This window comes from Leuconostoc pseudomesenteroides KCTC 3652 (genome assembly GCF_014634745.1).
GTDB lineage: Bacteria > Bacillota > Bacilli > Lactobacillales > Lactobacillaceae > Leuconostoc > Leuconostoc pseudomesenteroides.
Genome location: NZ_BMBP01000003.1, coordinates 1 through 57,671, shown reverse-complemented (window position 1 = coordinate 57,671; position 57,671 = coordinate 1). Strand labels below are relative to the sequence as shown.

The window sequence follows — 57,671 nt, the reverse complement described above, 5'->3', positions numbered from 1 at the left end:
AATGAAAGTGGTATTGATATCGCGATTGTAAATACGCAAGGTGGTCAAATTGGAATTATGGCAAAACACGTTCCTATCTTAGCTGCATTGACGATTGATGAATTAATTGTTAAGCGTGGTGATGATAAAGAATCATTAGCCGTAAATGGTGGTATTGCTGAATTTTCTAATAACATTTTGACAGTGATTGCTGATAGTGCTGAAACATCTGATACAATTGATGTATCGCGTGCTGAAAGTGCTAAAGAACGTGCGGAAGCGCGTTTAGCTCATGCCCAAGATGACAACAATGATGAAGAACTAAAGCGTGCTCGTATTGCTTTGATGCGGGCCGTTAACCGAATTCACGTTGCTGCTCTCAAATCTGGACGTTAAATCAATTTGTAAAACCCCAAAACAACTGTTTTGGGGTTTTTATGATGACATTAGTTTGTATGAAAAGCGCTTACAAACTAAACGTTCGTATTTTTATTAAAAATTATAACGAATGTTCAGTACGTACCGTACGTTGTTTTTAAAAATGAGGAAATACTTAATTATTTTTTCGCTATGATGATGATTTTTTTGGTAAAGTAGTATCTGGACAAACATTGAATTTTTCTTGACAAAAGTTTGACGAAAATTTGACAATGCTTGTGTAGAATAAACTGGTAACGTAATGGTTACTAAAACGAGAGAGACCGTTAAGGTCACAGGAGAACTGAATCATGAAACAGACTGCTAAGCAGATCGTCCGTTTGAGTATGGTTTTTGCTGTTGCATTGATTGCTTTTGCAACATTGAGCGTGCAGAGCGCAAGTGCAGCAACAAAGACAATCAAGGAATTGAAAATTTATTTTGTTCCTTCAAAACAACCTGACCAAATTGTAACAGCAACTAAGCCATTGAAAGGCTTGCTGAAAGCACAATTAAAAAAGCAAGGTTACAACGTTAAGAATGTTGATATCAAAGTAGGTACCAGTTATGAAGCTGCCGGAGAAGCGCTAACATCAGGCACTGCTGATGTTGGTTTTATTCCTGGTGGTACTTATGTGATGTATGAAGACGGCGTTCAAGTTTTGTTAACTGCAACGCGTGCCGGTTTAAATAAAGACTTCACTTCTGCTGCAAAGTGGAATGATGGCAAGGCAACTGAACCTACTAAAAAGCAAGCAGCGACATACCGTTCATTATTTATCGCTGGTCCTTCTGCTAAGGGACAAGAATTGGCTAAGAAAATCAACGCGGGCAAGAAGTTGACATGGAAAGATTTGAACTCTGCTAAGTGGGGATTGTCATCAACTACTTCGTCAGCTGGTTACATTTATCCATCATTGTGGTTGAACAAAAACTACAAGAAGACAGTGACTGATTTGTCAAATACAGTACAAGTTGACTCATATGGTTCAGGGATGGCACGTTTAGCTTCTGGACAAATTGATATTTTGCCAGTTTATGCAGATGCCCGTCGTGATTTTGCAGATGCTTGGACAAAAGATTACAAGCAATCAAAGTCAATTTGGGCTGAAACAAACGTTATCGGTGTTTCACAACCAATTTACAACGACACAATTTCAGTTTCAAAGAAGTCAAAGATTATGACAAAGAATTTTAAGTCAGCTTTGTCAAAGTCATTTATCAAATTGGCTAAGACTAAAGAAGGTAAAAAAGTGATTGCAATCTATTCACACGAAGGTTATGTTAAGGCAAAGTCATCTAACTATGACGGTGAACGTGCAGCACAAAAAGTGTTGAAAGAGTCAACTAAGTAAAAATCAACGACATTAATAAGCGGCTCCTGAGCTGCTTTTTATTGCGTTTGGTGCCTTAAATGGCGCCAATACATATTATAGTTTAGGAAGAAAAGATGATTAAATTTGAGCATGTTTCAAAAACGTATCCCAACGGTGTGAAGGGTTTACAAGATATCAATTTAGAAATTGAAGATGGTGAATTTGTGGGCATTATCGGTATGTCTGGCGCTGGAAAATCTACATTTATTCGAACCATTAACCGATTAAATAATATCACAGAGGGTAAATTGACGGTCGATGGCGTTGAAATTTCAAACTTAAAAGGAAAAGCATTACGCCGTTTTCGTCGCAAGGTGGGTATGATTTTTCAGTCATATAACTTGGTGCCCCGTATTACGGTTATTCGCAATGTTATGAGTTCATTGGTTCCAGACATGCCATTATGGCGCGTCATTTTGGGGCTATTCTCAAAGAATGATAAAATGCGCGCGTTAGAGGCATTAGATCGTGTTTCAATGTTAGATAAGGCTTTTGTTAGAACCGATCAATTGTCTGGTGGACAACAGCAGCGCGTATCATTGGCGAGAACTTTGGCACAAAATCCATCTGTGCTCTTGGCGGATGAACCAGTAGCGGCACTTGATCCTGTGACAGCGCATGAAGTTATGGACGATTTTAAACGTATTAATGACGAACTTGGTCAAACCGTTTTGATCAATATTCACCATGTGGACTTGGCACTTGACTATGCCAAACGCATTATTGGTATTCGTTCTGGACGTGTGGTATATGACGGACCAGTTTCTGGTGTGACACAAGAAATTTTAGATAATATCTATTCAAAAGATGAGGCCGAATAATGTGGTGGTATGATAAATTATTTAAAGCTAAGAAATATACGTTAGCCAACGGTAAAACAGTCAGCCAGAAGTTTACGAGAACGCCACTTATTTTGTTGATACTGTTAATTATTTTAATTATTTCAGTTGTTGTGACTGGTTTTAGTTTGCCAACTTTGTTTGCTAATTTTCAGCAGTTTTGGGTTGTCTTTGGCGATTTATTTCCACCAAAGTGGTCTTATTTTCCATCAGTTTGGCAACCTCTAATTGATACAATTAAAATGTCACTCTTTGGATCTTTCTTTGGGGCAGTGGTGGCCTTACCATTGGCAATATTGGCTGCTAATAATGTGACTAATAATCGATTCGTCAATCTTATTGTGCGGTTTTCATTGACAGTGTTACGGACCTTGCCAACATTAGTTGCTGCCTTAATTGCGACTTATATTTTTGGATTAGGCACATTTGCCGGTACGGTTGCTATCTTTATGTTTAGTTTATCATTCGTTGGTAAACAACTGTTTGAGTATATTGAAACAGTCGATATGGGAGCGTATGAAGCCTTGATTGCAACAGGTGCAAATGCACCGCGAGCTTTCGTTACCGCTATTATGCCGCAAATTTTGCCGACTTATTTGTCGACATCGTTATTTGCTTTTGAAGGTAATGTTCGCTATGCTGCCATTCTAGGTTACGTTGGGGCTGGTGGTATTGGTATGATTTTGAACCAAAAAATTGGTTGGCGCGAATTTCAAAGTGTTGGCATGATATTGGTTTCATTATTTGTTGCCGTGGTGCTGATTGAAACATTGAGTCAACAACTACGGAAATTCTTGAGTTAAGGAGAACAACATGAATAAAAAACTAGAAGCTGTTCTGCTGACGCAACCTAAACGTGCTAAATATTATATCACCGCTGCTATCATCGTATTGATTGCTTTAATTTGGTCATCATCTGCTGTCAATCAAATGACTTTAACCGATAAAGGTTGGCGAATTGGTTGGAATATCTTAGAAGGAATTGTGACACCCGATAAAGACCTATTATTCGGTGGTGGGGATAGTGGCGTTGCCTATTTGATTTTGCAAACAATTGCAATTGCTTTTCTTGGGACACTAGTTGGGGCAATTATTGCAGTACCATTGTCATTTATTTCAGCTACAAATATAGTGCCAAAACCAGTTGTCGTGGTAACACGGTTTGTGATTATGGCGATTCGTACAGTACCGTCATTGGTATATGGTTTGATGTTTATTCGCGTCACTGGGCCAGGACCGTTTGCCGGTGTGATGACACTGGCAGTTGTCTCTATCGGTATGATTTCAAAACTATTTATTGAGACAATTGAAGACTTGGATTCGGGCATCTTGGAATCATTAGATGCAGCCGGTAGCACATTTTTCCAAAAAATTCGTTATGGTGTTTTGCCACAACTTAGTTCCGATTTCATTTCAATTCTTGCGTACCGATTTGATATGAATCTACGTGAAGCCACTATTTTAGGATTAGTTGGTGCTGGTGGTATTGGTGCACCGATGATTTTTGCAATGAGTGGGTATGAGTGGCATAAAGTTGGTGCCATTCTAATTGGTTTGTTTGTGCTAATTTTTGTCATTGAATACTTATCAGATAAATTACGTCAACACTTACTCCATGGTTAGAAGATGGGCGGCCTCATTGGCTGCCTTGTTTTTGAAAGAAGGAATTTAATGAAGCATTTCAAGTTATATTACACTTCGGATGTTCATGGTTACTTATGGCCAACTGACTACATTCAAAGCGGTTCACAACCTCAAGGCCTTATCAATGTAGCCGCGAACTATCAAAAAGATGGCAACACCCTAGTAATTGATGGCGGTGACATGTATCAAGGTTCACCACTATTACAATATCTCAAGAAGTATGACGATATTGACGCAGTATCAGACATGATGAACATGGCAGGATATGACTATGTTACGCTTGGTAATCATGACTTTAATGCGGGTTATGACGAACTCAAGAAACATTTGGCAAATTTGAATGCGACTGTGTTAGCCGAAAATGTTACGGATGAAAACGGACAGACCTTATATCCAGCAGAAATTAAGACCCTAGCTGATGGCACAAAAGTTGGTTTAATTGGTTTAGTGACTGATTATATTAACATTTGGGAAAAGCCGGAACATCTCGCAGGCATTAAAATTGAATCACCTTTGATTAAAGCGGCGCAGACTATCGCGCGTCTGCGCCAATCAGCTGATGTTGTGATTGGCATTTATCATGGTGGTTATGAGCGTGACTTGGATTCGGGCAAGGTAATTAGTACAACATCTGAAAATATTGCTTGGCAACTCACCGCAGAACTGGATTTGGATATTTTATTGACAGCACATCAGCATGGTCAAGTGCCGGCCCAGTTAATGAACGACACATTAACGCTACAATTACCTAACCAAGCTAAGTTTTTTGCGCAAATTGATGGCGAGTTAAGAGACGGAAAATGGTTATTCACCTCATCAACAAATGCTGCTGGTACGACTAGCCAACCTGACATGCTTAAAGCCTTACAACCACTTAATGACAAAGTTGAAGCGTGGTTGGATCAGCCAATCGCTAATTTGACAACATCTGTTGCGGTTGAAGAACCGTTAATTTTGGCACAATATGGTAATGATGTTTTGCGCTGGGTGGCGGCAGTACAAATGGCTGCGACTGGTGCGCAAATCACATTGCAAGGCCTAAATAACAACCCGTCGAGTTTGCCAAAACAGTTGACACTCAGATCAATTTTGCAAAATTACCCATTTGATAATACATTGGTCACAAAACGTATTTCGGGTGCTGATTTACGCGTTGGATTGGAGCATACAGCAAATTATTTTGTTATTGAAAATCAGAAATTAGCTGTTAATCCTGATTGGTTGAAACCAAAAGTGGAACATTATAACTACGACTTGGCCTTTGGCATTGATTATGAAATTGATGTCCGTAAACCAGTAGGGAACCGTATTACAAAATTAAAGTATCAGGGAAAAGATATTCAAGACACTGATTACTTTAGCATTGCGATGAATAATTATCGCGCTGTCGGCGGTGGTGATTACCAAAGTTATGCTAATTCTGAGACAATTTATACTGGGGATAAGGCTATTCAAGATATGTTAGTTGCATATTTTGAGGATCATGATCAATTACCAAAGACGCCACAATTAATATTAAAAGTTCTATATTAAGGCTTTATTTTAAATCTTAAGATTTTTATAAGACAACTAACACGGTAAATGTATAATAAATAATAGTATGTAATGTTCTTGATATGAAACAGATGTTTGCTTATTATATTCAGCGACTAAACTAATACTCGTAAGTTAATTACATGACTTCATCAATTCGGATGTTGTCATCTTCGAACAGATAATTTAGGAGTACAAATATATAATGTTTAATATTAAGAAGACTTTGACCATTGCTGCTGGTGTTGCAGGTGCCTTTGCCTTTGGTGGTGCACATGCTAGTGCCGATACAACAACAGCCCCATCAGATTATGTTGTGCAATCTGGTGACACATTGAACAAGTTGTCAGCAAAGTATGGTGTTTCAGTTGACACAATTGCTACTAATAACAACATTTCAAATGTTAACTTGATTATTGTTGGTCAACACTTGTCATTTGCCACAGCAACAAAAGCGGCAGCAACGCCTGCACAGTCAACAACAACTGAAGCAGCGGCAACCAGCACAACGACAACAACAACAACTACCACCACTACTACTTCATCTGCAACAACAACTTCAACTACCGGCTCTAACTCTGCTGCATTGAATGCTTTGATTGCACGTGAATCAGGTGGTAACGTTAATGCTACTAATGGTCAATATTATGGTTTAGGTCAACTTTCAGCACAAGCACGTGCTATCTATGGTGGAAACTCAGCCGATTATAACGATCAATTAAATGCTATGAAGGCTTATATTGCAGCACGTTACGGTACTGCTGAAAATGCTTGGGCCCACTCACAAGCAACTGGTTGGTATTAATTTATTAATCAAAAAGTGATATTAAATCATCCTCCGTTTGCGGGGATGATTTTTTATGTTTGAGAAAAGAGATGAGATGAGACTATTATCAAATAAATATCAAATGATCATTGCCATGTCGGTCTTTGTCATGCTAATGTATTTTGCCGTATTATTAGTTAACGTACTACTGTTTGGCTTTGAACCAAAAAAAGTTATCGTGGTTAATCATAGTTTTCATGCGCCTATTGTTCGTGTAACATCCAGTAATGCGCCACAAGATGTCACGATTGCAACTACTGAAAATTTTATCGGTACAGAAACGCAGAAAGTCAATGTTTCTGCTAACAAATATCAATTTTCATTGACAAATGGCACTACTTGGGAACTTTACGTTGCAAAATATCTAGGGAATGGCGATTATAATGACACAATTAATTTTACCAATCGTTCTTTTTCAACGAGAAAAGCGTTAACTTATCAGACTGTCGTGGTCAAACATATGCTGCTGAAGGCGAAAAAGTATGATGTGATTTTGTCAGATTCACAAATTAAATCAAAAAAATTAACTGACAGCGATCTTTTAATTGCCGCTCATCTATATAAAATGGAAAAAAAGGCTGTTAAACCAACAAAACTGAATCAGAATATCATTAGCGATTTGAAATTAAAGTATGCCTATTATTTACACCAAGTGGGTACTAGCAAAAATGATCTTCACGGTGGCACACCGAATCTTGCCACCGGTCAATTCGTGACACACTAACATATCGTGTTACAATATTGATATGCAAATAAATTACGATTTTTTAGACTCATATACATTTAAAAATAAGCAAATGACAGTGCGTAATCACGTCGTAATGGCGCCTACAACCTTACGTGCGTCTTTTGAAGATGGTAGTGTAACGGATAATGAATTGCGCTATTACCAAATGCGCAGCGGTGGTCCAGGAATTATTGTGAGTGAAGTAGCGCATGTGAATCATTTAGGTAAAGGCTGGGAAGGTGGTATTTCGGCTGCTGATGATGACAAAATTCCAGGGTTATCACGTTTAGCCAGTGCCATACAATCAGGCGGGGCAAAAGCGATACTGCAACTATTTTCTGCTGGTCGGCAAACGACTACTGCAATATTGCGTGGGGAACAACCAGTATCGGCGTCAGCCGTTGCGTATCCACGTGGTGACTTTGAAACGCCACGGGCGCTAACGCATCAAGAAATTGCACAAACAATTGATGATTTTGCTGCTGCTACAAAAAGAGCTATTTTGGCTGGGTTTGATGGGGTTGAACTCCATGGTGCTAATTTATATTTAATGCAACAGTTTTTTTCGCCTGACAGTAATCAACGTGATGATATTTGGGGTGGGACATTGGCAAAACGGATGCGTTTTGGTTTAGCGGTGACGGCTAAAGTCGCGCAGACTATTGAGCAGTACGCTGATCGACCATTTTTACTTGGCTATCGTCAATCACCCGAAGAACCAATGACACCAGGGATTACATTGCAAGACTCGTTAGCTTTTGTCAACAAATTAATTGACTTGCCAGTTGATTATGTACATTTGTCATTGAAAGACGCCCTTCAAACACCGTTTAAAGATAAGGATGATCAGACAAAAATTGTTGATTATTATCGACAGGCACTACCAGACGACTTTCCGCTGATGGTTGCTGGCTTAGTAAAACAACCTGCGCAAGTTGAAGAATTGATGGATACCGGCGTGACCTTTGCTGCGATGGGACGTGAATTGATTGTTGAACCTAACTGGGTACAAAAGGTGAAGATGAATGATGAACGGGCAATTCGGTATGCCATTTCACCGGCAGATTTCGACTTGTTGGGTGTCCCCAAACCATTAGAACAATGGTTGTTGACACGCTTTAAGAATGGTTTGCCGGTAACGACAGATTTGGAATTTGATCCGAACAAGCCCTGGCGTTATTACAAAAGTACACCAGTCAAAGTGCCACAACCAATTGATCCAACAAAACTGATGACTTTGAAGAAAAAGGGTTGACGAGTATTTGAATTCTTGGTATACTAATATAGTTGTTTAGCGAGAGCGAACAACAACTGACCATGGCTCGTTGGTCAAGTGGCTAAGACGCTGCCCTTTCACGGCGGAATCGAGAGTTCGATTCTCTCACGAGCTACTAAAAGTCGCAACTTCGGTTGCGGCTTTTTGTGTGCTGTTAAATATGATATACATTTTTCTTTTTTTAATAATCTGTCACTGATAAAAAGTAGTATGATATAAATAATCATTGTTAATTAAAACGATAAGAATAGCGTATCGTGCTGTTCATTGAGCAAAATGGGAGGCGTATCGTGATGACATGGCAGATACCAGATAAAAATTGGTTGCTAGAAAATTTGGTTGATTTAATTTTAGATGAAACCATTACAAGTAATGAACGCGACATATTTGTTAGCAATAAAACCCAACTAGAAAAAAGCCAAAATGATCGCGCTGTGGCTGCGTCGCTCAAAGATAGTTTATCTTTACTTGCAGTTGAGCGACAGTTGACATCTGCATCGACAAAGTTTCTTGTAGAATTATCTCAGCGCTATATTGGCGCAAATGATATGGGCGGTCGTGATGTTTTGTTCAGTATTTGATTTAATAATTTTGCTGAGATAGCTGCTTATTAGTCGCAACGTTGGTTGCGGCTTTTTTATTTGTATTGCCCACTAAAAAAGCACTTCAAGATTGAAGTGCTAATGATTAGGCGTGTTTATGATTGACGGTCGCTAAAATCGCTTTGGCGACAACATCATCAAATTGGTTAGCTTCAAAATTATCTAGGCCAGCGCGGGTTGAGCCACCGGGTGATGCAACGCTGTTCATGAGTGTGACGGCGTCGCTGTCCGACTGATTTAGGGTGCTGGCAGAGCCTAAAACAGTTTGTGTTGCAATACTTGCGGCTTGCGTTTCTTCCAAGCCATTCGCGACACCTGCTTTAGTCAATGCGTCAATGAACTTGAAGACATAGGCAGGACCAGAACCAGCAATGGCAGAAAATATAGCGAATTGCTCTTCCTCGAGTGTGACACTGTTGCCCAACAACTGCCAAAAATGAGTGACGATTTTATTTTGTGCTGCGTCTATGTTATCGGCAAAAGCTAACGCGGTATTACCTTGCCCGATAGCTGAGTTGATGTTGGGTAAAGCGCGAACATTGAACGCATTTGGAATAGCTTGATTTAGGTCAGCAATGGTGATTTGTGCTAACACAGAGACGACGATTTTATTAGTGAAATTAAGCGTTGCGCCAATTTCTGTTAATTGATTAGGCAAAAATGCTAAAACGACGATGTCACTATGGTCAATAACTGTTTGTGAATCGGCAGCATTGATGTGAAGTTCCTCTGCCAACGACTTGGCACGGTGTGGTGAAGACACGTAAATATCTGCTGGATCAACATTTGCGTGCAGTAGACCTTTCATCATTGCGGTCGCCATGTTGCCGGCACCAATAAACCCGTAAGTCATAACAATACCTCCAATTAATTAAGTTATCTCTATTATAACTGAAATAGTTTAGATACTCGCTACTTTTTTGCAATAGCTGTTTTGGGTTTCAGTAAACTAGTCATCGCTGCTGCAACGAGCATTAACAACGCAGCAGTTAAAAAGGTAATGTGGACGCCATGCAAATTGACTAGTGAACTGCTAGCATGTTGGTGGTGTAGCTGATAATTGGCGGCGCTTTTTGTCATAATTGTTACTAATGCGGCCGTACCAAACGAGGCAGCTAGCTGACGAATGGTTGTAAACATGGCCGAACCATCAGGGATGATAGTAAGTGGTAAGGCGTTAAATGCTTCAGTTTGGATCGGCATCAAAACCAAAACTAAGCCTAATTGACGTACAAATTGTCCAATCACAGCAAACCAAAGTGGTGTTGTTAGTGTCAATGAAGCGAGAATAAAAGTACCAATAGCAGTAATTAAGATTCCGGTGAGGGTGAGATATTTGGCACCATAACGATCATATAAGCGACCACTCCATGGTGACAAAAATGCTGTAACCAAAGCCCCAGGGAATAAAACCAAACCAGAAATAAAGGCAGAAGCACCACGGACATTTTGCATATAAAGTGGTAACATTAACGCACCACCGTACATAGCCATCATCAAAACGATGTTAATCAAAACAGCAACATTGAACTCTCGATTAGAAAAAACGCTCATGTTAAGCAATGGCGTTGACGTATGTAATTGATGAAGAACGAACAATGTTGTGACAACTAAACCAATTACGATAAATCCCCAAACGGTAAAGTCATGCCAGGGTGTACCACCAGCGTTGGAAAACCCATAAAGTAGTGCGCCTAAACCGATACTTGATAGAATGACACCAAGTACATCAAACTTTAATTGTTTTGGTGTGCCAATGTTGTTTAGAAGAAAATAAGCCAGAATAAAATTGGCGATAATGAGCGGAGCAACAATGTAAAATAGAAAGCGCCAATTCAGGTTGGTTACAATAAATCCAGACAGACTTGGGCCCAAGGCTGGTGCGAAGTTTAGCGCCAACCCAATAGTTCCCATTGCCGATCCACGACGATCAGGGGCAAATAAATTCATAACCACGACATTCATTAGCGGACCAAAAACACCGGCTCCCATTGCTTGAATCATACGACCCGTGATCAAAATTTCAAAATTAGGTGCAAAGCCAGCAGTGATCGTGCCAACAGCAAATAACCCAACCGCTGTCAGATAAAGTGTACGCGTTGTTAGGCGCTGAATGAGGAAGGCAGTTAAAGGAACCATAATGCCGTTGACTAGCATATAACCATTGGTTAACCACTGTCCTAATGCGGTTGAAATGTGAAATTCACGCATAATATCTGGTAGCGCAACGTTCATCAGTGTTTGATTTAAGAAACCCAGGAAAGTGCCAATCACCAAAATGATTAAAATTGTGCGATTCTTTTGAGATATATTCAAGTAATAACGTCCTTTCTTTTGGAAGTTTTAGTGATAGAAGAGCTACTGTTAAAAAAACAAACAAAAAACCAGTACGCATACTGGTTTTGTTTTTTAAGTCAAACTTACTTTGTCGTAGGTAATTCTTCTGACTTACCTTTGGCCCATTGTTGCAACTTTGCAATAGCAGCTTGGCGTTGCTTCTTCGCAGCGCTGTGACTAACTTTGCGGGCACGGGCGAATGAGTTAAGAGGCTTCTTTAATGCCATGATAGTGCTCCTTTTTTTATCCAATGTTTTCCATACAAATAACTATTATACTTTAAAAAAATAGCAATTACAAGTGCTACAATAGATATTATGGAAAAATGGTCTGAACAAACAATTGAATCTTTTCGGGATACATTACTTCGTTGGTATGATGACGAGGGGCGTAAAACCTTACCTTGGCGGCAAAATCACGATCCTTACCGCGTAATGGTCTCAGAAATAATGTTACAGCAAACGCAAGTTGCCACAGTTATTCCTTATTTTGAACGATTTATGCAACAGTTACCGACAGTGAGCGCCCTAGCACAGGCACCTGAGGAAGTTGTGTTAAAATTGTGGGAAGGACTTGGCTATTATTCGCGTGCGCGTAATTTGCAAAAAGCAGCGCAATATGTTGTTCGGGAATATAATGGTGAGTGGCCAACGACCAGCAAAGATTTACAGACTTTGCCGGGTGTGGGACCCTACACAGCTGCTGCGATTGCTTCAATCAGTTTTGGCGAAGTGGTACCAGCGGTTGATGGTAATCAATATCGTGTGTTTAGTCGTTTATTAAAGATTGATGCAGACATTGCACAGTCTAAGTCACGCCAAATATTTTATGATGCCATTTTGCCAATTGTTGATTCTAAACGGCCGGGTGACTTTAATCAGGCAATTATGGACTTAGGTGCTAGTTATATGTCCGCTAAAAACCCTGATACGCAACATTCACCAGTAAAATCTTTTAATGCTGCCTATCGTGATGGTGTTGAAAGTCATTATCCGGTTAAAACACCCAAGCCGAAACCAGTCAAGCAATTGTTTATGGCTCATGTTTATGAGAAAAACGGTGACTTACTTTTAGAACAGAGACCAGAAACAGGATTGTTAGCTAATTTTTGGACGTTTCCACTAACACCAATTAATAGTGTGGAAGATATTCAAGGCAACATGCTTAATATTAAGCCCGTGGTTCATATTTTCACACATCGCCGTTGGGAAATTTGGTTGGTCAAATCGACACCAATTACACCGGATTCACGGCAACAATACTTTAGTCAAGAAGAATTGGCAGCCTTAAGTCTGCCAAAATTACAATATAAATTGTTGGAGAAATTACATGTTTCCGAATCTGAAATATAAAAATTTGTTTTTTTGGACAATAGAATTATTAGCACTGTCGGCACTAATTTGGATTGTGTCACGGTTTGATTTTTTGATGCAGCCAATATCAGTTTTCATTTCAACGGTATTCGTACCGTTAATTGTGGCCGGTTTTTTGTACTATGTCTTGAAACCTATCTTGACCTTACTTGAAAAAATCACCATTAAAAATCACAAAATGCCACATCAACTGGCCGTGATTATAACGTTTGTGCTGTTTTTAACGGTGATTGTTGGGGCTTTAATATTGCTGGTGCCAACCTTGGTTCGTGAAATGACCAATTTGATCAATGCTTTGCCGGGATTTGCAAAGACGGTTCAAACGTATGTCAATGATACATTGCAAAGTAAATGGTTTAACAGTTTGCATTTGTCGATTGATGTTGATGAGGTGAAAAGTGCCGTTGGTAAATATGCGGCGTCATTTTTGACTATTACGGCTGGGACGCTAGGCAATGTGATTTCAACAATCACGTCAGTGACCATTAACTTAGTGACAATACCGGTTGTTTTATTCTATATGTTAAGTGATGGTAACCGTCTCTTGCCAGCTTTACAACGTCTTTTTCCTGATCGCTTTGCTGATAATGTCGCAGATTTGACGAATAAGATGGATCACACGATTGAAAAGTATATTTCTGGTCAAGCGATTGAAATGCTGTTTGTCGGGGTGGCGATGGCGATTGGCTACCTAATCATCGGTCAACCTTATGCTTGGCTTTTAGGCGTCATCGCCGGTATTACTAATATTGTCCCTTATGTAGGCCCTTGGATTGGTGTCATTCCTTCCTTAATAGTGGCAGGAACGCAATCTTGGAAGCAAATGATTTTGGTATTAGTTGTTATGACAGTTGTTCAGCAATTGGATGGCAACTTTATTTATCCAAATGTGATTGGTAAATCATTACAGATTCATCCGCTGACAATTATGATTTTACTGATGGTAGCGGGTAACTTGAAAGGTATCGTTGGTATGATTTTGGTAGTGCCAGTCTATGCTGTGGTTAGAACTGTTATCAAATTTGGAACACAAATGCGTGAACTTACTAAAGATAAGTGATACAATGATACCACGGAAAGAGGTATCGCAATGCAAGCATTTGATTTTGACAAAAATATTAGTATTTTACGGCAGGCAAAAGGGCAGGCTATTCCATGGCATGAGACGACATATCCGTCTTATACAGCCGATATTTTGACGTTAGCGCAGAGTTATTTTAAGTCTGATGAATATGATAGAAATTTTGATCGTACGCTACGCCAGCACCAATTTCATGAAGGTTTGGCAGAAGAAGATGTGGCACAACTGGCGAATACTTCTCAGGATTATAGCTTGATCAGAGCGATTGTATCAGCGATTATTCGTGGTGAAAAGTACACGCCGGGGATGTGGCAAGCGTTGGTGCAAAATGGAATTTTACTTGATTTGTTAGTAAGAGAACGTGACTTAAAACAAAAAGCATAATAATTGCGACTAAAATAGGGTGATTAAAGGGTTCGATACAGAAAATAGTGTATCGAACCTTTTTTGTTGATTTTGAAATAATTTATTTTGAATTTAGTGTGAACTATATGTGATTCTTTGTGAATATTTGTGTATTATATGTGAAAAATGTTATCTTTATGATTATAGTATGAATTAAGTTAATACAAAAGGAGTATTTTAGTCATGAAAAAGCATAAGAAGGTTAAATTTTCTGTTTTTGCAGGAGTGGTTATAGTATTAATGGGCTTTTCAAGTACATCATTTATTAAAGCTGATGATACATTGACTGTAAAAAATAATGGCACGGTTGGGGAAGAGATTCTCAGGGAACGGGGCGTACAGACATATTTAAATAGTCTAAAAAGCCAAGAGGCGTTGGGACTACAAAAAGTTAAAAAAGTCGATGGAAGTGTTGTAATTGAAGGCAAGGAAGAGGCGAAACAGGACTTGACCGATGATGTTGGTGGTGCTAGTAGTGCTGCTGTTATGCCACTCGCCGATAGTCAGATAAAGGGTACGTTAGCGTGGAGTTATCAAAATTCAGTGAGGGCCTTTAATTATTTAAGTAATAATACCGCCTCTACTGTTTCCTTTAGTTTAGGAAGTGGTCTTTCGGTTTCTTTAACTCCAGCGCAGAATACTGTTGTCAGAGCGTATTTTGATTGGGTCACAGATAACGGTTTTGGATTACAAATAAGTAATGGTTGTTTTATCAACCCAACATCTGGTTCAACAAGTTGGTGGTGTAATGATTCGTATCCTAACCGAACATCTGCGGTCCACATTGCTTCAGCTCCAGATGTGTGGGATACTGCGAATAGTGGTAACAAGGGAAAAGTTACTGTAAAAAATTGGTCTGAGTTGGGAGCAATCCCCACAGCTTTTTATGGTGGTTGGTCTTGTGATTATGCAGGAGTAGCAAGAGGTGCTGCTTGGGCAGGCGTTGGTCAGGGACACAAATAGGCGCTAAACATAATTAGCAATAGTTTATACTTGGTTGGAGAAATGACATGTATAAAAAAATATACTAATCCGCGTTGGTACTGTTAGTTTAAGTGTGTTTATCGCACTCATAATAACAAACTTTCAATCTGTGAAAGCCAACATTACTCATCATAATGAAATTGTTCACTTAGCTACTAAAAGTGCTGTTACTAGACAGAGTGACTTTCCAAAAGCAGATGTTAAGTATAAAAATACTTTAGCATGGAGCTATCACAATAGTGTGGCGGCGTATAAATTCTTAAACAGTGTGTTAGATCGAGATGTTAAATTAACCGCCAGAAATGGTATTACGACACAATATAGTCATAATAATACGACGCTAAAAGCGTTATTTAAGTATGCAATTACTAACGGTTTTGGGTTACAAATCAGTGTTGCCGGGTTTGAAAATATCAATCGATTGAAAACCAATTTTTGGTGTAATGACTCATTTCCTAATCGGCAAAGCGCTGTTAATCAAAAAATTGCGCCAGATGTATGGCACTATGCTACTAAAAAAAATAGTGGGAAGAAAACAGTTAAATATTGGTCGGAATTAGGGAATATAACCTCTGCATTTTATGGTGGTTGGTCTTGTGATTACGCCAATGTAGCCAAGGGCGCTGCTTGGTTAGGTATTGGCAAGGGTTATAAGTAGTTATTGCGATTAAAAGGTTCGATACAGAGAATAGTGTATCGAACCTTTTTTGTTGATGAATGATTAGAGCTGCTAATTCCAATCTATTTATTTGCGTCGGTATAACTATAGAATTGTGATTTATCAGAAAAATCAGCCATATATTGACCATTCAGACCAGCTTGTTGACCAATCACGCCTAAATCAATAATCAATTTTTCGTCAGCTTTTGAAAAATGAAGCTTTTCAGACGAGGCTGTGATACGAATATAATTAACCATTCTGTTCACTAAGGCTTCAGGGTTTTTACTGGTGTCTATTTGTTTGTTAACTTGTAGTAAAACATCAGTGATATCACGAATCCCTGGGGCAATAAGCTTAGATTGTAGCGATAAGTATAATAATTCAATATTGTGTTTTGCTTCGAATACTGTTGCAACGTTTCTTTTTGTCATTTGTTGTGTCACCTCGCTAACTCCATGTTACGCCTATTTGCGATCAAAGGTAAATAAATGCTTGACGTACAATCATTTTTCCAGTAAAATTAAAGGGTTGTGTTAGACATGCGGGTGTGGCGGAACTGGCAGACGCGCTGGATTTAGGTTCCAGTGGAGAAATCCGTGCAGGTTCGATTCCTGTCACCCGTATAATATGGTCGCCGCCATATTATTATATTGAGGTATCTGGTATTATTTGATATAATACTTGAGTACTTTGATCTGCCGACCTAGCTCAGTTGATAGAGCACCTCACTAGTAATGAGGGGGTCGCCGGTTTGAGCCCGGCGGTCGGCATAATTTATGAAAGCTTTGAATGATTATTCATTCAAAGCTTTTTTATTTTCTCATGGATAGAAATCGCAATGGAGAAAATATTTTTTGAACCAACTGCGTGTATTGTGCACTGATTCATAAATTTTTAGTTTCAAAAGCGTTTGAGAATTATAGCGTGGTTGCTTCTATGCAGAGCTTATGTGATTTCGCGAAAATCAAGAGTCGTACTCACCTATAAATCCTTAATCAGATTCGAATGGCATCACTTTGATTTGTCTTGGATATTTGAGCCAACTTGGAAGCAATGTGCAATGAGACTCAAAGTATTGATAAAACATGTTGCAACAGTAAGTAGAAACTTATGATAATCAAAATAGGCTGACCCACAAAGTGGTTAGCCTATTTGTGTATTAAAATGGTGTTGCAACATTCTCTAAAATAAGTCGTGTCCTTCACTTGACAACTTTTAGAAAAATAATTGAAAATCTACTGTTTTTTTTACTGGGGTGTTTCACTTAACGTCCAAGTGAGTTCAGATGCTAATTGTTTCCCCAATAGTTTTGTATCAATCACCGTGTTAGGATTTAACCAAATGCTAAATGAGTTGCTGGTGTTATGATTGAACATAATATTGTTTTGACTACTGGCGGAAGTCCCAGTCCAAAAGTCAACACTACTTTCTAAACTAGATTGACCATATTGAATGCTCAAATCATTCTTTGAAATTTTTGCGGATTGACCAGATGTGTTCCAATCACTTGTTTGCGCTACGGACACTTTGTACGATTTGCTGGCATCCAAGTTGATAAGACTAACTGCGCCAGTTGACATATTACTTGCCAATGGCTTGTTACCATTACGGAAAGCACCAGCGCCAAGTGTGTCAAAGGTAAGGTTAGCAACGCCATCAAAAGTAGGCGCTTGCGCCCAAACGTAGGTGATTGTTTCAGATCGGTCAGCGTACATTTGGTCGGTTGTTACCATGTTTCCTGCTGGATTATGATCAGTGCCGTTACCAACAATTTGCCAAGACGCGGCTGTAGTTTTATAATTTTGTCCGTTATCGCTAATTGTTGTGCCAATAGCCGGAGCTGACCAGAACATAGGACTACCGGTAAACTTCATATTTGCACTGAGGGTGATTTTCCAGAGGCTGGTAGTCTTGCCAAACATCGCGGTCACATCAGCACCGGAAGTATACCACCCTGATAAGTCCAATGTCTTCAGTTTAGACGCATTATAGAACATGTTAAAAAATTTGGTCCCTTTTGAAACATCCCAAGCGTTTAAGTCCAAATTAGTGATACTGCTATCAAGAAACATACTTTCAAATGTGGTCACTTTTGAAACATCCCAGTGGCTTAAATCTAATTCAGCTAAGCCAGTTCCTACAAACATACGAGCCATATTCGTGACATTGGTGGTTTTAAAATCTGTCAAGTTTAAGGTAGTTAGCGCACTGGCATTAAAGAACATATAGCGCATAATAATTGTATCAGCCGTGCGGCCAACACCCCAATTAGATAAATTCAAGGTCGTTAGGTTCTTTGCCTCCGCGAACATGTTATCAAATGTTGTTACTTGATTAACATTCCAATCGCTTAAGTCCAAATGAGTGATACCGGTTCCGCGAAACATATAAGCCATAGTCGTGACATTGGTGGTTTTAAAATTTGTCAGTTTTAAAGTAGTTAGCGCACTTGTATTAGAGAACATATAAGTCATATTAACAGAATCAGCGGTGCGGGCAACACCCCAATTAGATAGATCTAAGGTTGTTAGGTGTTTTGCCTCAGCAAACATGCAATTAAATGTTGTCACTTGATCAACATTCCAATTGCTTAAGTCCAAATTAGTGATACCACTACCGTAAAACATATAAGACATGCCTGTGACATTTTTTGTCTTAAAATTCATCAAGTTTAAGTTGGTCAAGGCGGACGTGTTATAAAACATATAATTCATATAAATTGAATCAGCTATACGGGCAATGCCCCAATCAGATAAATTCAAGTTGGCCAAGGCAGCTGAGCTATAAAACATGTATTGAAATTCTTTCACTTTTGTGACGTCCCAGGTACTGAGATTAAGACTGATTAATCCCGTATTACGAAACATAGAAGACATATTCGTGACATTTTTTGTCTTAAAATTCGTCAAGTCTAAGTTGGTCAAGGCAGACGCGTTAGAAAACATTGCACCCATATTAACGGAGTCAACTGTACGATCAGCCCCCCAAGTGGATAGATTTAAAGTCGTTAACTTATCTGCCCAGAAAAACATGTCCTGAAATGTTGTCACTTGATTGACATTCCAATTACTTAGGTCCAAATTAGTAACACCACTATCATGAAACATTTCAGTCATATAAAGTACATTACTGGTATTTAATGAGCTCAAGTCAGGATTGGTAAGCCCTTTAGTATTAGTAAACCAATATGACATTGACGTCGCATTGGTCGTATCAAAATTTTGTAAATCAATAAAATCAGTGAGTTGATCTAGGTTATCAAATAAATGGGGGACGCTTGGGTCTACTGTGACCTTACCCTCATCACCATTAAATTGAATTTTTTTAACTTGTGAGGCAGTTAAGCTATTTTCTGCTAGATTTGTATCAATTCTCTGCGATAATTGCCCCGCTGAAAAAACTAACAAACCAGTATCTGAATCAAATGTCCAAGTACTGCTGCCATTAGTGTTCGTTGTTATTGATCGAGGTGCCTTACCAGACGTAGGCGGCTTGTTGTCTGTTGTTGGCAGTGCTGGTTGTTCAGCTGGTGGGTCTGTTTCATTAGGCTGTTCAGGTTCTGTTACTTCGGGGGTTTCGAGAGTGTCGGGCTTATTAGGTTCCGCCGCCGCTGGCTGACCATCACCCGTATCGCCAGTAGCAATCCGTTGGGTTAATTCCTGTAGGTCAGAACGACCGTCATTTTTTAGACGTAGCTTTTTATCCGTTTTAACGTCATCGGTGGTCGTCAATTCTGCAGCCGTTACGGTTTGTGCAGGGCCGGCGAGCGTTAATACTGCAATTAATATTGGTAAGTAGCCTGCTTGTTTTCGTCTCATAATTTTACTCCAAAGTACCCTTTTGCTCCATTCTACTAGGGGGGAAGAAGACTAGACGAATTATTGGTGAACAAAGTGTGAACTGCACAAAATTATGACTCTTATCAAGCGAGTAATTTGAATTGAAATACTATTTTTTTGTGTAATCAAACTTGACATAGTTAATTACAGGATTGTGTATATTCAGTTAATATTATAATGATGATGAAATCTTTATCTGATATTTACATAATCATGACAGAACTCTGCTATATTTGAACCATAGACAAAAATTGTCCTTATCCACATATCATTTGCACAGGACAGATGATTTCATCTATACTAACTTTATAACAAAAAAGAAGAGAGAAACACAGTGGAAGTTAAATTTAATCACGTGACTTTGACCTATCCAAACGGCGTCGAAGTCTTACATGACATGGATTTTGATATCACCGACGGACAACTCGTTGCACTCTTAGGACCCTCAGGTGGTGGTAAATCTACCACGCTGAATTTGATCTCGGGTCTATTATCAGCAACTAGTGGCAATATATACTTTGGTGACAAAGATGTTACAAAGCAAGATGCGTTGGGACGTGGTGTTGGGATGGTTTTCCAAAACTATGCCTTGTACCCTCATATGACCGTTTTAGATAACATTATTTTCCCAATGAAAATGGCTAAGGTGGATAAATCCACACGTAAACAGCGTGCTTTAGAATTAGCACAACTGGTTCGTGTCTCTGATCAAATTAACAAAAAACCAAGTGATTTGTCTGGTGGTCAGCAACAACGTGTTGCCATTGCCCGCGCGTTAGCAAAATCACCTAACATTTTGTTACTTGATGAGCCTCTCTCAAATCTTGATGCACGTCTCAGAGTTGAAATGCGCGAAGAAATTCGACGTATTCAAAAGGAAACAGGCGTCACAACAGTCTTTGTTACGCATGATCAGAGTGAAGCAATGCATGTTGCTGATAAAATTATGCTATTAAACGATGGTCGCATTCAACAATATGATGCACCACAATCACTATATGAAAATCCAAATAATCAATTTGTCGCTAACTTTATCGGAGAACCTGCGTTAAATGTGGTACCAGCAGACCAGTTTGATGACGAGGTGAGACAATTATTTGATGGTGACGTTGCCACAATTGGTATTCGTGCTGAAGCATTAACAAATGAGGTGAAAGCACCTGCCATCAAAATGCAAGCGGTTGTCCATGAAGTATTGTCATTTGGACGTGATCGGCAAGCGGCGATTTCAGTTGGATCACATCAACTAGTTGCAACAGAAGTCACAACGGCAGCACCTTTGGAACAAGAAACAACACTCTTTGCCGCACTTAGTGGCGTTTACGCCTTCGATCAAAGTGGTCAGCGATTGCCACTAAGGGGTGATCACGCATGATGAACAATCAAAAGCCTACTTGGAAACAGACATTAAAAGGGTGGCTTTATGTCTTGCCAATGCTAATCATTGTCGCGATTTTTAGTTTATACCCGATTGTCTCAAGTTTGGCGATGAGCTTTTATACGCAGTACAACTTTTTCACGAATCAAGTAATGGCGCTTGGTTTTGATAATTTTAAATATTTATGGGAAGATCCGCTGTTTCATTCTGCTGTGGCGAACACTTTAATTTTCGTTGTTGGTGTTGTCCCATTAGAAATTGTCATTTCGTTGACAGTGGCCGTACTTTTAAACCAGATCAAAGTGTTGGCTGGGTTCTTCCGTACCATCTATTTTCTACCATTTGTGACCAGTATTGTTGCAATATCAATGGTTTGGAAGTGGATTTATAATAAAGATGCGGGCTTATTGAATTATTTTTTGAGCTTTGTAGGTATCCATCCAATTGACTGGTTGAATGATCCAACATGGGCATTGCCAGCGTTGATTATTTTGGCTATTTGGAAGAGCTTGGGCTTCAATATTATGCTCTTCTTGGTTGCTCTCAATAATGTTGACAAACGACTGTATAGCGCGGCGACCTTAGATGGTGCCAACGCTTGGGAACGCTTTTTGCATGTTACAGTGCCAATGATTAGTCCGATGACGTTTTTGATTGCCGTTAATGCTGTGATTGGATCGTTTAAAGTCTTTGATGAAATATTCTCATTGTTTGGTGGACAGGCAGGACCTGGAAATGCTGCAATGACAGTTGTATTTTACTTATATCGTATGTTTTATGAGCAAAACAAATACGGTATCGCTGCGGCCGCAGGTGTCGTATTATTCTTTATGATTTTAATTGTGACATTATTGCAGACATGGTTTAGCAAAAAACATGTTCATTACTAAGAGGAGTTGACGATGAGAAAGACAATATCAAAAACAATCGTTTACTTACTGTTAGTGGTTGGTGCACTGACAATGTTATTGCCATTCTTCTGGATGGTATCAACATCATTTAAAACTGGTTTTGAAGCATTGCAAACACCACCAACTTGGTTGCCAAAAAAGTTGCAAATCACTAATTGGATTTCAGCATGGAAAGCAGCACCTTTTGCAACGTATCTTCTGAATTCAGTGGTTGTATCATTTGTGACCACGATAGGACAGATTATCACAGCCATCATGGCAGCGTTTGCGTTTGCTAAAATGAATTTTTTTGGTAAGAAGACGCTTTTCACTATTTTGTTAGCAACAATGATGGTACCGGGTGAAATGTTGATTATCCCAAACTTTGTGACACTATCACAAATGCATCTGGTGAATACTTATGGCGCTTTGATTATTCCATGGTTAGCTAGTTTCTTTGCGGTATTCACTTTGCGCCAGTCTTTTGCTAGTGTACCAGACCAGCTTTACTACGCCGCCAAGCTTGATGGGGCTTCTGATTGGAAGTTTCTGTGGCAAATTTTGGTACCAAATGCTAAGTCGTCCATTACGGCAATTGGCTTGTTACAAATTATTGGCTCATGGAACTCATTTATGTGGCCATTAATTGTCACAAACACAGACAAGATGCGTACCTTGCCTGTTGGATTGCAAGCGTTCAGTTCAGATTCGGGTGTCAATTATCCGGAATTGATGGCGGCATCTACGTTTGTGATTCTACCTATGGTTATCTTGTACTTATTCTTGAATAAATATGTTGTTGCTGGTATTTCTGGTGGTGGCATTAAGGGTTAAGCTACTGTCCACGTTTTGTGGGCGGTAAAGAGATGTGATGAGACATGGTATCTCTTTACTGCTTATAAAAAGCAGCTAAATTTTTTTGGGAACACGAAAGGAAACATGTACACATGAGTACTGGGAAGAAAGTTGCAGCTTTGGCTGCTATCACGATTATGGCAAGTTCATCTTTTGCAGGTTTGTCGGCTGTGCACACAGAGACAGTGAGTGCAGCAACTAAACCAGTTAAAGTCACATTTTGGCACGCCATGGCTGGCCCATACAAAGACGCTTTGCAAAAGCGTATTGACGCCTTCAACAAATCACAAAGTAAGTATAAGGTTGTCGCAACTGCGCAAGGTGACTATACGACTTTGAACCAAAGAATCATGGCTGGTGCGAAGTCAAAAACTTTGCCGGTTATGGCACAAGCAACTTACACACAAGTGCCTGATTACGTCAAAGACGGTATTGTAACGTCACTTCAATCACAGGTTGATGGTAAGAATGGCTTGTCAAAGAAGCAATTAAACAATATTTATTCTGGTTTCTTGCAACAATCTAAGTATAAGGGCGAATTCTACTCAACACCTTTCTCAGCCTCTGTACGAGAAATGTTCTATAATAAAACGCTTCTGAAAAAATACAATTTATCAGTACCAAAAACCTGGGATGATATTGCAAAGATGTCTGACGTTTTGAAGAAAGATGGCATTGCAACAGTAGGATTCGATAAGTCATTTGACATGGAATGGGATTCAATGGTCCGTTCAGCTGGTGTATCATTGGTAACTAGCAAAGACAAAGTTAATGTTGACTCAAAGAAGGCTGTGACTGCTGCTAAGTTGATTACTGATATGGTCGCTGATGGCACTGCTAAAACGGCTGGTTCTGATATCTACGGCACAACAAACTTTGTCAATGGTAAGACAGCTTTGACTTTCTCATCATCTGCAGGAATTACAGCAACGCAGGCAGCTGCAGCTAAAGACTTTGATTGGGGTACTGCACCATTACCATCTTACAAAGGCAAATCAGCAACTGTTTTGGCTGGTAATAGCTTAGTAGTTACGGCAACAGCCACTAAGAAGCAACAAGCAGGCGCTTGGGCATTCATGAAATATTTGATGTCTGATAAGCAAACTGAAAAGTGGGCAGAAGCAACAGGTTACTTGCCAATTACTAAGAAAGCAACGAAGTCATCTGCTTATAAAGCATATCTAAAGAAGAACCCATTAGCTAAAGCAGCGTCAGACTCATTGCCAGGTGCCTTCTCAGACACTGCATTCTTGGGTTACCAAGATTACCGTACGAACTTGCTGAATGCTGTTGATTCAATGTTGACGAAGAAAACACCTGCTGCAGACGCTTTGAAAACATTATCTGACCAAACAAAGAAGACTTTGAAAGAGAATAAATAATGAGTACGCAAGTACAATTTTTAAATGGACTGAATACAATTGGTGGCAATGTGGTCTCGTTCACACAGGGAAACACCCGACTTGTAATGGACTTTGGCGTTAATTTTGCCCCGGCTGAAACGCCGACTGGTGATTTATTAGCAGACGGAACATTACCAGCACTACCTGATTTATTCACTGATGTTGACAGTGATATGGCGACAACAATTTTTGTTTCTCATTTACATCTGGATCATATGGGCGCGTTGAAGTATTTAACCAAGCCAACCGATGTTTACATGAGTCAAGCTTCGGCTGATTTATATCAGGTCTTGACTGAATTAGGGACAGAATCTGCGCCTAATGCGACTATTAAAGTGATCCCATTTGAGACGCCAATGATGTTTGGTGATTTTGAAGTTACATTTTTCGAAACTGACCATGATGCACGTGGCGCTGCTGCAATTCGTGTCCGTGACGGCGTACACACATTTGTTCATAGTGGGGATGTGCGACTTGATGGTCCTCACCCCGAACGTGTCAATCATTGGGCAGATATCTTACGTGAAGCACACATTGATTTATTTTTGTTAGAAGGTACGGAATTTAGCTTTGATGCCGATGACGAAACGGAACATGTGCGCCATACTGAGATGTCAGTGCAACAAGATTTTGGACAAATTTTAGATGAACATCATCAATTAGTTGTCATTAATCCCTATGAACGTAACATTGATCGCTTAGAGGCTCTGCAAAATACAGCACGGCTGCATGGTCGTGAAATCCTTTGGGATAAGCAATTTGCAACAATCATGCGGGCCATGGGTGTTGCGGATGTTAAAGAAATTGATTGGGAAGCCGTTGTGGCAGATCCCAATCATTACGTTGTTCAAAATCACTTTAATCAATTACATGATTTAGATCAATTTGATGGTCAATTTGTATATCTACACATGAACGGTGAACCTTTAGGCGAGTATGATCCTCGCTTTGCCGAATTACAGGCATACTTAGATGCCAATCATGTCGAGCTCCAACGTTTGGGTGCAAGTGGTCACGCCAAGCCAGAAGATTTGGTGTCATTAGCACAACATGTCAATGCTCAAAAGACTGTTACTTGGCATTCGTTCAAGCCAGAAAAAGAAGCAGAAGCCTTGCGCAAAGTAGGTTTGAATGTCTATTTACCAACAAAAGGTGAAACGTTAGTGTATTAAAATTTGAATTGGCGCATTGATTGCGTTAAAATTATTCTCGTATCAACGGGATGTAGCTCAGCTTGGTAGAGCACCACGTTCGGGACGTGGGGGTCGTGAGTTCAAATCTCGTCATCCCGATGAGCGAGAAATATTAAAAGGGCAGCAAACCATAATTGGTTTGCTGCCCTTTTTTTAAACGATATAATCTTTGAAAGTCTCGCGTTCATTAGTGGAGAGTTCAACGGTTATGAGGGTGCCAGTATCGTCATAATCTTCCTGTAAAAATGTATGTTTTGCGGCGAGCTGAGCCTGAATATTACCTTTGTCAAAAGGTATGTGCAAGTTAACGACTGCGACGTCTTTGAACACATGTTGTTTGATAAGGTCAATTAATGCATCTTGGGAAGCAATATCTAATGCAGAAATGGTGATGGCATTTTCACCAGTTACTTCTGGAAAAACGAGCTCGGTACGGTCAGCTTTATTATAAACTGTGATGGTTGGGCGACCGCTAACACCAATTTCTTGTAATGTTTTGTTAGTGGTTGTCATCATGTCTTGATAGTGAGGGTCAGAGACATCAACGACGTGTAACAGTAGATCCGCACTGGCCGCTTCTTGCAATGTCGATTTAAAAGCAGCGACTAAGCTGTGAGGTAGCTTAGAGACAAAGCCAACGGTATCACTGAGCAAAAATTGTTTTTTATCTGGTAATGTCAATTGGCGCACGGTTGTGTTCAAAGTGGCAAAAAGCATATCTTTTTCAAAAACTTGTTTGCTATCATCGTTACTAGCACCAATACCAAAACGCGCTAACAGCCGGTTCATTAGTGTTGATTTACCGGCGTTAGTGTAGCCGACCAAGGCTACGTTTGGCAGATCATTATTTTGGCGTTGTGCTGATCGTGTTGTCTCGCCTTTCTCAAGGTCTGCTAATTCTTGACGAATATGAACCATTTGAGCTGTAATACGACGACGAGATTGTTCGAGTTTTGTTTCTCCAGCGCCTCGAGATGTAAAGCCACCACCACCAGCACCAGTTTGCTGATCCAGCGTGATTGACATACTTGTACGTAATCTTGGTAACTGATATTGCAAGCGCGCCAATTGAACTTGTAATTGGGCTACTTTTGTTTGTGCACGTTGCGCAAAAATATCTAAAATCAAACCAGTGCGATCCACCACAGTCGCGTTGGTCGCTTTTTCCAAATTACGGATTTGCGAGGGCGTCAACTCGTCGTTAGCAACGATCATGTCGACGTCATAAGTGGTTACTGCCGCGCTAATTTCCTCGACTTTGCCTTTACCAAAATAAGTTGCTGGATTAGGGCGTTCTAATTTTTGGGTAAAAGTCTCAACTGGGTCTAAGTTGTTTGCTCTTGCTAGGTTACCTAATTCTTCTAATTCATAAGTTAAATTTGCCTGACTCGTTGTCAAGCCAACTAAAAATACTTTTCGGGGTGTTTCTTGCATCAAAAAATGCCTCCAATCAAACTACGAGACTGGGGAATTTAACGTGTTGACGAAAATTGCAGACCAATCTCAAGAAAAGCGCACCAAAACAGTTGCCTGTTTGTTGTCACTACATCTTAAAATTCGCTCAACAAGTTCCCGTACCTCTTTTTCTTAATAGTGATAGTGTATAAGTTTTCAAACCCAATGTCAAACTGAAACGATATTTCTTGTCACGACGTGTACGTTTTCAAGTATAATGAAATAAGCTAATCAATTAAATCGAGGTTAAACATGGCAAAAGAAATTTATTTAACAGGTGATCGACCAACTGGCAAATTGCATATTGGACATTATATTGGTTCACTAAAAAATCGTGTGGTAATGCAAGATTCCGGTGAATTTGATCCATTTATTATGATTGCTGATACTCAAGCTTTTACAGACAACGCTCGTAATCCTGAAAAAATTCGCCGTTCGCTAACAGAAGTCGCATTGGATTATTTGGCAGTTGGTATTGATCCTGCTAAATCAACGATTTTTGTACAATCACAAATTACAGGGTTGCCAGAATTAACTGAATATTTTATGAATTTGGTCAGTGTGGCACGTCTGCAACGCAACCCGACTGTTAAATCAGAAATTCAACAAAAAGGTTTTGGAGAGGGTATTCCAGCGGGATTTTTGACTTATCCGGTGTCTCAAGCGGCCGATATTACAATTTTTAGAGCTACAAAAGTGCCAGTTGGTGACGATCAAGAACCCATGATTGAACAGACGCGCGAGCTAGTTCGTTCATTCAACAATGCTTATCAATCAGAAGTATTGGTTGAGCCTGTCGGTGTCTTTCCGCCCAAAGGGCAAGGACGTCTTCCGGGTATTGATGGTAATGCTAAAATGTCAAAATCACTGAACAACGGGATTTATATTAGTGATAATGCAGATACATTAGCTAAAAAAGTCAAGTCGATGTACACTGATCCATTGCATATCAATATTGATGACCCCGGTCATGTTGAAGGCAATGTCGTCTTTACTTACTTGGATATTTTTGATCCCGACAAGCAACGTGTACAGGCACTAAAAGAGCAATATACTGCTGGTGGTCTTGGTGACATGAAAATCAAAAAGCACTTGATTGAAGTGATGGAAGCTGAAATGGCACCCATTCGTCAACGACGTGAAACATTTGCCCAAGATATTCCAGCTGTGATGGCTATGTTAAAGGCTGGCTCTGATCATGCTAATGAAGTAGCAGAGTCAACAATGAAAGACGTACGCCATGCAATGGGTATTGATTATTTCGACTAAAAAAATCACTGCAATCTGAAAAGGTTGCTTTTTTAGTGCCAAAATATGTTTATGGACACAAAAAAGACACAAATTGTTAAAATGTGATAAAACAAAATAGTATATAATGGCAAGATAGATACAAAATCAGGGGACGATATGGACAATAAAGCACAACTCAACCGCGGCTTCGGCCTGACTGCCTCACTGGCGTTAGTGGTTGGCACAATCATTGGTTCAGGGATTTTTTTTAAACAAGGTAGTGTATTAGCGTCGGCAGGTAGTACGACATCTGCATTAATTGCATGGGCAGCTGGCGGTATTTTGACACTTGCTTCTGGTATGAGTGTTGCTGAAATTGGCTCCCAAATGGCTAAAACTGGTGGCTTATACATTTATATTGAAAAAATTTATGGCAAAGTTTGGGGCTATTTAGCTGGATGGATGCAAGTCATCTTTTATGGTCCGGCTATGATGGGATCAATTTCTGCTTATTTTGGGATACTATTTGTTGACTTGTTTCAATTACCCAAAATGTGGGCGATACCCTCAGCGATTATTGCATTGGCGTTTGTTGGCATAATCAACTCAATTCCTAATCGTTTCAGTGCTGGCTTTCAGATATTGACGACGACACTTAAAATGTTGCCGATTGTTGCGTTGATCATTTTTGGTATGTTTTTTGGACAACATGAAGCATTAGGACAGACAGTCACTGCGGTAGCACACACTAACAGTGGGGGATTTGGGGTTGCTATTTTAGCAACGCTATTTGCTTACGACGGCTGGGTAACTTTGGCAAATATTAGTGGTGAAATTAAAAATCCGCAAAAAGTTCTGCCAAAGGCAATCGTATTTGGGCTTATTATTGTTATTATTTCTTACGTGGGTGTCAGTTATGGGACATATAGAAGTTTAGATGCAGCGAACATCGTTGCGCTTGGTCAAAATACAACAATTCATATGGCAACCAGTGCCTTTGGTGTCGTTGGTGGTCGTTTGATGAGTGTGGCGGTTTTAATTTCATTACTAGGGACACTCAATGGTAAAATTGTTTCATTTCCACGTGTATTGTTTGCAATGGCGCGGGATGGCTTATTCCCGTTTGCAAAAACGTTTTCTAAGATTAACATGCGGACCAAAACACCTAATGCTGCGATTTGGTTTATGATTGTGCTGGGAGACTTGATGTTATTGTTGACTAATCCTGATCGACTCACTGACATTGCCATGTTCACGACTTTCTTGTTCTATATTTTGGCATTTGTCGGCGTTTTCATTTTGCGACGTAAAGATCCGACTGGCGTTAATAGAGCATTTTCAACACCGTTATATCCGTTTATCCCAATACTAGCAATTGCAGGTTCACTTTACGTGGAAATTTCAGAAATTTTGCATGATTTTTCTGGTGTTGTAATATCAATTGCCGTTGTCGCGATTGGATTGCCTGTTTATTTGGTCTTATCAAAACGACAAATTAAAAAGTAAGTTTTTCAGTTAAAAAGAAACCCCCGAAAATAACTTTTCGGGGGTTTTAAAATGATAAAATTATTGATCTGAAGAACTTTCTGTTGACGTGTCGGAAGAAGTATCAGTGCTACTTGAGGATTCGTCATCTGCTGGTCTAAGAGAGGCAGCCACAGCCTGAAGTGTACTTGGTACCTCACCAGCATAGGCAGGACCAGTGGTTGCTGCTTTTAATCCCAGCGCTTTACGAGCTAAGTTAGTCACGCGTTGCTTTTCTTGCTGTGTCACAACTTCATAGGAAATGGCATTACCAGAAGAGTCTGGATAGCTTGTTCCCTCACCTTGAATATGTTCACTCACAATGTTATTTTTAGCTTTGATATACTTACTTGCAATTGTTGTCATGTCACCAAATGTCAAATCGGTGAGGACGTTTTTACTAAGCGTTGTCATAAATGAATTGTTCAAGAGGCTCGAAACATTGGCAGATTTTTTAATTAAACCTTCAAGGACGAGACGTTGACGCTTTTGACGACCATAATCGCCTTCAGGATCGTCATAGCGCATCCGAGAAAATGCTAGTGCGGCATCGCCGGTCATGACGTGCTTTGTTTCAGAACATGTAACGCCATTGTCATCAGAGTGTTCATAACCGGTACTGCCCTTGTGGAAACGGTATAAATTGGGACCGTAATCGTGAGCAGTGTCTTGGCTATAAGTGAAATCAAGTGGTGATTTCACTGAAATACCACCAACTTGGGTGACCATTTTTTCCAAACCAGACATGTTCACTAATGCGTAGAAATCAACTGGAATATTGAGATAAGCTTCAACAGTTTTAATGGCTGTTGATGTTGAACCATAAGCATAAGCGGCATTTATTTTTTGTGGGAAAGTATCTTCATAACCAGGAATAGCAACCATTGCGTCACGAGGAATTGAAATCATTGTCGTTTTTTCTGTTTTGGGATTGATGAGCAATAGCATCATAGAATCCGTACGGCCTTTGTAAGTACGACCCAGTTCACCTGTATCAGTTCCAAATAATAGAATAGATAATGGCTTACCACTAGAAACAACGCTTGAGACGTTGCGGGCCTTTTTAGTGCCTGTGCTCTTATAAACCTTATCAATGGTTGATTTAGCGTTATTAATTGCGTACCATGCGAAGCCGCCGGCCGTGATTGCTAATACAGCAATGATTGCTAAAATCGTATTTCGCAATTTGTGGGTTGGTTTCTTAAAACGCTCCGTACGAGACTTTGTTTGATTTTCTGCCATGATGATCTCCGATTAGTGTTGGCCAATGAACATGGCAACAAGTAAAATAATGAAAACTGCGACGGTAATGCCAACATATCGCCAATCTTTAACTTTGGTGAAGGCGTAAATGGAAGCGACAATTCGTAAAACGGGTGTTAGAATGAGTAAAAATAATCCTAACATCATGATAGCACCGGCTTGAAAATGAAAAGAACCATTTACAATCTGTGCTAGTTGACGCGGATAGTGATTGTGGAAATAGCCTGTTTTAGCGCCATTGATAAGATAGCAGGCAAAGCCAAGAATCATGACAACAACCGCTATTATGACGCCAATTCGTAAAACAATGCCAATTTGGCGTTCTAAATCTTTTTCTGTTTGATTAGTGGACATACGTGGGTGCCTCAGTACAACGTGATATTAAATGCTTTTAGTAGTAGTTGTAAGCCAGCAATGCCAACAACTGGGATAAATAGTTGTCGGAGTCGTTTTGCTGGAACATGTGGCATAATGCGTGCGCCAATGGTTGCACCTAACACGATACCTAAAGCAATTGGTACTGCGATGTCAGCTCGAATTGTGCCATTAAAAAAATAAACAAGAGCGCTGGCCGCAGCCGTGACGCCCATCATTAAATTAGAGGTTGCGCTGGCAGGTTTGAGTGGCATTTTCATGACACCATCCATGGCAAATACTTTGAACATACCAGATCCTATGCCTAATAAACCAGACGCGAGTCCAGCCCACAACATGACCACTGCACCACCGGGAATATTCTCTACACGATAATCAATGTTTTGATTCAGTGCTTTGTCATAGTAGGTAGCGTTGAGCTGTAATTTGTTGGCGAGAGGGTCGTTATGTGCAACTAATTCGGCTTGATTGTGGGTGTGTAACTTACGCCACATGCGATAGGATTGATAAACCAGCAGCACGCCAAAAAGGAAATTTAACCAAATTGGGGCAAAAAAACCTGCGCATATTGCGCCGATTAGCGCACCAATTGTCGTAAAAATTTCGAGTAACATAGCAACACGCAGATTGAGCATGTCGTCTTTTAAATATGCGATTGAAGCACCAGATGAAGTCGCAATCACAGCGACAATACTGGCACCGATTGCGTAGTGAATAGGAATATTAAAACCAATCACTAAGATTGGTGTGACAATCATGCCACCTCCTAGGCCCAAAAGCGCCCCAAGGACTCCGGCAAAAACACCAACCAATAGCATAATGATAATGGATAAAGTTAAAGCCAAGATTAAATTCCTACCACTTCACTGTTTTTTCAATAATTATATTCTACACAATGCTACAATTATTGTGTACGATAAGCAAACGTGTTTGTAGAATTTTAATAAATTGGGAGAGCGTTTACTTCGGCATGACGAGTGAACGGAAGTGTATTTGTGTTAATTCAACCTGATAAATTACGAAAATTATTGATTATTATTTTTGGTGTCGTTTTTATTGTCTTTTGCCTTGCAGTCAGGTTTAATGCTGTTTTGGTAACGTTTGGAGATGATGCGGCTACGCTAGTGGTTCAAAATATGTTGCCACATTCTCTGCAAGCTTTGTTAGCAATAGGACATCTATTTGCGCATTATTGGTTAGTCTTGCCATTTATCGCTTTGATGGCTGGTGTGCTTTATCTGGCACAATACAAAATTGCCATGTGGTGGTTCATTATTTCACAAATAATGGGGATGTTAGTGTGTTTGATTGTTGCCATCGTAGTTGGTATCTCTTGGGATAGTGGGCTACAGTTACGTGACATGATGCCAAATTTATTGTTGGTATGGTGGTTGCAAGTCTTATTCTTGGTGGTGGCGTTGATTTTACCGCGTTTACTGAAGTCAAGGCGACTGCAAATAATCATGAGTACGTTGATTGGTGTATTTTGGCTTTTCATGATGATTTCACTGATGCAAGCCAATAATATGCTATTATCAAGCGGCATTGGCGCTTTGTTATTTGGCTACTTTTGGTGGCAATTAAGCGCACAAATTTACCGCAAACGTGCTCGCCAGTGGCAACATGTGCTAAAAATTGACGGTCGGGTTTGATTGTGATATGCTTTTACTAATATATCAAAGAGGTTGCAATCAACATGAGTCGCATAACTGAGTCTGCCAAGACACTGATGTTATGTTAAAGGGGCGATTGCCGAAAATATCATCTGGCAATATGATATTTGGGCTGGTAATTAAGAGTTACTAGACTGTCGTAGTAATACGGTGCGCTTTGAAAAGTGATTACGAAAATGACTTTTTAAACCTCTTTCTGTGTGAGCAGGAAGAGGTTTTTTGTTGGGAATAGGAGAATTTTTATGTCTGAAGATAGTGGGCAAGTCAAACGAAATCTGAAAACACGTCATGTGTCGATGATTGCATTAGGCGGATCAATTGGTACAGGGTTGTTTGTCGCTTCGGGTGCCACAGTGGCACAGGCTGGTCCAATGGGCGCGATTGTTGCTTATTTAGCGATTGGCGTGATGGTTTATTTTTTGATGACCAGTTTGGGAGAAATGGCGACTTATGCACCAACCTCTGGCTCATTTTCTGATTATGCAGGTAAATATGTTGATCCCGCATTAGGATTTGCGATGGGTTGGAATTATTGGTTTAATTGGGCAATCACGCTGGCGGTTGATATTGTGGCTGTTGGATTAGTTGCTAAGTTTTGGTGGCCCAATACACCGGGTTGGATTTTTTCAGCCGTTGCTTTGGCGTTCATCTTTTTGATTAATTTGTTCTCCGTTGGCGCTTTTGGTGAGGCTGAATTTTGGTTATCAATGATTAAAGTGATTACAATCATCGCCTTTTTGGTGGTTGGTGTGGCAACAATCTTTGGTGTTATTCATTCTGACGTCAATGTCATGAAAAACTTATCAGTTGGCAACCATGGCTTCGTTGGCGGACCACAAGCCATTTTGTCAGTCTTTGTCGTGGCAGGATTTTCTTTCCAAGGGACTGAGCTAATTGGTATTACTGCTGGAGAAGCACAAGACCCTGACAAATCAGTGCCCAAGGCTATCAATCAAGTCTTTTGGCGAATTTTGTTATTTTATATTTTAGCCATTTTTGTGATTTCGGCTTTGGTTTACTACCAAGACCCACGTTTGTTAAGTTCATCAACTGAAAATATTGCTGTATCACCATTTACGATTGTCTTTAAAAATGCGGGTATCGCTTTTGCAGCCAGTTTGATGAATGCTGTTATTTTGACATCAATTGTTTCATCGGCTAATTCGGGATCTTATGCGTCATCACGTATGTTGTTTGCTATGGCGCGTAAGGGTGAAGCCCCTAAGATTTTCGGCAAAGTGTCAAAACGTGGCGTGCCCGTGGCAGCGCTGGTATTGACGACGGCAATCGGTCTATTAGCGTTTATTTCTAATACTAAAGGTGGCTCGGTTGCCTATACTTGGCTCGTTAATGCCTCTGGATTGACTGGCTTTATTGCTTGGGTTGGAATTGCAATTTCGCATTATCGCTTCCGCCGCGCGTATATCGCGCAAGGTAAAAGCCTGTCAGATTTGAAGTATCGGGCAAAGTGGTTCCCATTTGGGCCACTATTTGCTCTGGTTATCTCAATTGGGGTCATTATTGGTCAAGATCCAGAAAGCTTTACTAATTTGAATTGGGAAAAGATTGCAGTTACCTACTTGTCGGTACCATTATTTGCCATTCTATATATTTGGTACAAAATTTCTCACAAAACAAAAGTGATTAAGTTAAAAGACGTCGACCTGTCACAACCTAAAAAATAAATATTTTTTGCAAACGTTAGCTGGTGTGGTACCATTTAACGTTTTTTTGTGCTTAAAATTCATTAAAAAGTCATAGTTAAGTCTAAAAATATGCTTTCTTTTTGTAAGTATGTATAATATATGAATAATGTGTAAAATATGTGGTTATATATAGGCATAAAATATCATAAATAGTATTAGTAGTGATACATTTAAAGTAGAAGATTGACTAAACGAAAAGGAAGTTGATTATGAGCGCAAAATATGATGGTCGCAACTCTCGACCAACAAATGAAGTAAAACGTTATAAAATGTATAAATCTGGTCGGCAATGGATTACAGCTGGATTGTCAACGTTGATGGTTTTGACGGGGATGGCTCTCATTGACGACACTGATAAAGTTAGTGCAGACACAACCACTGGTAGTACCGCAATGGCGGCTTCAGCAGCAGCTAGTCCAGCAAGTGCCGCTGACAACACACTTTCTAATACAACCAGTGAAGCAGTGTCTTCAGCCAATGCACAAGTATCAGCTAATTCAGCCAGTGATTCTTACGCCACTGGTTCTTTGGGGAGCAGTGCCTACCCAACGCTTGATTCAGTTGCCACAGATAACACAGTTAGTGCTGACGCGAATGACCAAAATGCCATTTCAGTAGATAAAAATGCTGATGCAACGTCTAATGCTGTTGATGTGACGACAAGTGCAAGTGCTACATCAAGCAGTGCAGCTTCAACATACAATAACGGTAGTGTGGCGGTAACTATCACCACGCCAAGTAATGCCACCTCTTCATTGGTATCGCCGACACAAAGTGGCAGTACAGTAACCACGGCTGGTGGTTCGACTGCTACTGTGACATCAGACGCATTGGCAACGATTAGTTCCGCGGCTACCTCTGCAAATAGCAGTGCTGCTGCAAGTGTGGCCACCGTTGCCAGCTCTGCTGCTCAAGCTAATTCAGCGGCGGCCTCTTTGGCTAATTCGTACTCGGCTGCAGCTACTGCTCAATCTGCTGCTCTGCTAGCAGCACAGAATTCTAATGCTGCTGCACAAACTAGTTATGCAAGTGCACAAAGCTCACAGGCTGCTATTGCAAGTAGTAATGGCGCTTCAATGGCAGCAATTATCACGACTACTATATCTAACCTTAATAAAAGCTCAGATAGTTACAGTGCGATATTATCTTCATTGAATGCCGCATTGGCATCCGCAAACAGTGGTAATTTAAAAGCAGCATATGATAGTTATTATAGCGCTGCCAGCACGACAGCAGCTGCAGTTGGATTTGCTCTAGTAAATGCCACAGCTAATAAGGCAACATTTTTGGCTGTTTTTGGGACTGCTTGGGATGGTTCAAATACTGGTGTTGCTAAGCAATGGGCGTCTGGTGTGACGACACAAGCAATTGCTAGTCTAGAGACATCATGGGAGGCAGCCTCAGCCGCAACATCAAGCGCCGCAGTTGCAGCCACATCAGCACTTAATGCCCTTAATGCTGCACCTAATTCTGCCGCAATTGCGGCTACGAGTGCTCAAGCTTCTAACGCTTACGCGCAATCTGCTGCCACGAGTAGTGCAGAATCAGCAGCAGTATCTTTGGCGCAATCTCAAGCAACATCGCTTGCTGATTCATACGCTGCCTTGTTAAACGCGGACACAGTGTTAGTCAATGTCAATTACAATGCTGATACTGCCGTTACTTCAGCAGCAACTGCTTCAGCAACTGACGCTGTTAGTTCTTATGTCACAGCTTTAACAAATGGCATGTCAAACATTAACACCGATAGTAATTTGAAATTTAGTACCTCTGCGGGTTCCTTTTTGAACTTCAACAGTAATCCGCAGAGTTGGTTGACGAGTTATGCCACTACAGCAGGTAATAATGCAGCCGCTGCTTCTAACACAGCTGATAAATCAATGTGGATAACGGTACAGTCATATGCTTCATCATTGGCTAACGATATTAATGGTGCGGAAGCGCAACAGATGATAAGCAGTATGAAAAATGGCAATGCTGGTGGTATGATTCCTGCTTTGACCTTTGGACAGAATAATGCTGACTTAACAGCGATTCAAGCGACTTTGTCATCACTTATGAATATTTTAAAACCAGAAAATATTACTTCCGCGACATATGTCAACCCGGTTGTTGACAATGGTGATGGCACGTATTCAACAAATATTTCATTAGATCCGAATGAATTGGTTCATAGCAACATCGATGCACTGATGGCACAACTAACCGCTAATATGTCTAATATTCAATCTGACATTAACACTTATGCTAGTACGACTGTACCTAATTTTGTTATTGGATGGTATGCTGTTGTCTACAACGCTTTCAATGGTGCGTTAAAAGGTGACTTAAATACGACAGCTTTGAAATTAATTTCACAGGGTGTCGCTGTTACAGTTGATTCACAAGTGAAAACATTAGCTGCAGGTTATATTAAAACGTTAACGAATGCTATGAACGCTATAAGTGGTACTGATAGTAATTCAATGTATGCTAAGTCAGTCTTAGAGACATTGATTACTGAGGAACAAAAGGTGTTGGATCAAGCAACCATTCGTTATAATTCTGAGGTTGCTTATTTGGGAACATCAGATATTTCTTCTTCAACATTTAGAAATCAGGTTGTAAGTGCTCTTGGGGGTCTATTAGGCGGTGGTGTTATAGGTGGTACTTTAACAGATGTTGTAACAGGTGTTGCTAATACAGCCTCTCAAGGTATCGCAACAGCAGTGGATAACATGATGAAAAGTGTTAACCAAGCAAGCATTAACTTAGTCAATGGTTTGAATAGTATGCTTCAGTCTTTGCAATCAACAAAAATTGCACCAACCATTACAGTTACAGCTGGTTTTGATACTGGGACGCCAGATGTGTCAGATGTCGCGACTGGACAATTTGCGACGACAACTTATTCGGCGACCTATACGGGCGCAGTTACTGGCGCGTCAGCGACTGTAATTGCGTATCAAGCAATTGACAAGACACAGTTACAGGCGTTGGTGAACACAACGACTGCTAATAGCAATCTTGCAAGTGTGATGGCGGCGCAATTGACTGATGCACAACAAGTTTTGACGAATGATAATGCGTCACAACAAGATTTGAATCAAGCGTACGCTAATTTAGTCGCTCAAACAGCCACTATCACTGTCAACGATGCAACTACTGGGCAAGCTGTCACTTTGACATCAGATAGCACTGTCTATGGTGGATCTGGCACCACAGCAACCTTTGATTTATCAAAAGTAATGCCTGCTGGATATGATTTTTCGCAAGCAGTAGTAACTGGTGGCACGATTGATGCGAATGGTGTCTTAACGGTTAACTTCGACAATGATAGCACAGTTGATCAGCCAGTGACGATTGATGTACCGCACAAAATTACCACGTCAAGCAAGGTAAATACGTTTAATATTCAATTGACGTACGAAGATGCGAGTGGCAATATACTACAGCCGGCTACAACAACCACTGTAACTGGAACAGCCGCTCTAGCTACCGACGGCGTAACTGGTGTTACGACGCAAAGTGGCGCTGTTGTTTGGCAAGGTGCAGATGGCGTGGCTTCTGATGATGGTACGACTTATACGGTTAACTCGATTGATGTACCAGCAACGATCACGTCAAATGGGCAGACATACTATTTGCATACACCGGGTAAAGATGCGCAAGGTAATGCAATTGACGGTACTAACGCAATCACACTAACTTTTGATGAGAATCAAACTGTGGTTTCAACACAGACCATTAATGAAGTATATGGTGCAGCACAACAAGTTGCTTTGAAATTGATTACGGTTGTCAAAGCAAGCGACTACACAGATTCAGTTAGTTCTGTTTTAAAAGAGTTTACAGACGCCGCTGGGAATAAATATTATATTGTAAATGAGGCTGGGAACGGTTCTGATTTGGCTGAAGGTTCTGCACATATTGGTGATGTCATTGATGGTGCAAATTTGCAGGCTATTATCAATAGTTATAGTCCTGAAACTGCTGCATCGATGGGACTCTCTGCAGCTGGGTACAATCTAAGTGAACACATTTATTGGGATACCCTTGGTAACACAACGGTTCCTGGAACTTACACAATCAATGGTGCGATTGCTGAAACAGACGGCTCATATACCCATTATTTGATTATCGAAGCTACGCCAGAAACAACAAGTGCTACTGTCAATTATGTGGATGATGAGACTGGTAGTGTGATTTCAACGGCTACTATTAGTGGACAAGTGGGATCTTTGTTTGACGTTGACGGGTCCGATACTTTAAATGGTGAACAGCAATATGATACCGCTGATTATCAACTTGTGAGCGTCGATAATGGTTCTGGAACCTATGTTATGTCAGCTGGTACTGATGGCACTTCTGTCGATGCCACGCCAACGATTACGGTTCATTTGCAGATGTCGATTGAGAAGTCAACTTCGATTAGCGAAAGTGAGTCAATGTCAACTGCGGCAAGCTTGAGTGAGTCAGTGTCGACAGAGACGAGTGAATCAGATTCAGCAGTGGCGAGTGAGTCGTCATCCACAAAGTTGAGCGAATCAGTATCAAGTGCAACAAGTGAATCGGTATCAGCAGTAGCGAGTGAGTCTGCTTCCGCAAAGTTAAGCGAATCAACATCAAGTGCGACGAGTGAATCGGTATCAGCAGTAGCGAGTGAGTCGTCATCCACAAAGTTGAGCGAATCAGTATCAAGTGCAACAAGTGAATCGGTATCAGCAGTAGCGAGTGAGTCGTCATCCACAAAGTTAAGCGAATCAACATCAAGTGCGACAAGTGAATCGATATCAGCAGTGGCGAGTGAGTCAACTTCCGCAAAGTTAAGCGATTCAGTATCAAGTGCGACAAGTGAATCGGTATCAGCAGTAGCAAGTGAGTCGTCATCCACGAAGTTGAGCGAATCAACATCAAGTGCGACGAGTGAATCGAATTCAGCGGCAGCGAGTGAGTCGGTCTCAACAAAATTAAGCGAATCAACATCAAGTGCGACGAGTGAATCGAATTCAGCGGCAGCGAGTGAGTCGTCATCCACAAAGTTAAGCGAATCAACATCAAGTGCAACAAGTGAATCGGTATCAGCAGTAGCGAGTGAGTCTGCTTCCGCAAAGTTAAGCGAATCAACATCAAGTGCGACGAGTGAATCGGTATCAGCAGTAGCGAGTGAGTCGTCATCCACGAAGTTGAGCGAATCAACATCAAGTGCGACGAGTGAATCGAATTCAAAGGTAGTCAGTGAATCGTCATCCACGAAGTTGAGCGAATCAACATCAAGTGCGACGAGTGAATCGGTATCAGCAGTGGCGAGTGAGTCGTCATCCACGAAGTTGAGCGAATCAACATCAAGTGCAACGAGTGAATCGGTATCAGCAGTAGCGAGTGAGTCGTCATCAACAAAGTTGAGTGGTTCAGTATCAAGTGCAACGAGTGAATCGGTATCAGCAGTAGCGAGTGAGTCGTCATCAACAAAGTTGAGTGGTTCAGTATCAAGTGCAACGAGTGAATCGAATTCAGCAGTAGCGAGTGAGTCGTCATCCACGAAGTTGAGCGAATCAGTATCAAGTGCAACAAGTGAATCGGTATCAGCAGTAGCGAGTGAGTCTACTTCCGCAAAGTTAAGCGAATCAACATCAAGTGCAACGAGTGAATCGGTATCAGCAGTGGCGAGTGAGTCTGTTTCCGCAAAGTTGAGCGAATCAACATCAAGTGTAACAAGTGAATCGGTATCAGCAGTGGCGAGTGAGTCAACTTCCGCAAAGTTAAGCGAATCAACATCAAGTGCGACGAGTGAATCGGTATCTGATAGTCGTTCCATGAGCACTTCGGTTTCATTGGCAGATTCAACATCACAAAGTAATTCAGTTTCCGATAGCCGCTCCATGAGTACATCAGTTTCGTTGACTGATTCGACGACCAAGAGCGAGTCAACCTCAGCGAGTGTTGTAACATCAACGAGCGTTTCAGAATCCAATAGTAAGCTAGCAAGTGATTCAGTTTCCGACAGTCGTTCAACGAGTACGTCAGTCTCGTTGGCAGATTCCACGTCACAAAGTAATTCAGTTTCCGATAGCCGCTCCATGAGTACATCAGTTTCATTGACTGATTCAACGACCAAAAGTGAATCTGTTTCAAATAGTGAGTCAACGTCAAAGAGTGACTCTATCTCGAACAGTGAGTCAACGTCAAAGAGCGACTCAATCTCAAACAGCGATTCCACGTCAAAGAGCGACTCAATTTCGAACAGCGATTCGACATCAAAGAGTGACTCTATCTCGAATAGTGAGTCAACATCAAAGAGCGACTCAATTTCGAACAGCGATTCAACGTCAAAGAGTGACTTTATCTCGAACAGCGATTCGACATCAAAGAGCGAGTCAATCTCAAACAGTGATTCAACGTTGAAGAGTGAATCTGTTTCAAATAGTGATTCGACATCAAAGAGTGAGTCTGTTTCAAATAGCGATTCGACATCAAAGAGTGAGTCAATCTCAAACAGCGATTCAATGTCAAAGAGCGAATCGATCTCAAACAGTGAGTCAACGTCAAAGAGCGAATCGATCTCAAACAGTGAGTCAACGTCAAAGAGCGAATCAATCTCAAACAGTGACTCAACATCAAAGAGTGAATCAACTTCAGAAAGTGCTGTAACATCAACGAGCGTTTCAGAATCCGATAGTCGCTCAATGAGCACGTCGGTTTCATTGACAGATTCCACGTCACAAAGTGATTCAGTTTCCGATAGCCGCTCCATGAGTACATCAGTTTCATTGAGTGATTCGACGACCAAGAGTGACTCAACATCAAAGAGTGACTCAATCTCAAACAGCGATTCCACGTCAAAGAGTGACTTAATCTCAAACAGTGACTCAACATCAAAGAGTGAATCAACTTCAGAAAGTGCTGTAACATCAACGAGCGTTTCAGAATCCGATAGTAAGCTAGCAAGTGATTCAGTATCAGACAGTCGCTCAACAAGCACATCAGTCTCATTGCGTGATTCAACAGCCAATAGTGAATCGACTTCAACAGTTGCTAGCGATTTAGCATCAAATTCAGCAAGTTTGAGCACCAAAAATTCAACTAGTACGACAATCACTAGTGAAAATGTATCAACTTCTGAATATAGTGAATTAAATTCTACGAAATCAAGTGAAAGCTTGTCCACATCAAGTTCACAGGCAAACGAAAGTCAGTCTCTTTCAACGATAGCTAGTGATGAAATATCAACAAGTCTCAGCGAACGTATTTCAGCAAGTGACAGTTTGAGTACAGCAGAATCAACAAGCGCAATAATAGTGAGTGAGCATAATGCCACTAGTGTTAAGTTATCAGATGCCACGTCATTAAGCGAAAGTACGGCAATTGTCAACCAAAGTGACTCAACAAGCGTTCGCGTGATGCCGTCTGATGAGACATCAACGAGTGAGTCAAAATCGCAATCAGTAAGCGAATTTACGAGTGAGTTTGATTCAACGTTGACTAGTCTACATCAGTCAGAGGTATCAAGTGAACGTCAGTCAAAATCACAAGTAGATGACACAACTGGCAATATTGTCATGAAAAATCAAGCAACCGATCGTGTCCAAACACTTGAATCGACAACTGGTTCGAATATGACAGCAAAGTTGACTACTACGGCGCCAACAATTAGTGCCGAAAAAGTAACTAGCACGAATAGCTTGAGTGTACCCAGTCAGGCAACAGTTCTGAAAGGTCTGTTACCAGAAAATCCGAAAATTATTACGGCACGTCGTATTTTGATTGGACAATATGAAACGGGTGACAAATTCAACATTAGGTTAATCTTAGAGATTTTAACGCCGCTGATCTTAATTTCGGGCTTCTTATTGGCAGCAAAACGTCGTAAAAAAGAAGGTGATGCAGAAACAAAGTAATTTATTAAGGATATTGCATCATTAGATAAAAAGTCTCTATAATTGTGATATAAACCACATTTATGGAGACTTTTTTATGCTAAACTGGTTAAAAGAGGGATTATAATGATATTCTTACTTATTATGTTCATAATATTGACGTTAATGATGGTGACTTTTACAATTCAAAATTATCGCAAGTATGGCACACTTTTTGTGCCATTATTTTTAACCCTCTTGCTGATTGGTGGTACTGTCTGGAGTGCAAGTAAGTTACCAGCAACAATTAAACAAATTAAATCACGACAAGACACTACTAGAAAAGTGGCGCAGCTGACTGCTAGTCAAAGAGCGGCCATGCAAAAGAGCTTTGAAAATGTCAGCGGATCGCGTACGATTGAAATTCCAACAACATCAGCAGAAGATCAGCAACAGGCACTTTCCTTACAAGAAACAAAATATGCCCGGAGCCTAGACACAGCTTATCAACAGATTGGTGATGTGTCATTTGATGAAAAAACGAAAGCATTTCAACTGCGTTTATATGCCAAAACACAATTGGCTGAGAGTGTGAGTGTCGTTGAGGCTCACCCTAGTCAAGCGGCCACAACCGGCTGGCAGTCTTTCACCAATTCATTAAAAACAACTTCTAAAACAATTGGTACTGCTTTCAAACCAGGATATACATTAGAACTGATGGGTGTGAACAATAGTCAAAATATTTTGTATGCTGCCAAAGACGGTAAAGAACTGATTAATATCGCAGAACAATAATTAATTTAAGTGAGCAGTAGAAAGGAATTTATCGTGATCTTTTTTGTGAACAAAGCAATTGGACATGGCAACAGTGGTGTGGAGCACGCGCAATTTTATCGTGCGGATATTTTTCGGCAAGCACACCAACCCTTCAAGATGATTTATTCAGACTTACTACCAAAACTGCATGAACATGCAGCGGAATGGCATTTGCAAGAATCTGAAGTAATTGGGCTTTATGATTATTTTTTAAGTGATGATCCGGATGATTATTTGCGCAATGGATTGCGTGAGGTGAGCGAGTATCATGAAGAAGTATTATGGGATCAAACGCATACGCAACGGCGATTTGATCGTCAAACAACAGGTGGGTATTTTGAAACGATTCAACGCGTGAAGCGGTATTCTGATGAGCGTAAACTTTATTTGGTAGATGACGACCGTGTGATTTTAACCAATGGCAATCACAAAATAATGTGGCATTATCGTGATTCTGGTTCCAGAAAAAAGCAAGCTGTTAGCATACGATTATTTAACTTTAAAGGGCGAGATTATTTTTTCCAAACTTATGAAGCTTTAGTGATGTTTTTTTATGAACAGTTAAATCAGACTTACCCTAATAGTCTTTACATCATTGATCGAGGGCAAGAACATGAAGAAGCTCTGATTCATCTGAAACGCCAGGGTGCCGGTGTCAAATTACTTGATGTTGTTCATGCTGCCCATTTGGCGCAATTTGAAGGGGCACATCCACTTTGGAATAATTATTATCAATACATGTTTGATCACCTTGACGATATGTCTGCTGTCATTAACGCCACTGAAGTGCAAACGCAAGCGATGAAAGCTGATTTGTCACGTGTTGGACAGAAACAACTTGATAAAATTACCACTATTCCGGTTGGTGGTGTCGAAACTGTTATGCCGGCGCGCCATTGGTCAGGAAAAGAGGCGCGATTTGTGACAGCATCCCGTCTTCATCCAGAAAAACATATCACTCAAATCGTGTCAGCAATTAAATTGTTACGGGATCAAGGACTAAATGCTACCCTAACTATTTATGGTGATGGCGGTGATATACCTCATATTAAAAAGAGCATTAGTGAGCTCAAATTACAGAAATTTGTGACTTTGGCGGGTTTGAGTCAACATGTTATTGATGATTTGAAGCAATACGACGCTTTTGTGTCAGCCTCCTATTCGGAAGGGTTTGGTTTGACGTATATTGAGGCTATTAGTGATGCGCTACCAATTGCGACTTATGCTAATTTTTTTGGTGCACAGGAATTGGTCAAAGAAGGTCTGAATGGTCATTTAGCAACCTTTGAACGCCACCAAGATGCAACTGAAAAAAATGTTGTGCAATTGAGTCAAGCCATGGCGGCAGTCTTTCAATCAACAGCGCATTATGCTGATTTATCACGTGGCGCTGAAGCAGTCGCCAAAAAATATCAAACACAAGAAATTGCTAAAAAGTGGTCAGCGTTGATTAGGAGGGTTAATCATGAAAGTTGAACTCATCAATAGCTTAGTCTATCAAAACTTTGCTGGTATTAAATGGCAAATTGAGCAAGTGGCTAATGGTCATAGTGATGAATTATGGTTAGCTACCCCACACGAAGACGCCGTATCACTGATTAAGGCACACCATATTGCGCCAGAAAAAGTATTTGATGTTTACCGGCAACAATATTTGACTGAAATTGACGTCTCTAAAGGCATCTGGTGGAGTGATTTGTCGGTGCCAAATGATGCACAAATTGTCGTTAATCAAGATTGGACGAGTAGTGTTGTGAGCTTGGGTAGCGAATTGGCGCAAGTGAAGTGGTTTCCACAATCCACCAGAATTGTACAGGCTGTTTCATGGTTAGATACCGATGGGAAGCTTGATTATAAGGACATTTACCATCGAGATGGGACGTTATTTGCTCGCCAATTCTTTAGTGAAGGGGATTTACTGGAAAGTGATTTTTACCAAACGACGGGGGAGTTGTCGACTGTTGATTATTATTTCAATGGTGCTCGTAATTTTGTCGTTCATGGACAATCACAATTCAGTTCGGCAGATACTTATTTGTTAGATGTCATGTCATCATTTCCAGAAGTGACATTTGATATTACGCAGTTAGGTCGTGAGTTGGACTTTGCACCGGACAACACACAACTGACCATGCCGGCAGGCGTGATTGATGATCAAGGTCAGATTTACCCGAATTTGATACAAATTTTAACCAACGATCAACATAAAATTAAACGGGTTATCGTGTCAAAAGATGATTATCAACGGCTCATTAAAGCAGGGTATGCCAGCAATAAATTGGAGAAAATGTCATGACAACCATTCATATTTTGCCAGATTGGCATGAAAATGAACAGGCCATGCCACAAGGCAATGACAGTATTCATCAAGCACAATTATTTCAGTCGCAAGGCTGTGATGTGAATTTGTTATTGGTGGATTATTTGACGCGTCTGCGTTCAATGTTTCATACTAAAAATCTAGATCATGTGACATATTGGTCACTATATGATGATATACAAGAGGTCGGTTTGACTGATACTCGCGTGGTGGCTTTACAAGATTTTAGTTGGCCAGAGACGGTTTATTTTGTAGAAATGCCCGACCAGATTGTGGCAATGCAAGATGACAAGTTATTTGCCAAAATTCAATTAGATGGCGATAATTTAGGGCAAATCGTAGCCATTATTTTTTATGAAAATGATCATCAAAAAACTTGTTTAGATATTGATGATCGCGGTTTTGTGTCTCGGACAACCTATTTTGTTAATGGTGAGAAAACTGCTGTTGATTATTTGACGCCTAGTGGTGAAGTTGCTATGCATGTTTCGCTACCAGATCAGGTTGTGACAACAAAAGAGACGTGGTTCGGTGCCAAAAAATTCGCCAATACGACAGTTTTATTTCAAGCTATTTTGAAACAAAAAATCAGTAAGATCAGTGATGAAGCACCATTAATTGTAACGCAAACTGATGTTATCAATCAGTTTTTGCTAGAAAACGACATACAACATGATATTATTTACAGCGCCCAGGAAAGACGCGAAACGTCAAAGATGACGCTACCTCAGTGCGTGAAAGCAGTCGTTACCGATAATGTGAGCACAACAATGGTAAATCAGCATTATATTCCCACATTTGCGACTATTTTGTCAGAAGGAAAGTCTCAAGAAACCGCCAATCTTGATTATTATTGGGTGGCTGATCAAACGATTGCACAACAATTGGCTGTCGTTTCTCAGTTCATCACGATATTACGGGACAACGAACATGCGCGCGTCATTGTCGACACACCGGTTGCATTATCACAAGCGGTTACCAATCTGATCGAAACAAGTGATCAATCGACTGACATAGATGATGAGTTGTTGGACAATAATGGTTTGTCAGATGAACTTAAAATGGCTGGCAACCAGCCCGCAACGATAAAAACATTCGCGGAGCGCTTTATCATAAACATCGCGCCTACTGAGGAAAAGCAGCAACGAGCGATTGAAAAAGTCCGTGTGTTGGTTGATTTAAACACACAACCAAACGCCTACCTACAAACTTTGGCCTTATCAGCCCTGATTCCACAAATCAATGCTGTTAAAACACCATTCGTGTTGGCAAATCAAAATGGTTTCATTATTGATGATGTCAATGAACTGAGCGCTAAGATTCAGTTTTATCAACATAATATCAATGATTGGGCATTTGCTAAAAATGAAGCATTCAAGCATTCTGAGAATTACTACGATACAGTGCTTTGGTCCAAATGGCAGCGGGTGTTTGATCAAGTAAAGCCACTGGGGGAATAGCTAAATGAAACGAAAAATTGCAATTCTACAAATTGGAGATACTGATTGGCGACAAATTACCCAAACAGATTTTTTTGATTGGCATTATATGCCTGTTTCTGAGATTCATACGTTAGTAGAGTCACCGGAAGAAGATGAACCAGCCAATCAATATAATTACGTTTTGTTGACTAATCAAATTCAAGATAATCAAGCTGTTTTCGATTATGTCAACCAGTGCCCAGCTTTTCACGTGATTTACTTAACGAAAAATATTTTACCGGAATGGTTAGCAATTTTACAGGCGCGTCGGGCATTTTATTTTGATGATTTTACACCGGATCGGGTGGTTCAAAGAATTGAGACGGACTTGTATTTCGGACAGATTGGGTTTGCCACGCGTTTTAGTGAACAACAATTCGTACCGTCAGAAAAAGTAACCGGTCATTTATCACGTGGTGGTCGTTTTTTGACGCAATTTAGTGGTGATTTTGGGTCACAGTGGCAAGCGCTAGGGTATTTAAAAGTTTTAGCCGGTGATTTATCTCCTAACCGTGAAAATTTAGTTTGGTTGGAACATGAGACGCAAGGAAATATTGAAGTTGCCTTGAAATTTGTATTTTTTCGGGATGATAAGATACAACAAGTTCAAATTGTCAGTGGCGAACCATTGCACGCTTTGACACCGATTGGTGGTTTGTCTGATTATGCTAACTATCAAGTGATTGTCATGGCAAAAGGGCGTGGTCAAGTATCGTTACACGCGCTACACCAACGCAGGACACGTCATGGATTAGGACACTTGCTACCGGGTGGTGAATGGCACCTCACTTCTGAAGGAGAAGAGGTCTTAAGTTATTTTAATCCCGGTATGCGAAATAAGCCTTTAATTGTATCTTTTGCTGGATCACGGCTCTTTTCAGATGGATTTGAATTGATGGGTGTGTTTGATGAGCTGGAGACGCCATACCTGCTGTTTACGGATTCGCGCACACAAGGTGGCGTTTTTGAAGTGGGCACTAAAATTTTTGAACAAACGGTGATAGATCGTATTCGCCAAGCGATGGCGGAACTTGGGATCACTGGGGATGACGTTATCTTTCACGGGTATTCGATGGGCAGCTATCCAGCGATGTATTATGCTGCTGACATTCAGCCAGCTGCAATTGTGATTTCTAAGCCGATTATTAATTTGGGTTCTTTTTCAGCTAAAATGGACTTTCCACATCATCGTAATACTGATTGGACGCTTGATATGCGTCGACATTTGACAGGACGTATGTCAAAGGAAGACACAGTAGTTCTTGACGAAAAATTGTGGCAACATATCAAACAAATTGATTGGAAAAATATTGATGTATCACTATTTACAATGGATTTGGATGAATATGATGGTGAAAGTTTGCCTGAATTATTAGACTTTTTCCGCGAGCAACATGTGCACCTGACCCATTTTGAAGAGCATGGTTATCATATTGAAAAGATTTCTGAAATGATTACTTTCATCAAAAATCGACTTTACACGTTACGCGATAAGAGATGGTCGCTTCAAGGCGATGGGGGTAAATGACGTTATGCAATATCATATTTATTGGACACCACAGACAGAGTTGTTAGAATTACAAGGGGCAAATATCCGATTTGACCGGATGAACCAAGTTTTTTACGAAAATCAATGGCTGCCAAGCGGCCAAGTGGTTGCAAGGTGGGCTTCAAAACGTGATTACATTGTAAGTAACAAGCTTGCAGATCTTCCCTATTTAGTTCAGGGCGAAACGTATGAATTAGAACGCGACATTACAAACGCCAATCACATGTTTGGCTACTTAACGATTACATTTTTTGATGTCTATCATCGCCAAATTGTAGCCTATCATGAAAACAAAGATATCATGACGTTTGAAGTGCCTAAAAATTATGATGCTTACGAAATTGAATTGATTACTGCTGGAGCAGAACATATTATTTTCCATGAGTTTACCATTCGTCTTGCGTTGACCAATGGTACATTGTTGGCGGGCGACCATCATGAGCGTTTTGATAGTGGTGAAGACCTGTATTGGTACTTACAAGAAGCTTCTCTAGTGACAAGTCAAACATTGCGCGTCATTTTTTCAGAACCAAGTGACAATATGACGGATTACGCACATCAGTGGATTGTGCCAACTCAGCAAAATGTGTTATATATCGCTGATGGTCGCTTATTGGCCGGCTTTTATGTTAATGAAACAACAAGCAGTACTTACGAAACAGCACTTAAACAAATCATTCAGGATGCAAAAGTTAAAAGCCATGCGTCAATCATCGAATTTATAGGTTATGGTCCTATTTCAAGTTACGCTGCCGGATATTATCAAAAACAAATGACTGGGAAAGCGGTTATTTCATCTGATGCCATTGTACAACCTACCACTTATTTAGCGGGTAATCAGCGTAATCGTACGACGCAATCTGTTTTGAATGACGGCAAAACATACCCAACTATCTCATTAGATGATGCTTTCATTAGGTTAGACGAAAGTGAGCAGAAACCGCTACTCACGCAGATGCCGGGATTACGAAACCCGAATACTGCACGATTAAAAAAATTGTATTACGAAACACCTGAATTAGCAGAAGTACCTTTTATTGAAGATGATAACATGGTGACAACCAACAAACATGGCTGGTTATCACGCTTATTTCATATAAAAAAGTAATTTTTGTGAACAAAATATGAACTTTAACGCACGATAATAAATATTTGTTATGATAAATAGCAAAGTAAAGGTTGATCATGATAGTCAGTGGTGTGATAAGAAAGTGAGGATAGACTGGTGTTACATATACAAACGTGGTTAGGTGGATTAGCAATGTTAGCGGTATTTTATCGTAATGTGCCAGCGCTTCGTGCGTTGAAGCGTGGGCAATTCCAACCTAATTTTGCGACCTATATGATTTGGGCATTAATTTCGTTAATTGAGGCTGTGATTATTTTGGCTAATCGTGGCGGTTTTGGTGCAACATCAATGGTTTTGAGCGTCGTCTTTTTTTCATATTTTGGTGTTATGGGTCTTAAATACGCCAAAGAACAACCAACCAATCGACGATTTATTTTGGCCATGTTAGGCGCGGTTGTAGTGCCACTTTTGTTGACCTTGGTTCACGGGCTGACGCAGGGTGAGTTATTGTTTATTTTGGCGATTGTTGAAGCCTTGGCAATTATTCCAACGATTCAGAAAATTAAACGGGCGCCATATTCAGAGAGTTTATCTTGTTATGTCTGGAATGATGTCTCGATGTTATTGAGTCTTTTAGCAGTTCATGCCATTAGTTTTGAAACAGTGTTTGTGCCATTGATATGGGTATTTATTATGAGTGGGTGCATTATTTATATGTTAGTGCTGAGAAGACGTGTACCAAAACGTCAAGAATGTGCCGTTTTGGATTAAAAATATATCATAGTTGGTTGCACGAACAAACTAACCGTGGTAAGATATATTTTGTAAAAGAAATGATACCGCTTTCAGATATACGGAAGCCGGTTTGGTAGTAAGAAAGGAAAGCATACTATGCAGATTCAAAACCCAGTATTACCGGGATTTAACTCAGATCCATCTATTATTCGTGTGGCAGATACTTACTATATTGCGACATCAACATTTGAATGGTTCCCAGGTGTGCGAATTCACGCCTCACAAGATTTGGTGCATTGGAATTTAGTTAAAAATGTCCTTGATACAACGACACTATTGGATATGAAAGGCAACCCATCATCAGGTGGTATTTGGGCACCAGACTTGTCTTATGCCGACGGTAAGTTCTGGTTAATTTTCACGGATGTTAAAATTACCGATGGCTCGTTTAAAGACATGAAAAATTACTTGACAACTGCGGAATCCATTGAAGGGCCATGGTCAGATCCAATTTTGGTGAATGGTGTTGGATTTGATGCCTCATTGTTCCATGACGATGATGGTCGCAAGTATCTTGTGCAACAGACATGGGATCATCGCGAGTATCATCACCCATTTGATGGTATTACTTTGACTGAATTCGATACAACAACAATGAAGTTAAAGCCAGAAACAGCCCGTACAATTTGGGAAGGGACTGAAGTTAAGTTAGTTGAAGGCCCACATTTGTATAAAATTAAGGGTCAATATTACTTGTTTGCGGCGGAAGGTGGTACGATCTTTACTCATCAAGAAGTCGTTGCACGTTCACAGACTTTGGATGCGTTGTCATTTGAACGCGAACCAGAAGGACCATTCTTAACTAACTTTGACACGCCAAATGCTTACTTGCAAAAGCAAGGGCACGGCGCTCTTGTTGATACACCGGGGGGCGAGTGGTATTATGCTTCCTTGTCAGCTCGTCCTTGGAATCATCCAACGGAGAGTGCTACGGATCCACGCGGTTGGTCAACATTAGGTCGCGAGTCATCAATTCAAAAAGTTGAATGGGATGAAGCAGGTTGGCCACGAGTTGTTGGTGGTCATGGTGGTTCAACGTTTGTCGAAGCCCCTAAGGACGCTATTTTGACTGATGCACCAGCTGATCATTCACAACATGATGACTTTACTGATGACAAGCTTGACATTAACTGGAACACACTACGTGTACCATTTACTGAAAAGATGGGTCACACTGGCGCGGGCAAATTAGTGTTACGCGGTCAAGGTTCATTGGCTAACACGTTTGACTTATCTTTGATTGCACGCCGTTGGCAAGCTTTCTACTTTGATGCCGAAACCAAAGTAAAGTTTGATCCATATTCATATCAAGCAATGGCTGGTTTGACTAATTACTACAACCACTCACATTGGTCGTTTATTTTCATTACAAAAAATGATGACGGTAAAAATGTCATTGAAGTTGGTGAAAATAAAGGTGGCTTGCGTAACGGATCATACACATCATACTTTAAAGACGATGCGCCGGTGATTCCTGAAGGTACGGAATACGTTTGGTTTAAGTCCGAAAATCGTAAGGAATCATATACTTATTACTATTCATTCGATGGTCAAAACTGGATTGCAACAGGCATTACATTAGATGCTGCGGTATTGTCAGATGACTATGTCGTACGCGAATATGGTGGTTTCTTCACGGGGGCTTATGTTGGATTAGCTGCAGTCGATTATTCAGGCTATGACTCAACAGCAGAATTTGATTTCTTTGATTATAAGGAATTGGGTGATTACCAAGAAGCTGACGGTAGTTATTCATGGCAGAAATCAGAGAGTCGATTTTATTAAAAATAACATATAAATAAGCAATAGTATCTCAAGTAATTGTTACTTCAATTGATTATACGTTTTTAAACAGAAAGTGTCTTACAAATGAAAGTGCATAAATTATCGGCGGGCTTTATTTACTTCTTTGGTGCTTTAGGTGGGTTATTGTTTGGTTATGATACGGGTGTGATTTCCGGTGCCATATTGTTTATTTCTAAACAGTTGACTTTGACCAAATGGCAAGAAGGCTGGGTTGTTTCCGCAGTCCTTGTGGGTGCCATTCTTGGTGCCGCTGTGATTGGACCGATGTCAGATCGATTCGGTCGTAAAAAGTTATTATTGCTGTCATCAATCATTTTCTTAGTTGGTGCGGTTTGGTCAGGTTTAGCACCTGATTTTGCTCACTTAGTAGCATCACGAATAGTGCTAGGTTTAGCCGTGGGTGGCGCATCGTCACTCATTCCAACTTACTTATCTGAAATGGCACCCGCCGACAAACGTGGTGGGGTTGCGTCATTATTTCAGATGATGATTATGACTGGTATCTTAGTTGCGTATATTTCTAACTATCTGTTGCAAGACTTGACGTTTGGCTGGCGTATTATGTTGGCTTTGGCAGCTTTACCAGCGTTAGCTTTATTCTTTGGTGGTCTTGTTTTGCCAGAGTCACCACGATATTTGGTACGCCGAGGCGACAATGAAGCAGCACGTGAAGTGTTGGCAATGTTTAGCAAAGATGAAAAAATGGTTGAAGCCGAATTAGGTGACATTGAATTACAAGCAGCTGCCAAAACTGGTGGTCTTTCTGACTTGTTTGGTCCACTTAGCCGGCCAGTGCTTATTATGGCGATGGGATTGGCGATTTTCCAACAAACCATGGGATGTAACACGGTACTTTACTATGCACCGACGATTTTCACTGATATTGGATTTGGTGTCTCGGCAGCCTTGATGGCACACATTGGCATTGGTATCTTTAACGTGATTGTGACTTGGGTTGCGGTCATGATTATGGACAAAATTGATCGTAAGAAAATGTTGATTTACGGTGCATGGGGGATGGGTATTTCGCTGATTTTGATGTCAGTTGGTATGCAACTCTCAGGTACAGGCAAGTTTGGTTCGTATCTTGCTGCGATTGCATTGACAATCTACATTGCTTTCTTCTCTGCAACATGGGGTCCTGTCATGTGGGTTATGATTGGTGAGAGCTTCCCACTCAATATCCGTGGTTTAGGTAATTCATTTGGTGCTGTGGTCAACTGGACAGCGAACACGATTGTTTCACTGACCTTCCCACCATTGCTAAGTGCTTTTGGTACAGGTAATTTATTCTATCTCTATGCGGTGATGTGCTTCATTTCCATTTGGTTCGTGCACAAGTTTACCATAGAAACGCGTGGTCGCTCACTAGAACAAATTGAAGCGAGCTTACGTCATCGTAAGAATCATTTAAATGATGCACCTGTTGCAAATTAGTAACAATAATCAGTCGTTAGACTGATTTTTTTAAATCAAAAATGAAAGAGACTTTAAAAATGAAAACAACCATTCAAACATTTGGTAACTTTGAAGGACAAAAAGTGTCTGCTTATTCGTTAGAAAATAAGAATGGCACGCGGATTACAGTGCTCGACTATGCCGGTATTTGGCATGAATATTCGGTCATTGACGAAGGAACACGAGTTAATATGTTATTGTCAGCACCGGAGATGTCAGGTTACACCGATAATCCTTTTTATATCAATCGTCTGATTGGGCGCGTTGCCGGTCGTATTAAAGATGCAACATTCAAGCTTGGCGATCAATTGATTCAAACACCACAAAATGAAGGTGATAATTCGCTACATGGTGGTGGTAATGGTTGGTCCAATACGATGTTTGCCGTAAAATTTGATCAAAATAGTATTGTCTTGACGGCGACTATAACGTCAGCACAAGATGGCTTTCCGGGGAATTTGGAATCGGAAATACGCTACACACTTTCAGATGACGATACTGTGGCCTTGACTATGAGCGGGACGCAACGTGAAACTGATGGTGTATTTAATCCGACGTCACATGCTTATTTTAATTTAAGCCAATCTGATGATGTCTCCAACCATGAATTGCATCTCAATAGTAAAGTTCATTTGGCAGTTGATACTGGGAAAGTACCAACTGGAGAGACGATGGCCAATCATAATTCGCCATTTGATTTGAGAATGGCGCCGGATTTGGGCGCTGCGTTAGCAACTTTGGATAAAACAACCGCAGAGCATGGCTTTGATGATGTCTTTGTCGTTCAAGGACCAAAAATTGCTAGTTTGAAAGATAAGGTTAGTTCGCGTACAATAGATGTAATATCTCATCGAAATGGGTTAGTTGTTTTCACCGCCAATTCGATGACATCGGATATGATAAATAATCATGGCAACGGACATAAATGGGTGGCAGTTGCCTTGGAACCCCACACATTACCAAACTCTGAAAATATTCCAGCCTTTGGTGACGTGCGTTTGAAAAAAGATGAAACCCGTGTGGCAGAAATTGTTTATCATTATCACAAATAAGGGAGAGGTGCTGGTTGTTTTAATGCCAGCGATGCTATGAAGAAAACAGATCAAATCACCATGCGGGATCATAATCAGCGCTTAGTTTTACAAGCGTTATTTAATGCTAAAGAAACGTCGCGTGCCCAACTAGCGGTTGACCTAGAATTACATAAATCAACAATTAGCTCAATTTACCGTGATTTAGATGATATTGGTTTCATTGAAGATTTGGGCGAAGGGGATACAACCGAAACAGGTGGTCGCAAGGCTAAAATGATTCGTTTCAATCGTAATTACGGTTTTGTGGTAGCATTTGACATGGGACGCCATCATTTACGAATGGCACAGGTACGTTTGAGTGGTGAAGTCATTGCGACTGATGAATTTGACGTTGATGGCTTGACACTAAAACAAGTCGTGGATTTAATGATGAAAAATTTGCATCGCATTAAACCGCAAAAATATGGTACGCAAGAGGGTGTTATGGGAATTGCGGTTGGCGTGCATGGTGTTGTTGATCAAAATCAAGTGACATACTCTCCTTTTTTTGATTATTCAGGTATTGATTTGGCTGATTTACTTGGACAAGTAATTAGTGTGCCAGTTTTACTAGAAAACGAAGCTAACTATGCGGCTGTCTATATTCGGGATTATCATGATTACCGACAAATTGATCAATATGATAATTTAATTGCACTCAATATTCACTATGGTATTGGTGCTGGAATTATTATTGATGGTCAGTTATATCGTGGTTTGGCTGGACGCGCTGGTGAAGTTGGTCGCAGTATTGTTTGGTCTCAGAATAAGGAAATTATTCGCATGGAAGATTTATATTCTGAAGACGCCATGCTGAAACGTTTGGCCGAGGCTTTAGGCAAAAAAGAAGTCGTCCGTGCTGATTTTGTGGCTTGTGCTAGTCATAATGCACCAGAAACAACAGCGTTAATTGATGATTGGGTCCGTGGCATTGCGCAAATGGCTTATGATATTATACAAACCTATGCCCCACAAGCGCTCTTTATTCACTCACGTTTTATCGCTGAAATGCCGGAATTATTAGGCCGTGTGATTGAAGTGTATCAAGATCTGAATCCAACTTGTCAATCAGAATTATTATTTGCAAATCACTCTGTCTATCAAGCAACTTTGCTTGGTGGGGCAGCAAGTGTGACGCGCCACGTGCTTGACTTGGAAGATGTTGATTTGAAGTTCAGCCATTGAGTATGAAATTGGAGTGGTGGCATTATTAAATAACAGTTAGTGATTAGCAATAATTGTTGATAGCGCAATATATTACCATATCTCCATAAAAAAATTAGTCGCGATACAATGCAGTTGTGTCTCTTACGTGCTAACAAAAATTGTGATGGTTTATCGTGGTGGTTAAATTTATGAAAACTAATAAATATGAAATTATTAAACAATATATTTTAGATAAAATATTGAGTGGAGACTACAGTGTTGACCAAAAGTTACCTACTGAAAGCGAATTAATGTCCGCATTTTCAGTTAGTCGTTACACTGTGCGAAGAGCTATTTCTGATTTAGAAAACGAAAACTTTATTTATCGTATTCAAGGTGGTGGATCTTTTGTAGCAGATAAAACGGAAATATTGCAAAAAGAAAGTGTGCCACAAGTAGTAGGGGTTATTTCCACGCATATTGCGTCATATATTTTTCCTGCCATTATTGACGGCATTGACCAAGTTTTATCAATGCATAATTTTTCTTTTATATTAGCGAACACTCACAATGATCCTGTAAGAGAACGATCAGCATTAAAAAATTTTATGCGACAAAATCTCGGGGGATTAATTGTTGAACCAACAAAAAGCGCGAGTGAAACAACCAATATTGACCTGTATAAAGAAATTGAGAAATTAGGAATTCCCGTTATTTTTATTAACGCTGCCTATAAAAATATTCAAGGAACATCACTAGTTAGTGATGATCAACATGCTTTTTATCAGGCAACAAACTACCTTTTTTCTAAAAATCATAAAAAAATTGTAGGTGTTTTTCAAGTTGATGATCTTCAAGGCGTTCACAGATTAAATGGCTATCTTGAGGCTTATCAAGATCATTCTTCACTACTTCCTTTCTGTAAACCTATCATGTATCAATCTGATAATGTTAATAGTGCGCTTCAGCAAATGAATGATTTATTATTGAAAACATCATCAGAACGGCCCACGGCCATTTTGGCGTATAATGATCAACTAGCCATCAGAATTATGGATTTAGTTAATGACATTGGCTTAAAAATACCGACAGATGTCTCGATAATTGGATTTGATGATTTTCAACTGTCAAAGTATATGTCGCCTAGATTAACGACAATGACGCATGCGCAGCAAATGATGGGACGTGATGCAGCTACGCTATTATTGCAAAAAATAAATCATCATAAAGTGGACTCTGTTGTTTACGAATCACTCATGGTGGAGCGAGATTCTGTTCGAAAACTCAAAGAATAGCGAAAAAACGCTAACACATTAATTAATGTGTTAGCGTTTTTTTAGTGTGATGAAGCACCGAAAACAGCCAGACGTTCTGCCAAACTCGTTTCCACGGCCGTGACACCAGGTGCTAATAGTTTCCTAGGATCGTAATTTTTACCAATCAAATCTTGATCAGTTAAAATAAAGTCTCTTAGTGCTT

46 protein-coding genes, 4 tRNA genes and 1 riboswitch (1 of these 51 running past the window's edge) are annotated in these 57,671 nt (G+C 40.2%); of the genes, 41 read left to right on the top strand and 9 right to left on the bottom strand.

Going from position 1 to position 57,671, the window contains the following annotated elements; all coding sequences use genetic code 11:
- From IEU65_RS04835 to IEU65_RS04785, 11 genes are all read left to right on the top strand, one after another.
- Positions 1-375, top strand: the 3' portion of a protein-coding gene (locus IEU65_RS04835) for a F0F1 ATP synthase subunit epsilon (RefSeq protein WP_010291618.1). 69 nt of this gene lie to the left of the window's left edge; the window shows 375 of its 444 coding nt (coding positions 70-444); the start codon falls outside the window, past its left edge; it ends in the stop codon at positions 373-375.
- Positions 376-707: 332 nt separating this feature from the next.
- A complete protein-coding gene (locus IEU65_RS04830) occupies positions 708-1,751 on the top strand; it encodes a phosphate/phosphite/phosphonate ABC transporter substrate-binding protein (protein WP_010291617.1) in 1,044 nt (347 codons plus the stop codon).
- Between the two features lie 95 nt (positions 1,752-1,846).
- Positions 1,847-2,593, top strand: a complete 747-nt coding sequence (phnC, locus tag IEU65_RS04825) for a phosphonate ABC transporter ATP-binding protein (RefSeq protein WP_010291615.1) — start codon at positions 1,847-1,849, stop codon at positions 2,591-2,593.
- Positions 2,593-3,414, top strand: coding sequence for a phosphonate ABC transporter, permease protein PhnE (gene phnE, locus IEU65_RS04820; RefSeq protein WP_010291614.1), 822 nt, complete (start codon positions 2,593-2,595; stop codon positions 3,412-3,414). The genes phnC and phnE (IEU65_RS04820) overlap by 1 nt, the downstream gene beginning before the upstream one ends.
- Before the next feature lie 10 nt (positions 3,415-3,424).
- Positions 3,425-4,234: a phosphonate ABC transporter, permease protein PhnE gene (gene phnE, locus IEU65_RS04815; protein ID WP_010291613.1), complete on the top strand. Its 810-nt coding sequence runs from the start codon at positions 3,425-3,427 to the stop codon at positions 4,232-4,234.
- A gap of 48 nt (positions 4,235-4,282) precedes the next feature.
- Positions 4,283-5,788: a bifunctional metallophosphatase/5'-nucleotidase gene (locus IEU65_RS04810; protein WP_010291612.1), complete on the top strand. Its 1,506-nt coding sequence runs from the start codon at positions 4,283-4,285 to the stop codon at positions 5,786-5,788.
- 205 nt (positions 5,789-5,993) lie between these two features.
- Positions 5,994-6,593: a LysM peptidoglycan-binding domain-containing protein gene (locus tag IEU65_RS04805; protein WP_010291611.1), complete on the top strand. Its 600-nt coding sequence runs from the start codon at positions 5,994-5,996 to the stop codon at positions 6,591-6,593.
- Between the two features lie 55 nt (positions 6,594-6,648).
- On the top strand, positions 6,649-7,338 hold the full coding sequence (locus IEU65_RS04800) for a hypothetical protein (protein ID WP_010291609.1): 690 nt from the start codon (positions 6,649-6,651) through the stop codon (positions 7,336-7,338).
- 22 nt (positions 7,339-7,360) lie between these two features.
- Entirely contained in the window at positions 7,361-8,596 is a 1,236-nt protein-coding gene (locus IEU65_RS04795) for an NADH-dependent flavin oxidoreductase (RefSeq protein WP_010291608.1), read from the top strand.
- A gap of 64 nt (positions 8,597-8,660) precedes the next feature.
- Positions 8,661-8,732 (top strand) — tRNA-Glu (locus IEU65_RS04790).
- 178 nt (positions 8,733-8,910) lie between these two features.
- Positions 8,911-9,198 (top strand): bacteriocin immunity family protein, encoded by a 288-nt coding sequence (locus IEU65_RS04785; protein WP_010296075.1) that lies wholly within the window; start codon positions 8,911-8,913, stop codon positions 9,196-9,198.
- Between the two features lie 106 nt (positions 9,199-9,304).
- Here the strand turns inward: IEU65_RS04785 and proC are convergent, their stop codons facing one another.
- The 3 genes from proC to IEU65_RS04770 form a co-directional block, all read right to left on the bottom strand.
- The gene (gene proC, locus IEU65_RS04780) at positions 9,305-10,072 is read right to left on the bottom strand and encodes a pyrroline-5-carboxylate reductase (RefSeq protein WP_010296072.1); all 768 of its coding nucleotides are present in this window, start codon (positions 10,070-10,072) and stop codon (positions 9,305-9,307) included.
- 59 nt (positions 10,073-10,131) lie between these two features.
- The gene (locus tag IEU65_RS04775; protein ID WP_010296069.1) at positions 10,132-11,535 is read right to left on the bottom strand and encodes an MDR family MFS transporter; all 1,404 of its coding nucleotides are present in this window, start codon (positions 11,533-11,535) and stop codon (positions 10,132-10,134) included.
- Positions 11,536-11,639: 104 nt separating this feature from the next.
- On the bottom strand, positions 11,640-11,783 hold the full coding sequence (locus IEU65_RS04770) for a hypothetical protein (RefSeq protein ID WP_004913936.1): 144 nt from the start codon (positions 11,781-11,783) through the stop codon (positions 11,640-11,642).
- Between the two features lie 90 nt (positions 11,784-11,873).
- On the opposite strand from IEU65_RS04770, the gene mutY reads away from it, so the two are divergent.
- The 5 genes from mutY to IEU65_RS04745 all read left to right on the top strand — a co-directional run bounded on the left by mutY (position 11,874) and on the right by IEU65_RS04745 (position 16,057).
- Positions 11,874-12,908, top strand: a complete 1,035-nt coding sequence (mutY, locus tag IEU65_RS04765; protein WP_010290796.1) for an A/G-specific adenine glycosylase — start codon at positions 11,874-11,876, stop codon at positions 12,906-12,908.
- Positions 12,886-13,989, top strand: a complete 1,104-nt coding sequence (locus IEU65_RS04760; protein WP_010290798.1) for an AI-2E family transporter — start codon at positions 12,886-12,888, stop codon at positions 13,987-13,989. The genes mutY and IEU65_RS04760 overlap by 23 nt, the downstream gene beginning before the upstream one ends.
- A 30-nt stretch (positions 13,990-14,019) precedes the next feature.
- On the top strand, positions 14,020-14,394 hold the full coding sequence (locus IEU65_RS04755) for a DUF6508 domain-containing protein (protein WP_010290801.1): 375 nt from the start codon (positions 14,020-14,022) through the stop codon (positions 14,392-14,394).
- Positions 14,395-14,655: 261 nt separating this feature from the next.
- A complete protein-coding gene (locus IEU65_RS04750) occupies positions 14,656-15,378 on the top strand; it encodes a hypothetical protein (protein WP_168441508.1) in 723 nt (240 codons plus the stop codon).
- A gap of 130 nt (positions 15,379-15,508) precedes the next feature.
- Positions 15,509-16,057 carry a hypothetical protein gene (locus IEU65_RS04745; protein ID WP_031941233.1) on the top strand — a complete coding sequence of 183 codons (549 nt, stop codon included), beginning with the start codon at positions 15,509-15,511 and terminating at the stop codon, positions 16,055-16,057.
- 83 nt (positions 16,058-16,140) lie between these two features.
- Here the strand turns inward: IEU65_RS04745 and IEU65_RS04740 are convergent, their stop codons facing one another.
- Positions 16,141-16,491 (bottom strand): bacteriocin immunity protein, encoded by a 351-nt coding sequence (locus IEU65_RS04740; RefSeq protein ID WP_031941234.1) that lies wholly within the window; start codon positions 16,489-16,491, stop codon positions 16,141-16,143.
- Positions 16,492-16,601: 110 nt separating this feature from the next.
- On the opposite strand from IEU65_RS04740, the gene IEU65_RS04735 reads away from it, so the two are divergent.
- Together IEU65_RS04735 and IEU65_RS04730 are read left to right on the top strand one after the other, a co-directional pair.
- Positions 16,602-16,683: transfer RNA gene (locus IEU65_RS04735), tRNA-Leu, on the top strand.
- A gap of 74 nt (positions 16,684-16,757) precedes the next feature.
- Positions 16,758-16,830: transfer RNA gene (locus IEU65_RS04730), tRNA-Thr, on the top strand.
- A 477-nt stretch (positions 16,831-17,307) separates the two neighbouring features.
- On the opposite strand, the gene IEU65_RS04725 is transcribed toward IEU65_RS04730, so the two are convergent.
- The gene (locus IEU65_RS04725; RefSeq protein WP_010290808.1) at positions 17,308-19,878 is read right to left on the bottom strand and encodes a BspA family leucine-rich repeat surface protein; all 2,571 of its coding nucleotides are present in this window, start codon (positions 19,876-19,878) and stop codon (positions 17,308-17,310) included.
- A gap of 355 nt (positions 19,879-20,233) precedes the next feature.
- Between IEU65_RS04725 and IEU65_RS04720 the strand changes: the two genes are divergently transcribed.
- From IEU65_RS04720 to IEU65_RS04695, 6 genes are all read left to right on the top strand, one after another.
- On the top strand, positions 20,234-21,274 hold the full coding sequence (locus IEU65_RS04720; RefSeq protein ID WP_010290810.1) for an ABC transporter ATP-binding protein: 1,041 nt from the start codon (positions 20,234-20,236) through the stop codon (positions 21,272-21,274).
- A complete protein-coding gene (locus IEU65_RS04715; RefSeq protein WP_010290811.1) occupies positions 21,274-22,167 on the top strand; it encodes a carbohydrate ABC transporter permease in 894 nt (297 codons plus the stop codon). The genes IEU65_RS04720 and IEU65_RS04715 overlap by 1 nt, the downstream gene beginning before the upstream one ends.
- Positions 22,168-22,179: 12 nt before the next feature.
- Positions 22,180-23,001: a carbohydrate ABC transporter permease gene (locus IEU65_RS04710; protein WP_010290812.1), complete on the top strand. Its 822-nt coding sequence runs from the start codon at positions 22,180-22,182 to the stop codon at positions 22,999-23,001.
- A 113-nt stretch (positions 23,002-23,114) separates the two neighbouring features.
- On the top strand, positions 23,115-24,404 hold the full coding sequence (locus IEU65_RS04705; RefSeq protein ID WP_010290814.1) for an ABC transporter substrate-binding protein: 1,290 nt from the start codon (positions 23,115-23,117) through the stop codon (positions 24,402-24,404).
- Entirely contained in the window at positions 24,404-25,597 is a 1,194-nt protein-coding gene (locus tag IEU65_RS04700) for an MBL fold metallo-hydrolase (RefSeq protein WP_010290816.1), read from the top strand. The genes IEU65_RS04705 and IEU65_RS04700 overlap by 1 nt, the downstream gene beginning before the upstream one ends.
- Before the next feature lie 46 nt (positions 25,598-25,643).
- Positions 25,644-25,717: transfer RNA gene (locus tag IEU65_RS04695), tRNA-Pro, on the top strand.
- A gap of 54 nt (positions 25,718-25,771) precedes the next feature.
- On the opposite strand, the gene hflX is transcribed toward IEU65_RS04695, so the two are convergent.
- Positions 25,772-27,052 carry a GTPase HflX gene (gene hflX / locus IEU65_RS04690; protein WP_010290817.1) on the bottom strand — a complete coding sequence of 427 codons (1,281 nt, stop codon included), beginning with the start codon at positions 27,050-27,052 and terminating at the stop codon, positions 25,772-25,774.
- A gap of 273 nt (positions 27,053-27,325) precedes the next feature.
- On the opposite strand from hflX, the gene trpS reads away from it, so the two are divergent.
- Both trpS and IEU65_RS04680 read left to right on the top strand, forming a co-directional pair.
- Positions 27,326-28,342: a tryptophan--tRNA ligase gene (trpS, locus tag IEU65_RS04685; RefSeq protein WP_010290818.1), complete on the top strand. Its 1,017-nt coding sequence runs from the start codon at positions 27,326-27,328 to the stop codon at positions 28,340-28,342.
- Between the two features lie 138 nt (positions 28,343-28,480).
- Entirely contained in the window at positions 28,481-29,809 is a 1,329-nt protein-coding gene (locus IEU65_RS04680) for an APC family permease (RefSeq protein WP_010290819.1), read from the top strand.
- A gap of 60 nt (positions 29,810-29,869) precedes the next feature.
- Here IEU65_RS04680 and IEU65_RS04675 read toward each other — a convergent pair whose 3' ends face one another.
- Genes IEU65_RS04675 through IEU65_RS04665 form a run of 3 tightly spaced genes read right to left on the bottom strand, consistent with a single transcriptional unit; the run spans position 29,870 to position 32,283 of the window.
- Positions 29,870-31,069 (bottom strand): LCP family protein, encoded by a 1,200-nt coding sequence (locus IEU65_RS04675; protein WP_010290820.1) that lies wholly within the window; start codon positions 31,067-31,069, stop codon positions 29,870-29,872.
- Positions 31,070-31,081: 12 nt separating this feature from the next.
- Entirely contained in the window at positions 31,082-31,444 is a 363-nt protein-coding gene (locus IEU65_RS04670) for a DUF1634 domain-containing protein (protein WP_010290821.1), read from the bottom strand.
- Between the two features lie 11 nt (positions 31,445-31,455).
- Positions 31,456-32,283 carry a sulfite exporter TauE/SafE family protein gene (locus IEU65_RS04665; RefSeq protein WP_168441510.1) on the bottom strand — a complete coding sequence of 276 codons (828 nt, stop codon included), beginning with the start codon at positions 32,281-32,283 and terminating at the stop codon, positions 31,456-31,458.
- A gap of 177 nt (positions 32,284-32,460) precedes the next feature.
- Here IEU65_RS04665 and IEU65_RS04660 point away from each other — a divergent pair, with 177 nt between their 5' ends.
- The 15 genes from IEU65_RS04660 to IEU65_RS04590 all read left to right on the top strand — a co-directional run bounded on the left by IEU65_RS04660 (position 32,461) and on the right by IEU65_RS04590 (position 57,487).
- Positions 32,461-33,117 (top strand): hypothetical protein, encoded by a 657-nt coding sequence (locus tag IEU65_RS04660; RefSeq protein WP_010290824.1) that lies wholly within the window; start codon positions 32,461-32,463, stop codon positions 33,115-33,117.
- Between the two features lie 19 nt (positions 33,118-33,136).
- Positions 33,137-33,304, top strand: a riboswitch (Lysine riboswitch).
- Between the two features lie 76 nt (positions 33,305-33,380).
- On the top strand, positions 33,381-34,823 hold the full coding sequence (locus tag IEU65_RS04655; protein WP_010290826.1) for an amino acid permease: 1,443 nt from the start codon (positions 33,381-33,383) through the stop codon (positions 34,821-34,823).
- A gap of 230 nt (positions 34,824-35,053) precedes the next feature.
- Positions 35,054-42,721 carry a KxYKxGKxW signal peptide domain-containing protein gene (locus IEU65_RS04650; protein ID WP_168441511.1) on the top strand — a complete coding sequence of 2,556 codons (7,668 nt, stop codon included), beginning with the start codon at positions 35,054-35,056 and terminating at the stop codon, positions 42,719-42,721.
- A 105-nt stretch (positions 42,722-42,826) separates the two neighbouring features.
- On the top strand, positions 42,827-43,474 hold the full coding sequence (locus IEU65_RS04645) for a hypothetical protein (RefSeq protein WP_031941104.1): 648 nt from the start codon (positions 42,827-42,829) through the stop codon (positions 43,472-43,474).
- Positions 43,475-43,507: 33 nt separating this feature from the next.
- Positions 43,508-44,971: a glycosyltransferase gene (locus IEU65_RS04640; RefSeq protein WP_147652018.1), complete on the top strand. Its 1,464-nt coding sequence runs from the start codon at positions 43,508-43,510 to the stop codon at positions 44,969-44,971.
- Positions 44,961-45,791 carry a glycosyl transferase gene (locus IEU65_RS04635; protein ID WP_010282455.1) on the top strand — a complete coding sequence of 277 codons (831 nt, stop codon included), beginning with the start codon at positions 44,961-44,963 and terminating at the stop codon, positions 45,789-45,791. Before IEU65_RS04640 ends, IEU65_RS04635 begins: the two co-directional genes overlap by 11 nt.
- On the top strand, positions 45,788-47,275 hold the full coding sequence (asp1, locus tag IEU65_RS04630; RefSeq protein WP_010282452.1) for an accessory Sec system protein Asp1: 1,488 nt from the start codon (positions 45,788-45,790) through the stop codon (positions 47,273-47,275). The genes IEU65_RS04635 and asp1 overlap by 4 nt, the downstream gene beginning before the upstream one ends.
- A gap of 4 nt (positions 47,276-47,279) precedes the next feature.
- Positions 47,280-48,824, top strand: coding sequence for an accessory Sec system protein Asp2 (gene asp2, locus IEU65_RS04625; protein WP_010282449.1), 1,545 nt, complete (start codon positions 47,280-47,282; stop codon positions 48,822-48,824).
- A gap of 4 nt (positions 48,825-48,828) precedes the next feature.
- Positions 48,829-49,953 (top strand): accessory Sec system protein Asp3, encoded by a 1,125-nt coding sequence (asp3, locus tag IEU65_RS04620; protein ID WP_010282448.1) that lies wholly within the window; start codon positions 48,829-48,831, stop codon positions 49,951-49,953.
- A gap of 117 nt (positions 49,954-50,070) precedes the next feature.
- Entirely contained in the window at positions 50,071-50,685 is a 615-nt protein-coding gene (locus tag IEU65_RS04615) for a hypothetical protein (RefSeq protein WP_228934866.1), read from the top strand.
- A 120-nt stretch (positions 50,686-50,805) separates the two neighbouring features.
- Positions 50,806-52,494, top strand: a complete 1,689-nt coding sequence (locus IEU65_RS04610; protein ID WP_010282442.1) for a glycoside hydrolase family 43 protein — start codon at positions 50,806-50,808, stop codon at positions 52,492-52,494.
- An 84-nt stretch (positions 52,495-52,578) separates the two neighbouring features.
- Positions 52,579-53,952 (top strand): sugar porter family MFS transporter, encoded by a 1,374-nt coding sequence (locus IEU65_RS04605; RefSeq protein ID WP_010282438.1) that lies wholly within the window; start codon positions 52,579-52,581, stop codon positions 53,950-53,952.
- Between the two features lie 59 nt (positions 53,953-54,011).
- On the top strand, positions 54,012-55,025 hold the full coding sequence (locus tag IEU65_RS04600) for an aldose epimerase family protein (RefSeq protein ID WP_010282435.1): 1,014 nt from the start codon (positions 54,012-54,014) through the stop codon (positions 55,023-55,025).
- 36 nt (positions 55,026-55,061) lie between these two features.
- Complete coding sequence (locus tag IEU65_RS04595) at positions 55,062-56,231, top strand: ROK family protein (RefSeq protein ID WP_010282430.1); 1,170 nt, start codon at positions 55,062-55,064, stop codon at positions 56,229-56,231.
- Positions 56,232-56,401: 170 nt separating this feature from the next.
- Positions 56,402-57,487, top strand: a complete 1,086-nt coding sequence (locus tag IEU65_RS04590; RefSeq protein WP_010282426.1) for a GntR family transcriptional regulator — start codon at positions 56,402-56,404, stop codon at positions 57,485-57,487.
- The last annotated feature ends 184 nt before the right edge of the window (positions 57,488-57,671 follow it).

Excerpts from the sequence above, each read along its gene's own strand:
- IEU65_RS04740 (WP_031941234.1), bottom strand. The coding sequence starts at position 16,491 with ATGACAAAAAGAAACGTTGCAACAGTATTCGAAGCAAAACACAATATT.
- IEU65_RS04595 (WP_010282430.1), top strand. The coding sequence starts at position 55,062 with ATGAAGAAAACAGATCAAATCACCATGCGGGATCATAATCAGCGCTTA.
- IEU65_RS04750 (WP_168441508.1), top strand. The coding sequence starts at position 14,656 with ATGGGCTTTTCAAGTACATCATTTATTAAAGCTGATGATACATTGACT.
- IEU65_RS04795 (WP_010291608.1), top strand. The coding sequence starts at position 7,361 with ATGCAAATAAATTACGATTTTTTAGACTCATATACATTTAAAAATAAG.
- asp3 (WP_010282448.1), top strand. The coding sequence starts at position 48,829 with ATGCAATATCATATTTATTGGACACCACAGACAGAGTTGTTAGAATTA.
- IEU65_RS04805 (WP_010291611.1), top strand. The coding sequence starts at position 5,994 with ATGTTTAATATTAAGAAGACTTTGACCATTGCTGCTGGTGTTGCAGGT.
- IEU65_RS04755 (WP_010290801.1), top strand. The coding sequence starts at position 14,020 with ATGCAAGCATTTGATTTTGACAAAAATATTAGTATTTTACGGCAGGCA.
- mutY (WP_010290796.1), top strand. The coding sequence starts at position 11,874 with ATGGAAAAATGGTCTGAACAAACAATTGAATCTTTTCGGGATACATTA.
- IEU65_RS04705 (WP_010290814.1), top strand. The coding sequence starts at position 23,115 with ATGAGTACTGGGAAGAAAGTTGCAGCTTTGGCTGCTATCACGATTATG.
- proC (WP_010296072.1), bottom strand. The coding sequence starts at position 10,072 with ATGACTTACGGGTTTATTGGTGCCGGCAACATGGCGACCGCAATGATG.
- IEU65_RS04710 (WP_010290812.1), top strand. The coding sequence starts at position 22,180 with ATGAGAAAGACAATATCAAAAACAATCGTTTACTTACTGTTAGTGGTT.
- IEU65_RS04635 (WP_010282455.1), top strand. The coding sequence starts at position 44,961 with ATGAAAGTTGAACTCATCAATAGCTTAGTCTATCAAAACTTTGCTGGT.
- IEU65_RS04645 (WP_031941104.1), top strand. The coding sequence starts at position 42,827 with ATGATATTCTTACTTATTATGTTCATAATATTGACGTTAATGATGGTG.
- IEU65_RS04655 (WP_010290826.1), top strand. The coding sequence starts at position 33,381 with ATGTCTGAAGATAGTGGGCAAGTCAAACGAAATCTGAAAACACGTCAT.
- IEU65_RS04700 (WP_010290816.1), top strand. The coding sequence starts at position 24,404 with ATGAGTACGCAAGTACAATTTTTAAATGGACTGAATACAATTGGTGGC.
- asp2 (WP_010282449.1), top strand. The coding sequence starts at position 47,280 with ATGAAACGAAAAATTGCAATTCTACAAATTGGAGATACTGATTGGCGA.
- IEU65_RS04785 (WP_010296075.1), top strand. The coding sequence starts at position 8,911 with ATGACATGGCAGATACCAGATAAAAATTGGTTGCTAGAAAATTTGGTT.
- IEU65_RS04605 (WP_010282438.1), top strand. The coding sequence starts at position 52,579 with ATGAAAGTGCATAAATTATCGGCGGGCTTTATTTACTTCTTTGGTGCT.
- IEU65_RS04800 (WP_010291609.1), top strand. The coding sequence starts at position 6,649 with ATGTTTGAGAAAAGAGATGAGATGAGACTATTATCAAATAAATATCAA.
- IEU65_RS04590 (WP_010282426.1), top strand. The coding sequence starts at position 56,402 with ATGAAAACTAATAAATATGAAATTATTAAACAATATATTTTAGATAAA.
- trpS (WP_010290818.1), top strand. The coding sequence starts at position 27,326 with ATGGCAAAAGAAATTTATTTAACAGGTGATCGACCAACTGGCAAATTG.
- IEU65_RS04830 (WP_010291617.1), top strand. The coding sequence starts at position 708 with ATGAAACAGACTGCTAAGCAGATCGTCCGTTTGAGTATGGTTTTTGCT.
- IEU65_RS04650 (WP_168441511.1), top strand. The coding sequence starts at position 35,054 with ATGAGCGCAAAATATGATGGTCGCAACTCTCGACCAACAAATGAAGTA.
- hflX (WP_010290817.1), bottom strand. The coding sequence starts at position 27,052 with ATGCAAGAAACACCCCGAAAAGTATTTTTAGTTGGCTTGACAACGAGT.
- IEU65_RS04680 (WP_010290819.1), top strand. The coding sequence starts at position 28,481 with ATGGACAATAAAGCACAACTCAACCGCGGCTTCGGCCTGACTGCCTCA.
- IEU65_RS04770 (WP_004913936.1), bottom strand. The coding sequence starts at position 11,783 with ATGGCATTAAAGAAGCCTCTTAACTCATTCGCCCGTGCCCGCAAAGTT.
- phnE (WP_010291614.1), top strand. The coding sequence starts at position 2,593 with ATGTGGTGGTATGATAAATTATTTAAAGCTAAGAAATATACGTTAGCC.
- IEU65_RS04760 (WP_010290798.1), top strand. The coding sequence starts at position 12,886 with ATGTTTCCGAATCTGAAATATAAAAATTTGTTTTTTTGGACAATAGAA.
- asp1 (WP_010282452.1), top strand. The coding sequence starts at position 45,788 with ATGACAACCATTCATATTTTGCCAGATTGGCATGAAAATGAACAGGCC.
- IEU65_RS04810 (WP_010291612.1), top strand. The coding sequence starts at position 4,283 with ATGAAGCATTTCAAGTTATATTACACTTCGGATGTTCATGGTTACTTA.
- phnC (WP_010291615.1), top strand. The coding sequence starts at position 1,847 with ATGATTAAATTTGAGCATGTTTCAAAAACGTATCCCAACGGTGTGAAG.
- IEU65_RS04670 (WP_010290821.1), bottom strand. The coding sequence starts at position 31,444 with ATGTCCACTAATCAAACAGAAAAAGATTTAGAACGCCAAATTGGCATT.
- IEU65_RS04715 (WP_010290811.1), top strand. The coding sequence starts at position 21,274 with ATGAACAATCAAAAGCCTACTTGGAAACAGACATTAAAAGGGTGGCTT.
- IEU65_RS04600 (WP_010282435.1), top strand. The coding sequence starts at position 54,012 with ATGAAAACAACCATTCAAACATTTGGTAACTTTGAAGGACAAAAAGTG.
- IEU65_RS04610 (WP_010282442.1), top strand. The coding sequence starts at position 50,806 with ATGCAGATTCAAAACCCAGTATTACCGGGATTTAACTCAGATCCATCT.
- IEU65_RS04725 (WP_010290808.1), bottom strand. The coding sequence starts at position 19,878 with ATGAGACGAAAACAAGCAGGCTACTTACCAATATTAATTGCAGTATTA.
- IEU65_RS04675 (WP_010290820.1), bottom strand. The coding sequence starts at position 31,069 with ATGGCAGAAAATCAAACAAAGTCTCGTACGGAGCGTTTTAAGAAACCA.
- phnE (WP_010291613.1), top strand. The coding sequence starts at position 3,425 with ATGAATAAAAAACTAGAAGCTGTTCTGCTGACGCAACCTAAACGTGCT.
- IEU65_RS04665 (WP_168441510.1), bottom strand. The coding sequence starts at position 32,283 with ATGCTATTGGTTGGTGTTTTTGCCGGAGTCCTTGGGGCGCTTTTGGGC.